The organism is Streptacidiphilus albus JL83 (assembly GCF_000744705.1).
GTDB classification, from domain to species: Bacteria; Actinomycetota; Actinomycetes; order Streptomycetales; family Streptomycetaceae; genus Streptacidiphilus; species Streptacidiphilus albus.
Window position 1 is genome coordinate 5,603,794 of sequence record NZ_JQML01000001.1, and the last position, 56,917, is coordinate 5,660,710.

Here is a 56,917-nt window from a genome sequence, read left to right on the forward strand (position 1 = left end):
ACCGTGCGGGGGCCCGTATGCGGTAGGTTGGGTCCTGTGACTCCGGGCGACCGGAGTCCAAAGGGTCGTAGCTCAATTGGTAGAGCACCGGTCTCCAAAACCGGCGGTTGGGGGTTCAAGTCCCTCCGGCCCTGCTGTCCGCCCTGTTGCAAATGCGCGACAGGCGGTACCGTCCAGCAGTGTGTTACACGAGATCGCAATCACTGCGAACACTCGACTGGTACCCGATCTTCAGGTGAGGAACGAGTGACGGAGACCGTGGGCTCCACCGCGACACCTGATCGTGGTAGCGCGGAGGGCGAACAGGGCGAGGGCCTCTCGCGCCGCGATCGCAAGCGTGCCAACAAGGCCGCCGGCAAGGGCGGGAAGAAGCAGAAGGACCCGAACCGCAAGAACGTCTTTGCGCGCACCGGCCTCTTCTACCGTCAGATCATCGCCGAGCTCCGCAAGGTCGTCTGGCCGAGCCGCAATGACCTCACCACCTACACGACGACGGTCATCGTCTTCGTTCTGGTGATCATGGCCATCGTCTACGGTCTGGACACCGGCTTCGCCGAGCTGGCCAAGCTCGTCTTCGGCTGACACCGGCCTGCGCGGACCGCGCCCGATCCTCACAGGACATCCACACAGGACATCCAGGACATCACTGTCCGGACGCTCCGCTACCGTGGAGTCGGTATCGTTGAGTATCCGAGCCGTCCGCAGCCAAGCCCTGCTTCTCCCTGTGGACGGTCAGGTACCGTCCCACCCTTCATCTCCAGGAAGAAGCAGCCAACGTGTCTGAGTCCCACCCGTACGACGACGCTGAAGCCCCCGAGGTCGTCGAGGCCGTGGAATCGGCCGACGACGCTGCGGAGCAGGACGCGTCTGCGTGGGCCGAGGCCGACGACTCCGCCGAGCAGATCGTCGATGACGCCGACGCTGACGAGGACGAGGTCGAGGCTGCCGACGAGGCCGACGGCGAGTCCGCCGAAGAGGCGGCGCTGACCGTGGTCGACGACGAGGAGTCCGCCGCCGTCGAGGCCTTCGAGGAGGCCGACGCCGAGGTCACCGAGGAAGACGGCGTCGAGATCGACCCGGTCGCCGCGTTCCGCGAGGAACTGCGGCTGGCCCCCGGCGAGTGGTACGTCATCCACACCTACGCCGGCTACGAGAACCGCGTGAAGTCCAACCTGGAGCAGCGCGCCGTCTCGCTCAACGTCGAGGACTACATCTACCAGGCCGAGGTGCCCCAGGAAGAGGTCGTCCAGATCAAGAACGGCGACCGCAAGACCATCCGTCAGAACAAGCTCCCCGGCTACGTGCTGGTGCGCATGGACCTGACGAACGAGTCCTGGGGCGTCGTCCGGAACACCCCCGGTGTCACCGGCTTCGTCGGCAACGCCTACGACCCGTACCCGCTGACGCTGGACGAGGTCGTCAAGATGCTCGCCCCCGACGTCGAGCGCGCCGCCGCGAAGGAGGCCGGCCGCCCCTCGCAGGTCCGCCCGGCCGACATCCAGGTGCTGGACTTCGAGGTCGGCGACTCGGTCACGGTCACCGACGGTCCGTTCGCCACGCTCCAGGCGACGATCAACGAGATCAACCCGGACTCCAAGAAGGTCAAGGGCCTGGTCGAGATCTTCGGCCGGGAGACCCCGGTCGAGCTCTCCTTCGACCAGATCACCAAGAACGACTGAGTCGAGCACGACCGGGCCGGGCACGACCGGCGCGACAGCTTCCGCAGCAGGGCCCCGTACCGTCCAACCGGTCCGGGGCCCTGCCGCGTCCGGGCCGGTTCGGCCGGTGCGAGCCGCCCGCCGAGCGGCCCGTCGGGGGCGGGGACGATCACTGATTTAGGATCGCGGCTCTTTCGGGCTATCCTGATTCGATGTGTGCGCAGAGCCGGGCCGTGAGGCCGGGCGGCGCAGCAGACATCCAAGGCCCCGCCGGTGCGCTTCCGCCCGCCGGTCGGGAACACCTCTCGTACTGACCCGGAGAGAGAACATGCCTCCCAAGAAGAAGAAGATCACTGGGCTGATCAAGCTCCAGATCAAGGCGGGCGCGGCCAACCCCGCGCCGCCCGTCGGCCCCGCGCTGGGCCAGCACGGCGTCAACATCATGGAGTTCTGCAAGGCCTACAACGCCCAGACCGAGTCGCAGCGCGGCATGGTCGTGCCGGTGGAGATCACGGTCTACGACGACCGTTCCTTCACCTTCATCACCAAGACCCCGCCGGCCGCGCGCCTGATCCTCAAGGCCGCGGGCATCGAGAAGGGCTCCAGCGAGCCGCACAAGACCAAGGTCGCCAAGCTCACGGCTGCCCAGGTCCGCGAGATCGCGACGACCAAGCTGCCCGACCTCAACGCCAACTCGCTGGACGAGGCCGACAAGATCATCGCTGGCACCGCCCGTTCGATGGGCATCACCATCGAGGGCTGACGTCCGCGTCAGTTCGGTCAGAGCAGCACCGTGGTAGGGCCGAGCGCGGCCCGCAGCCACCACAACTCCCAGTCTTGAATCCACAGGAGCAGCAGTGAAGCGCAGCAAGGCTCTGAACGCCGCGGCGGCCAAGGTCGACCGCGACCGTCTCTACGCCCCTCTCGAGGCCATCCGCCTCGCCAAGGAGACCTCCACCACGAAGTTCGACGGCACCGTCGAGGTCGCCATGCGTCTGGGTGTCGACCCGCGCAAGGCCGACCAGATGGTCCGCAGCACCGTGAACCTCCCGCACGGCACCGGCAAGACCGCCCGGGTCCTGGTCTTCGCGACCGGTGACCGCGCCGAGGCCGCACGTGCTGCGGGCGCCGACATCGTCGGCGCCGACGAGCTCATCGACGAGGTCGCCAAGGGCCGGCTGGACTTCGACGCCGTCGTGTCCACCCCGGACCTCATGGGCAAGGTCGGCCGTCTGGGCCGCGTGCTCGGCCCGCGTGGCCTGATGCCGAACCCGAAGACCGGCACCGTGACCCCGGACGTGGCCAAGGCCGTGACCGAGATCAAGGGCGGCAAGATCGAGTTCCGCGTCGACAAGCACTCGAACCTGCACCTGATCATCGGCAAGGTCTCCTTCGACGACGAGAAGCTCGTCGAGAACTACGCCGCCGCCCTGGACGAGGTGCTCCGCGCCAAGCCGTCCGCCTCCAAGGGCCGGTACATCAAGAAGATCGCGCTCAGCACCACGATCGGCCCCGGCATCCAGGTGGACCCGAGCCGTACGCGCAACCTCATGGTCGAGGAGGACCCGGCGAACATCTGATCCCTGATCAGACCAGCTGGGCAGTACTCGCGTTCCGAAGGGCCGGTTCCCCCTCCGCAAGGAAGGGGGAACCGGCCCTTCGGCCTGTCCGTCTACGGGTATAGCGTCCTGTTCGCAAGTCTTCTTACATGCCCCAGGGGGAATGCAACATGCGCCACACCCGTTCGATCTCCGTCGCCGCAGCCGCCGTCGTCGGCCTGGCCGCGCTCAGTGCCTGTTCGGCCGCGTCCAAGGCCGCGAGCCAGGCGGCCGGCAGCGCCAACTCGGCGGTGTCCACCGTCGCGGACGCGCTCTCGCTGGCCACCGCCAAGACCGAGAGCTACAGCTCGGTCAAGATGACCATGACCATGTCGGTCGCGGGCCAGAGCGTGACCTCGTCGGGCCGGTTCGGCTGGAACCCGATGGCCATGTCCATGGGGATGAACATGCCGGCGGCGAACGGCCGCCCGGCGACCTCCATGATCGTGATGATGTCCGGCACCACCCTGTACATGGGTACCCCGGCCGTCGCCGACTTCCAGGGCAAGCACTGGATGAAGCTCGACCTGTCCTCGCTCCAGGACGGTCAGGCGCTGTCCGAGATGGCTACCCAGAGCGGCAACCAGAACCCGGCGGTCCAGCTCAAGCTGCTGACCTCCAGCCCGGGGGTGACCCGTGTCGGCCAGGGCACCGTCGACGGCGTCCAGGCCACCCACTACAGCGGCACGGTGGACCTGAAGGCGCTGGCGGCCAAGATGGTGGGGCAGGACGCGCAGCTCAAGAGCCTGCTCACGTCGGCCTCCCAGGAGGGGATGACGACCGAGACCGTGGACCTCTGGGTCAGCGCCCAGAACCTCCCGGTCCGGGAGACGATGTCGGCGACGACCTCCAGCGGCACCGAGAACGCGACCATCGACTTCTCCGACTACAGCACCGGTGCGGTCACCTTCACCGCTCCGCCGGCGGACGACACCCTCGACGCGTCCAGCCTGCTCGGGAGCAGCTGACCGACCGGCGGGACGGGCGGCCGGTGGGCGATTTGCCCTTCGGCCGCCCGTTCGCGTAACGTAGCCGGAGCCACAGACCGCTGGTTGTCGCTGCCCGCTCTGCAAAGAGTCGGCCTGGTGACCGAAGGCTCCGCGAAGGATGCGGACGACCCGCGCAGGATGGATGAGGAAGATCGCGCTCCGGACGTGTGCCGTCAGGCATGTCGGCCGTCGAGCATGTTGAAGCCCCGTGCGCCTGCGCCGGGGCTGTCCTGTTTTTCCGAACACTTTCTTCCGGCGGTCGAGGTATAGCAGGTCGACTCAACGGTCGGCCAAGCATCGACATCACGGAAGGAGGCGTAAGCCTATGGCAAGGCCCGACAAGGCTGCTGCCGTCGCAGAGCTCACGGACAAGTTCCGTGACTCCAACGCGGCCGTGCTGACCGAGTACCGCGGTCTGACCGTGGCGCAGCTGAAGACGCTGCGTCGCTCGCTCGGCGACAACGCCAATTACGCCGTGGTGAAGAACACGCTGACCAAGATTGCCGCCAACCAGGCCGGTATTTCTGAGCTCGACGACCTGTTCGCGGGTCCGACGGCTGTCGCCTTCGTCGCCGGTGACCCGGTGGAGTCGGCGAAGGCTCTGCGTGACTTCGCCAAGGAGAACCCGGCTCTCATCATCAAGGGCGGTGTCCTTGACGGTAAGGCGCTGTCTGCTGATGACATCAAGAAGCTCGCGGACCTCGAGTCCCGCGAGGTGCTGCTCGCCAAGCTCGCGGGTGGACTGAAGGCGTCGATGGCCAAGGCCGCCGCCACCTTCCAGGCCCCGCTCACGGAGTTCGTCCGCACTGCGGAGGCGCTCCGGGCCAAGGTCGAGCAGGGCGGTGCCGGTACGCCGGCTCCCGCCGTCGAGGACGCTGCTCCCGCCGCGGAGTAGTACCCCCTCGCAGCGGGCCCGTACGCCCGCCGTTCCGTACATCCGGCACCTGCCGACTTAGTGGAAGGACGCCATCATGGCGAAGCTGTCCCAGGAAGAGCTGCTCGCGCAGTTCGCCGACCTGACCCTCATCGAGCTCTCCGAGTTCGTCAAGGCGTTCGAGGAGAAGTTCGACGTCAAGGCTGCCGCCCCGGTCGCCGTCGCCGCCGGTGGCGGCGCTGCCGCCGTCGCGGAAGAGGCTGAGGAGCAGGACGAGTTCGACGTCATCCTCACCGCCGCCGGTGACAAGAAGATCCAGGTCATCAAGGAGGTGCGTTCGCTCACCTCGCTCGGCCTGAAGGAGGCGAAGGACCTCGTTGACGGCACCCCCGCCACCGTCCTGGAGAAGGTTGCCAAGGACGCTGCGGAGAAGGCCAAGGCTGCTCTCGAGGCTGCCGGCGCTTCCGTCACCGTCAAGTAACTCCGGTTACTGACTGACGGTCCGCTCCGGCGGGCCGTTCGGCCGAGGCGGCCACCCGAAAGGGTGGCCGCCTCGGCCTTTTGCGTTCCCGCTCCAGGGCCGTCGGCGGGCCCGGTGGAGTGGGTTCCCGGCTGCCCGGCGCGGGCCCGGCACAGCCCGGCTCACCAGGGCTTTGACGGTCCGCTCGGACGCCCGTTCCCATGACTCGGGCTCTATGACCGATCTATGACGATTCGCCACATCTGTCCGCCAGGTACTCCCCTCCGCCGCCGAGGGCGAGTATGGTGATCGTCGTCGCTGCGGGTACGACCTGTCCGCAGCGGGCGCCACGGCGTATCCGGGGTCACCTCCGGAGCCACGCAGCGGTCGCCGGTCGGCCACCCCACCAGGGCAGTCGCCCGGCCCGGCCGCCGGCGGAGCGTCCCGGCCCGCGGTCCGGCCCGCAGCCCCGTCCGCGGGGCGGCCCGGGGGATCTCGCCGGGGCCGTGCCCTTGACGAACCGCAGCGGGCGCGCAATTCTCAGGACGCGAAGGTGCACGCCGGACGGTTCGGACGGCGCGGCAGCGTGGCAGCGGGGTCGATGATTCTTCGGTCCGCAGGCATGGAACCGACGTGCGGTGGGGAATACACCCCGTAGGCAGTTACCGCCCCAGGGGGCGCTCTCGGAGAGGGCGGACCCGCGAGGTAGGGAGTTCGACGATTCGGTCTCCGAATCCGGACTGGACAGCAGTGTGCCGTCTGGCTACACTGTCCCTTTGCGCTGCCTTTTAGCTGCTCCGTGACTCGACCCCCGGAGTACGCACTACCCCGACCAGGGGTGGCACCCCGCTTGCGCACTGGCACTGACCTGGTGAGATTCCGGGTCGGCGGCACGTGTGAGGGCGCGGATGCTACCCGTGCGACGGGTGGGCCCGGTACGCGCGTAGTGAGCTCCGAGCCCTCGGAAGGACCCCCTCTTGGCCGCCTCGCGCAACGCCTCGAACAACTCCGCATCCACCGCACCGCTCCGTATTTCCTTCGCGAAGATTCGTGAGCCCCTCGAGGTTCCCAACCTCCTCGCCCTGCAGACCGAGAGCTTCGACTGGCTCCTCGGCAACCAGGCGTGGAAGTCCAGGGTCGAGGCGTCGCTCGCGGAAGGACACGACGTCCCGCAGAAGTCAGGTCTGGAGGAGATCTTCGAGGAGATCTCCCCGATCGAGGACTTCTCCGGTTCGATGTCGCTGACTTTCCGCGACCACCGCTTCGAGCCCCCGAAGAACTCGATCGACGAGTGCAAGGACCGCGACTTCACCTTCGCGGCCCCGCTCTTCGTCACGGCCGAGTTCACCAACAACGAGACCGGCGAGATCAAGTCGCAGACGGTCTTCATGGGCGACTTCCCGCTCATGACCCACAAGGGCACCTTCGTGATCAACGGCACCGAGCGTGTCGTCGTCTCGCAGCTGGTGCGCTCCCCGGGCGTCTACTTCGACACCACCCTGGACAAGACGTCCGACAAGGACATCTACTCCGCCAAGGTCATCCCCTCCCGTGGTGCCTGGCTCGAGCTGGAGATCGACAAGCGCGACATGGTCGGTGTCCGCATCGACCGCAAGCGCAAGCAGTCGGTCACCGTGCTGCTGAAGGCACTCGGCTGGACCTCCGAGCAGATCCTGGAGGAGTTCGGCCAGTACGAGTCGATGCGCGCCACCCTGGAGAAGGACCACACCCAGGGCCAGGACGACGCGCTGCTCGACATCTACCGCAAGCTGCGTCCGGGCGAGCCGCCGACCAAGGAGGCCGCGCAGACGCTGTTGGAGAACCTCTACTTCAACCCGAAGCGCTACGACCTGGCCAAGGTCGGTCGGTACAAGATCAACAAGAAGCTCGGCGTGGTCGAGCCCCTTGACGGTGGCGTGCTGACGGTCGACGACATCCTCGCGACGATCAAGTACCTGGTGCAGCTGCACGCGGGGGAGACCGAGACGGTCGCCCCCAACGGCAACACCATCGTGGTCGAGGACGACGACATCGACCACTTCGGCAACCGTCGTCTCCGCAATGTCGGCGAGCTGATCCAGAACCAGGTCCGTACGGGTCTCGCCCGTATGGAGCGCGTGGTGCGCGAGCGGATGACCACCCAGGACGTCGAGGCGATCACGCCGCAGACCCTGATCAACATCCGCCCGGTCGTCGCCTCCATCAAGGAGTTCTTCGGCACCAGCCAGCTGTCCCAGTTCATGGACCAGACGAACCCGCTGTCGGGGCTGACCCACAAGCGTCGTCTGTCCGCGCTGGGCCCGGGTGGTCTGTCCCGTGAGCGCGCCGGCTTCGAGGTCCGTGACGTGCACCCGTCCCACTACGGACGGATGTGCCCGATCGAGACCCCGGAAGGCCCGAACATCGGTCTGATCGGCTCGCTCGCCTCCTACGGCCGGGTCAACGCCTTCGGCTTCGTGGAGACCCCGTACCGCAAGGTCGTCGAGGGTGTCGTCACCGACGACCTCGACTACCTGACCGCGGACGAGGAGGACCGGTACGTCATCGCCCAGGCCAACGCGCCGCTGACCGATGACAACCACTTCGCCGAGGGCCGTGTCCTGGTCCGCCGCCGTGGCGGCGAGATCGACTACATCCCCGGTGTCGAGATCGACTACATGGACGTCTCGCCGCGCCAGATGGTGTCGGTCGCGACCGCCATGATCCCGTTCCTCGAGCACGACGACGCCAACCGCGCCCTCATGGGATCCAACATGATGCGCCAGGCCGTCCCGCTGCTGAAGAGCGAGTCGCCGCTGGTCGGCACCGGCATGGAGTACCGCGCCGCGGTCGACGCCGCCGATGTCATCGCCGCCGAGAAGGCCGGTGTGGTCCAGGAGGTCTCCGCCGACTACGTCACGGTGGCCAACGACGACGGCACCTACACCACGTACCGCGTGGCCAAGTTCACCCGCTCCAACCAGGGCACGGCCTTCAACCAGAAGGTCATCGTGGACGAGGGCGCGCGTATCGAGGTGGGCCAGGTGCTCGCCGACGGTCCCTGCACGGACCAGGGCGAGATGGCGCTCGGCAAGAACCTGCTCGTGGCGTTCATGCCGTGGGAGGGCCACAACTACGAGGACGCGATCATCCTGTCGCAGCGCCTCGTCCAGGACGACGTCCTCTCCTCGATCCACATCGAGGAGCACGAGGTCGACGCCCGTGACACCAAGCTGGGCCCGGAGGAGATCACTCGGGACATCCCGAACGTCTCCGAGGAGGTCCTCGCGGACCTCGACGAGCGCGGCATCATCCGCATCGGCGCCGATGTCACCACCGGTGACATCCTGGTCGGCAAGGTCACCCCCAAGGGCGAGACCGAGCTGACCCCGGAGGAGCGCCTGCTGCGCGCCATCTTCGGCGAGAAGGCCCGTGAGGTCCGCGACACCTCGCTCAAGGTGCCGCACGGCGAGCAGGGCAAGATCATCGGCGTCCGCGTCTTCGACCGCGAAGAGGGCGACGAGCTGCCGCCCGGCGTCAACCAGCTGGTCCGGGTCTACGTGGCCCAGAAGCGCAAGATCACCAACGGTGACAAGCTGGCCGGCCGCCACGGCAACAAGGGTGTCATCTCCAAGATCCTTCCGGTCGAGGACATGCCCTTCCTCGAGGACGGCACCCCGGTCGACATCGTGCTCAACCCCCTCGGTGTCCCGTCCCGGATGAACCCGGGACAGGTACTGGAGACCCACCTCGGCTGGCTCGCCAAGACCGGCTGGGACGTCTCCGGGATCGCCGAGGAGTGGGCCCGCCGACTCCAGAAGATCGGTGCGGACAAGGCCACCGGTGGCACCAACCTCGCCACCCCGGTCTTCGACGGCGCCCGCGAGGACGAGATCACCGGTCTGCTCGACCACACCACGCTGACCCGGGACGGCGACCGACTGGTCGGCTCCTCCGGCAAGGCCCGGCTGTTCGACGGCCGCTCGGGAGAGCCTTTCCCGATGCCGGTCTCGATCGGCTACATGTACATCCTCAAGCTGCACCACCTGGTCGACGACAAGCTCCACGCCCGTTCGACCGGTCCGTACTCCATGATCACGCAGCAGCCGCTGGGTGGTAAGGCACAGTTCGGTGGTCAGCGCTTCGGTGAGATGGAGGTGTGGGCGCTGGAGGCGTACGGCGCCGCCTACGCCCTCCAGGAACTGCTCACCATCAAGTCCGACGACGTTCTCGGCCGAGTGAAGGTCTACGAGGCCATCGTCAAGGGCGAGAACATCCCCGAGCCCGGCATCCCCGAGTCCTTCAAGGTGCTCATCAAGGAGATGCAGTCGCTCTGCCTGAACGTGGAGGTGCTGTCCTCGGACGGCATGTCCATCGAGATGCGTGACTCCGACGAGGACGTGTTCCGCGCCGCGGAGGAGCTCGGTATCGACCTGTCCCGGCGCGAGCCGAGCAGCGTCGAAGAGGTCTGACGAGGGTTCGGTCGGCCGTCATCGCGAGATGACGGCCGGCCCGCCCCCAGGACCCCCTCAGACCAGATGTAAGACTTCGACCCCGAAGGTGGGATTGACGACCCGTGCTCGACGTCAACTTCTTCGATGAACTGCGAATCGGCCTGGCGACCGCTGACGACATCCGTCAGTGGTCCCACGGCGAGGTCAAGAAGCCCGAGACCATCAACTACCGCACCCTCAAGCCGGAAAAGGACGGACTCTTCTGCGAGAAGATCTTCGGCCCGACCCGCGACTGGGAGTGCTACTGCGGTAAGTACAAGCGTGTCCGCTTCAAGGGCATCATCTGCGAGCGCTGCGGCGTCGAGGTCACTCGCGCCAAGGTGCGTCGTGAGCGGATGGGCCACATCGAGCTGGCCGCCCCTGTCACGCACATCTGGTACTTCAAGGGCGTGCCCTCGCGCCTCGGCTACCTCCTGGACCTTGCCCCCAAGGACCTTGAGAAGGTCATCTACTTCGCCGCCTACATGATCACGTGGGTGGACGACGAGCGCCGCACCCGTGACCTGTCCTCGCTGGAGGCCCAGGTCTCGGTCGAGCGCCAGCAGATCGAGCAGCGCCGCGACGCCGACCTGGAGACCCAGGCCAAGAAGCTCGAGAGCGACCTCGCCGAGCTCGAGGCCGAGGGCGCCAAGGCCGACGTCCGCCGCAAGGTGCGCGAGAGCGCCGAGCGCGGGATGAAGCAGCTCCGTGACCGGGCCCAGCGCGAGCTGGACCGGCTGGACGAGGTGTGGGCCCGCTTCAAGTCCCTCAAGGTCCAGGACCTGGAGGGCGACGAGCTGCTCTACCGCGAGCTGCGCGACCGCTTCGGCACGTACTTCTCCGGTTCGATGGGTGCCGCGGCGCTGCAGAAGCGCCTCGAAACCTTCGACCTGGAGGAGGAGGCCGAGAAGCTCCGCGAGATCATCAAGACCGGCAAGGGCCAGAAGAAGACCCGTGCGCTCAAGCGCCTCAAGGTCGTCTCCGCGTTCCTGCAGACCACCAACAAGCCCAACGGCATGGTGCTGGACTGCGTCCCGGTCATCCCGCCGGACCTGCGTCCGATGGTGCAGCTGGACGGTGGCCGCTTCGCGACCTCCGACCTGAACGACCTGTACCGCCGCGTGATCAACCGCAACAACCGGCTCAAGCGTCTCCTTGACCTCGGCGCGCCCGAGATCATCGTGAACAACGAGAAGCGGATGCTGCAGGAGGCCGTCGACGCGCTGTTCGACAACGGCCGCCGCGGCCGTCCGGTCACCGGTCCGGGCAACCGCCCGCTGAAGTCCCTGAGCGACATGCTCAAGGGCAAGCAGGGTCGTTTCCGGCAGAACCTCCTCGGCAAGCGAGTCGACTACTCGGCCCGTTCGGTCATCGTCGTCGGCCCGCAGCTCAAGCTGCACCAGTGCGGTCTGCCCAAGGCCATGGCGCTGGAGCTCTTCAAGCCGTTCGTGATGAAGCGCCTGGTGGACCTGAACCACGCGCAGAACATCAAGTCGGCCAAGCGCATGGTCGAGCGCGCCCGCCCGGTGGTCTGGGACGTCCTCGAAGAGGTCATCGCCGAGCACCCGGTGCTGCTGAACCGTGCGCCCACCCTGCACCGCCTCGGCATCCAGGCCTTCGAGCCGCAGCTGGTCGAGGGCAAGGCCATCCAGATCCACCCGCTCGTCTGCACCGCGTTCAACGCGGACTTCGACGGCGACCAGATGGCCGTGCACCTTCCGCTGTCCGCGGAGGCGCAGGCCGAGGCCCGCATCCTGATGCTGTCCTCGAACAACATCCTGAAGCCGGCCGACGGTCGCCCCGTCACCATGCCGACCCAGGACATGGTGCTGGGCCTGTTCTTCCTCACCTCGACCCGTGACCCGGAGACCCTCCGCGGCGTCGGCCGGGCCTTCGGCTCGACCGGCGAGGCCGTCATGGCCTTCGACGCCAAGGAGCTCGACCTCCAGGCCGAGATCGACCTGCGGCTGCCGCTGGGCACCGTCCCGCCGCGCGGCTGGGTCGCCCCGGTCGACGAGGACGGCAAGGCCACCTGGCAGGAGGGCGAGCAGCTCCGCCTGCGGACGACCCTGGGCCGTGCGCTCTTCAACGAGCAGCTGCCCGAGGACTACCCGTTCGTCGAGGAGGAGATCAACAAGAAGCAGCTCTCCGCCATCGTCAACGACCTGGCCGAGCGCTACCCCAAGGTCGTCGTCGCGGCGACCCTGGACAACCTCAAGGCGACCGGTTTCCACTGGGCGACCCGTTCCGGCGTCACCGTGTCCATCTCGGACATCGTGGTCCCGCCGAACAAGCCGCAGATCCTCGAGGGCTACGAGGCTCAGGCCGAGAAGGTCCAGAAGCAGTACGAGCGCGGCCTGATCACCAAGGACGAGCGCCAGCAGGAGCTCGTCAACATCTGGACCAAGGCGACCGCCGAGGTCGCCGAGGCGATGAACGCGAACTTCCCGAAGACCAACCCCATCTTCATGATGGTGGACTCCGGGGCCCGCGGAAACATGATGCAGATGCGTCAGATCGCCGGTATGCGTGGTCTGGTGTCGAACGCGAAGAACGAGACCATCGCCCGACCCATCAAGGCGTCGTTCCGTGAGGGTCTGTCCGTGCTGGAGTACTTCATCTCCACCCACGGTGCCCGTAAGGGTCTCGCCGACACCGCCCTGCGTACCGCCGACTCCGGTTACCTCACCCGTCGTCTGGTCGACGTCTCCCAGGACGTCATCATTCGCGAGGAGGACTGCGGCACCGAGCGCGGCCTCAAGCTGCCGATCGCGGACCGCGGCGAGGACGGCGTGCTGCGCAAGCGGGACGACGTCGAGACCAGCGTCTACGCCCGTGCGCTGGCCGAGGAGATCATCGTCGACGGGCAGGTGCTGGCCCCGGTCAACACCGACCTCGGCGACGTGCTGATCGACGAGCTGATCCGCCTCGGCATCTCCGAGGTCAAGACCCGCTCGATCCTGACCTGCGAGTCCGCCGTCGGCACCTGCGCCATGTGCTACGGCCGCTCGCTGGCCACCGGCAAGCTGGTCGACATCGGTGAGGCGGTCGGCATCATCGCCGCCCAGTCCATCGGTGAGCCCGGCACCCAGCTGACGATGCGTACCTTCCACACCGGTGGTGTGGCCGGTGACGACATCACCCAGGGTCTGCCCCGTGTCGTCGAGCTCTTCGAGGCCCGTAACCCGCGCGGTGTGGCCCCGATCAGCGAGGCCGAGGGCCGGGTCCGGATCGAGGACACCGAGAAGACCCGCAAGCTCGTCGTCACCCCCGACGACGGCAGCGAGGAGATCGCCTACCCGGTCTCCAAGCGCATCAAGCTGCGCGTCAGCGAGGGCGAGCACGTCGAGGTCGGCCAGCAGCTCACGGCCGGCACCGTCAACCCGCACGACGTGCTGCGCATTCTGGGCCAGCGCCAGGTGCAGATCCACCTGGTCGCCGAGGTCCAGAAGGTCTACAACTCGCAGGGTGTGTCGATCCACGACAAGCACATCGAGATCATCATCCGGCAGATGCTCCGCCGGGTCACGATCATCGAGTCGGGCGACGCCGAGCTGCTTCCGGGCGAGCTCGTCGAGCGCGGCCGCTTCGAGACCGAGAACCGTCGTGTGGTGTCCGAGAGCGGCCAGCCCGCCTCCGGCCGTCCGCAGCTGATGGGTATCACCAAGGCCTCGCTGGCGACCGAGTCCTGGCTGTCGGCCGCCTCCTTCCAGGAGACGACCCGGGTGCTCACCGACGCGGCGATCCACGCCAAGTCGGACCCGCTGCTGGGCCTGAAGGAGAACGTCATCCTCGGTAAGCTCATCCCGGCCGGTACGGGTCTGCCCCGCTACCGCAACATCCGGGTGGAGCCCACCGAGGAGGCCAAGGCCGCGATGTACTCGGCCGTCGGCTACGACGACATCGACTACTCGCCCTTCGGCTCCGGCTCCGGCCAGGCGGTTCCGCTGGACGACTACGACTACGGCCCCTACACCGGCTGAGGTCAGTAGCAGGCACGCCCCGCAGGGCGGTCATCCCGGTCACCCGGGGTGGCCGCCCTGCGGCGTTGTCAGCGTGTCGGCCGGGGGCGGCCGCGGGTGTCAGCCGCCGGCCAGCAGCCGGGCGGCCGACTCCAGCACGGCCGACCGGTCCGTCCGGCCGGTCCGCCGCCGGGCCAGGGCCGGCATCCGGGTCGCGGCACGCAGCTCCGGGGCGCGTTCGACCACGGTCACACCGGTCTCGGCCTCCAGCACCGGCGCGTAGCCGGCGGCGCGCAACGCCTGGAGGGTGGCGGTCGGCGGCTGGGTGCTGATCAGCACCGTCGGCGCGATCAGCCGGAGCTCCAGCTTGGCCAGCATCCGCGACTTCTCCAGCTCGACCAGCAGCGTCTCGTCGTCCGAGCGGATGCAGCAGGCGGAGCGGACCACCCGCATCCGGCCGTGGGTCCGCCCGGTGTCCCGGACCAGGTACTCCAGCGGCTGCGGCAGCTCGCCCTCGGCGGCGGCGCGCAGCCGGGCGAGCAGCTCCTCGGCGGCGAGACCGCCGTCCAGGGCGCGGCGGACCGAGGCCGCGCCGAAGCGCCAGACCACCGCATGGCCCTCGGACTCCCGGTCGGCGGCCGAGCCCAGCAGCTCGGCCAGCTCGGGCGAGGGCGCCCCGGTGGCGATCGCGGTCAGGTCGGCCTGGAAGCGCGCGGTGGTACGCGGCGGCGGCAGCAGGTCGGCGAGCGCGCCGCGCAGCCGGGCCAGCGGGGCCGCAGCGGCCCCGTCCCCGGCCGAGGGCCCGGCCGTACTGCCCGGGACGTAGGGGAACTCCGCCGCCGCCCCGCTCGCCAGCAGCTCCACCACGGCCTCGCCGATGGTGGTCAGCCGCCCGTGCGCGGCCACGCCCAGCAGCTCGGCCTCGGCCAGGGTGGCGACCACCCGCTGCAGCCCGGATTCGGTGAGCGGGACCAGGCCGGGGGAGTACCAGTCGACCCGGCGGACCAGCCCCAGCAGGGCCTCGCCCTGCAGTGCGGCGGCCGGGCCCAGGCCGAGCCCGGGAGGCAGCGCCGCCAGCGCCGACAGCACCCCCTGCCGCAGCTGCACCGCCTCGCCGTCCTCCGGCGGGACCAGGGCGAAGGGCTGCTGCTCGTGGTCGTCCGGCCACCAGCTCAGCACCTCGGGCACCACGGCCCAGGCACTGACCAGCGGGACCAGCCGCTCGGCCGGGGAGCCCGACTGCCAGCCGTCGTAGCGTCCGGTCGGCAGCAGCCGGACCGGCCCGGCGACCGGTGCCGACCGCCGGCCGCGTCCGCGCGCCGGGGGAGCGTCCGGCTGCTCCTCGTGCAGCCCCAGCAGGTCGGCGTGGAAGGCGAGGTCGATCCAGAGCCGGGTCTGCGCCTCGGGTGCGTCGACGGCCTTGGCCAGCCGCTTGGCATCGCGCAGCGCCAGGCCGCCGGCCTTGCGGAGGCTGCCGGGTGCGACCGCACAGGCCGCCAGCAGCAGTTCGACCCTCCGGACGGCACCGGCGGCGGCCGCCTGGGCCTCGGGCAGGGTCTCCGCGACCGGCAGCAGGCCCTCGGCCAGGGCCGGTGGCGCAGGGGTGAACCGCGGGCCCTCCAGGTTGTCCTGGAGGGCGTCGCCGACCTCGAAGGGCAGCTCGACCAGGTCGGGGCCGACCGGGACGACCAGGCCGTGGGCGGCCAGCCAGTCGGTCCCGGGATCGCCCGAACCTCCGTGCCGCAGCTCGAACTTGCTGGCGGGGCCGTAGTACCGGCCGCCCAGCGGGACGAAGCAGTGGGTCCGCAGCAGCGGCGGCCCTGCGGTCAGCCGGTCGAGCAGCTCGCGGGCGGCCGGCGGGGCCGCGGCGGCCAGTGCCCGCACCCGTTCGCCGTCGCCGAGCGCCTGGACGATGGCGGCCTGGGCCTGCTCGCGGTTGCGCCGGTCGGCGAGGTCGAGCCCGGCGGCGATCCGGTGCACCTCGGGGGCATTGAACGCGTCCGACATCAGCGGTGCCAGCGGTCGGCCGAGGCCGATGCTCTCCCCCAGGTGCCGCTGGACGAAGGAGGGCAGGGCCACCTCGCCCCGGGCGGCCGGCAGCACCAGCATCCGCGCGCGGAGCCCGGCCAGGGTCCGTTCGGCGGCCGTGCGCAGCGCCGGATCCCCCTGGGCCAGGTGGTCGAGCAGCCGGCCGGCCGGGACCGTCCTGGTGGAGGGTTCGAACGGGGTCCAGTACGGGCCCGGCTGCAGCGGCCCGTACGTTCGGGCGGCCAACCGGACGGCGGCGCCCAGCAGTTGCAGCTCGGGGGTGTTGAGCCCGGCGACCGCCTCGGCCACCGACCGGTCGTCCAGCAGCCGGTCCGCCAGCTGGGCCAGGGTCTGCGGCTCGGGGCGGCCGGGGAGCGCCTGACCGTGGAGCAGCCGACGGACCGTCAGTAGTTCGGCGAGCTCCTCGGGCGACAGCTCGGCAAGTCGATTGCGCAGGGCGCTAGCACTCTTCACAGGCCGACGCTACCGCGCGCGCCGAGCGGCCCGGTTCCGATTCACTCCCACGCCGCCCCGTGCGCTCCCGCGCGCCCCCGGCGGTGCCGGTCAGCCCGGCAGCATCGTGCTGCGGCCGTGCAGCTGGGCCCGGTCGGCGGCGGCCCGCCCCTGGGTCCAGCCCTCGTAGTCGTTGGCCCGGATCGCCCGGCCGGTGCGGAGGCCGGGGAACATCCGGTCGGTGGACTCCTGGACCGCCTCCTCCCGCGCGGCCAGCACCGGCAGCAGCGAGGGCGTGCCGCCGTCGGACCCCGGCCCGGAGCCCTCGCCGGCCAGGGCCTGCTCGTTGGCGAGGGCCTCCTCGGTGACCCGGGCGGTGGCCTCCGCCAGCCGCTCGCGGATCCGGGCCGCGTAGGCGACCAGGAAGGACTGCCGGAAGGACTTGGTCCGGGACCCGCCCCCGCCGCCGCGCTGCACCCCGGCGCTGTTCATCGCACTGGTCGCCTGGACCAGCAGCGAGGTGTAGAGCAGCTCCACGGCCTCCAGGTCGGCCGGGAACCCGACGACGGTGCAGAAGCCGAGGTCCTTGGACCAGACCGACTTGGCCCGGTTGGCGCCGGCCACCGCGTCCAGCAACACCGCCTTCGGGGCCTCGTAGGGGTTGTCCACGCCGATCCGGCGGGCGCCCGGCTCCGAGCCGTTGCCGGAGGACGCCGCCAGCAGCGCCTCGTCGATGCTGTGCTGCGCCATCAACTGCTGGGCCTTGGCGGTCAGCGCCTCGGCCTCGTCCGGGAACTCGGTGGACTCGGCCTTGGCCAGCAGCGCCCGGATCCGGCCGAGCATCCGCGGCTCGCTGCCGGTCTTCTGGGTGAACGCGATGCCCGAGCCGCCGACCTGGCCGGACGCCGGGCCCGCGGCGCTGCCGGGCGGGGGAGCGAGCAGGGTGATCGGGGGCAGTCGGCCGAGCAGCCGGTTGAGTTCGAGCAGCAGCGTGGCCACGGTGAACCGGTCCGCCCGCTCCCGCAGGGCGACCCCGGCCAGGAACTCGTCGTCGGTGGCCCACCAGGCCGCCGCCTCCAGCTCGCGCAGCTGACCCGACCAGCGGGCGTCCAGCGCCGCCGCCGCGTAGCCCCGGGACTCGGCCGCGATCAGGTCGACCGCCAGCCGCAGGTGCCGGACGGTGAGCTCCCGGCGGACGGTCCTGGTCACGTCGGCGGGCTGCCAGCCGGCCTGCCAGAGCCGGGCCAGCAGCGAGCCGGTGACCACCAGCACGGTCCGGCTGGTCTGCTCCCAGCGCGAGGCCGGCTCCGAGAGCGCGCTCGCGCCCTGGTCCAGCGCCAGGTGGTACCGGTCCTCGGGGGCGTACAGCACGGCGCCGAAGGCGGACTCCACCAGCTCGCGCAGCGAGGGACCGCCCCCGCCCCGCGGCGGGTGGGCCGTGGGCGCGGCGTGCGCGTGCTGCCGGCCCTCCCGGTTCCGGTCCTGTTCCCGGCTCTGCTCCCGGTCGTGCTGCTGTGCGCGGCGGCGCTCCTGACTGCGCTTGCCCATGGCTACCCTCCTTCTTCGTCGGTGTGGTGGCGGCAGCACCCATTGTCGCGGACCAGAGGTGCTGACCCGGTACCGACGTGACGCCGGTCGGCGAGATCGCGTCGACCGGCTCCGAGCAGGTGTGCTGTCGGTGCAGCGGCCAGATTGTCGTCCGGCGTCGGGCGGGGTGTGTCTGGTGATTCCAACTAGCCCTGGAGGAAAGGCTGATGATGGATTGACGTAGGGGTCGGAGAGGACTGACGTCAAGTCAGATCGAGCCCTTTGGCGGCTCCAGGTCACGCAGCTCCGGGGACTGCCCCGGGTGCCTTCCAAGGCCCTTTGCTGACGAGTACATGATCTTTTGTGGTCACTGTCTCGAACGAGCGCGGGTGCGGGCCAGAGGCCATCGAAGTGATGTAGCGCGTATCGCAGGAGACCCAACAGTTCCGACCCACGGTTTCGACTGTGCGGCCCGAGCTGACCGGCGGTGCAGCTGATACCTGTCCGGATGGTTTCCAGTGAGAGCGACGCAGACCACCTTGAACGTGCCTCTGACGGATTACACCGTCTACATCGATGATTCCGGCCACCCGCAGAGCGGCCTCGCCCTCTACTCGGCCCTGGCGGTCCCTCGCGGGAGCGCTGAGCGACGCCTCGCACAGTGGCGGCAGTTCCGCATGGAGCTGGACGCGGAGTACGGCATTCCCGAGGGCTTCGAGCTCCATGCCAACGAGTTCATCGCGGGTCGGCGCCGCCCCGGCGGAAACAATCCGTCGAAGGCGGATCGGTGGCTGATCTCGCAGCGCGGGCTTCAGATCATCGGCGACTGGTCCGATGCCCGGGTCTGCACCGTCTACAGTGCGGACCCGAGTCGTCCGGCGCAGTCCCGCCACGCGGCTTTCCGCGGCCTGCTCCACCACCTCAACGGGTGGTTGGCAGAGGAGGGGTGTGCGGCTGCCCTGGTGGTGGACGGCGACGGGACGGACCCCTCCTACGCGGCGCTGGTGGAGCAGGTCGCCCCCGAGCGGATCATCGGGATTCCGTCGTTCCGGCCGGCGCACGAGTGTCCGTGGCTGCAGATGGCCGACTTGATCGCGTACACGGCCTTCCAGCGGCTCGCGCGGCAGCAGTCGAGGGAGTTCATGTGGGGGTGGTACACCCGTTACCTGCCGAAGGCGCACGCCCCGGTGTCGGCATGACGTCGCATGCGACCCTGCTCCGACATGACGAAACCCCGACGCATGGCCGGGGTTCGTGAAAGCAGACCTGGTACTCACGCGCGGCGGAACCAGGACTACCCGTCCAACTGTACAGCGCCGTCTCCATGAGGGCTACGCCTGGAGCCGTGGATTCTCCGGCAAGAATCTTTGATTGGAAGGATGCCAATGAATACTGCCATGGAATTCCAGGAGCCCTACCAGGACGAGGAGGCCAGGTCGGCCGGACTCGGAGGCGCCCGGGTGGCGCTCGGGGCCGGGCCGGAGACCATACCGTTCACCTTCGACGGAGAGGAGTTCTCCGTCAGCGGCTTCGAGCGCGAGCTGCCGATGATCTCTTCCGTGGCGGATCGCGGCAGGCTCGTTGCTGCGGGCAGCAAGGATCCGGCGACCAACCTCTCCCTCGACGACTGGCACGCGGTCGCCCGCGCCGTCGTGCAGCCGCTCGGTACGGCTGTGCAACTGCGGAACCAGCCGGAGATCGCCTCGGCGCTCATCGAGGAGCACGTCGACGGCGTGACACTCCGATCGCTGCACGCCAGGGTGTGGCTCACCGAGCTCTTCCCCGGACTGCAACCACGCACCGGGCAGGAGGCACTGCCGATCGTCGATCCTGAGGTCCATGGCGCCACCGAGGACGGTCTGCCGTTGGCGTCCCTGGCCTACCGCTACGAGAACAGGCACCATCTCCAAGAGCATCTCCGGCAGACCATCGCGTTCACCCGACGCGCCAACCCCAATCCGTACGACCAGTCGATCCTGGCCAGGCGGATCACTCGTGCGGTGATCGCGCACCCCTGCCGACTGGAGTTCAAGGACGGGACCGAACCGATCCACGTTCTGGCGGTGCGCGACGGCATCACCCGCATCACCAGCTCCTGGGCCCTGCTGGCGGAGGAGGGCGCTGACCCGGAGCGCATCGCGGAGGTGGCCACGAGCACCCTGCTGGCGGAGAAGCCGACTCGTCGCGGCTCGGCCGAGAAGCCGTTGAGCCAACGCTGTGCGCTCGGCCGCCAGGAGGAGCTCGCCTCCCTCCACGCGGAGTTTCTCCGTGGCCTGGTCGGCGGGCAGCCGAGCGCGCGGGCCGTGCGCATCGGCCAGACCCTGGTGGTGCCGGCCCAGATCGCCGTGGGCGTCCAGCCGCATGCGAATGTGCTGCTCCCCCCGGACGAGCTCTTCGACGACGCTGTGCGCAGCATCCTCGCCTCCGTGCATGTGGAGTTCAAGCAGTGGGAGCCGGCGGCACAGAACGTCGAGGTCGGGACACGGGCGCTGCGAAGGGTACTGCTGTCCGGCGTGGAGGTGGAGGAAGAGGCGGAGGCTGCGCTCTCCGACATCGTGGATCTGGCTCTGGGACGCCGCCGGCCGCAGGATCTTCCCGCGATCTTCCGGGACGGCAGGATTCCGGGAACCGCGCTCTGGCGCGCCGTCTACCTCGTCCATGCGCTGACCAGGCCGCTGGTGTTCGAGCAGGTGAAGCGGTCCGCCAAGGAGATCAAGGGCACCCGGCAGATGAGGACCGCTGGTTACGCGGAACTTCTGGGCCCCATCGTGGACCTGCCCTGGCGGGCGGCGAAGGGGGAGTCGATCCGGCAGGCGCGGAACGCCTGGACCAACGGGGGCGTGCTTACGGCGGAGGTGATGGGGGACTGGCGCCCCAGTCCTTGTGCGGACTTCACCCTCCTGGTCGAACCCGCCCTGCGCGGTGACCCGAATGCACGGGCAACGCTGACGGTCGCGGGTGGCATCGCGCTCATCGCCGACAAGCTGATCACCCGCAATGTCGGGTCGGCGGTGGGGCGCACGGTTCCCTTCCGGGCCGACGTCCAACGTGTGGTCCAAGGGCTGTCCCTGCAGCCGGACGGCCTCTGGCTCCTGGCGCACGCGGCGCAGCGGTTCGAGGAGGACCGGGAGTCACTGAGCGCAGTGCCGGAAGGCAGACTCCGCGGCATTGACGCAACGCGGTATTACCAGCACGTGGATGTGGACCCCAAGCAGCCTGATGGCATCAGCAGGGATGAGACCGGCGCCCCTGTGCAACTGACTCCCTGGCAGACCGTCGCACTGTCCGATCCGGAAGCAGCAGCGCGAATCGGCAACAAGTCGCTGTCGGGACAGAACAGCGCGGTAGCTCTCACTGTCGCCGAGCAGTTGACGGACGGAAGGCGGAAGCTGAAGGTCGCTCTGACGAGCTCGACCGATCTGCTGTTGGAACTGGTCGCGCTCGCGCAGCGACCCGAGGCCGGCAGCCTGCAGGCCCCCGGATCATCCGAGGAGGCGAAAGAACTGCACGAACTCGCGTATGAGTTGGGACACAAGATCTTCGCGAACAAGCCTACCGACGTCGATGAGGATGCGGTGGGCGAGGAAGCTGACGAGGAGTAGGCCCCTGTGCGCTCTCTCGGTCGGCGCGGCAGGTGGACGCACCGATCCCTGGCCGCCGAGCAATCGACCGCCAGCGATCGGCCTGCCGTTCCACCGCGAGCTGTCGGCCCGCCCGGGCGGCCATCGCCGGTATCGCCGACTGACCGGTCCGGGCGTCTGCGCGTGTATGGCAAGCTGTGCTCCGCCCGCGCGCGAGCCCCGCGCGGTGACCGACCGTACCCGGGGAACGAAGGCGTCGATGGCAGTCCCTGAGATAACCCGCGCGCACCGCGTGCTCATCGGCGCGGTCGCGACCGGTGCCTTCATCATCGCCGGTATCGGCTTCACCGGCTCCTACGCCGCGGTGCGCACCCTCGCCCTGCACAAGGGCTTCGGCGACTTCTCCTATGTCTTCCCGATCGGCGTGGACGTCGGCATCGCCGTGCTGCTGGCCCTGGACCTGGTGCTGACCTGGCTGCGGATCCCGTTCCCGCTGCTGCGGCAGACCGCCTGGCTGCTCACCGGCGGCACCATCGTCTTCAACGCGGCCTCCTCCTGGGGCGACCCGCTGGCCATGGCGATGCACGCGATCATCCCGGTGCTCTTCGTGGTCGTGGTCGAGGCCGCCCGGCACGCCGTGGGGCGGATGGCGGACATCACCGCCGACCGGCACATGGAGTCGGTCCGGCTGATGCGCTGGCTGCTGTCGCCGGTACCGACCTTCCGGCTGTGGCGCCGGATGAAGCTGTGGGAGCTGCGCTCCTACGACGAGGTGGTCCGGCTGGAGCAGAACCGGCTGGTCTACCGCACCCACCTGCGCGCCCGCTACGGCCGCAACTGGCGCCGGCAGGCCCCGGTGGAGACGCTGCTGCCGCTGAAGCTGGCCAAGTACGGCGTGCCGCTGGACCTGGAGGCGGTCAAGGCGGTCACTGCGGCGACGGCGGTCACCTCGGTCACGGTGGCGCCGAACCCCCAGCCCCAGCTCCAGCCCCAGCTCCCGGCCCCGCAGCCGGTCGCCCAGCCGGGCCAGCCGACGAGCCGGGCAACGGGCCAGCCGGCGGGCCAGGCCCAGCCGCAGGCGACGGTCGCCGGACCGAATCCGACGCCGGGTCAGGTCCCCTCGCCCGCAGGGGCGCCCGGCTCCGCGCCGCACCTCGCCTCGGTGCCGGACCTGGGACAGCAGCAGCCGCAGCCGGCGCCGGTGCTCCCGCTCACCGGCCCGCACCCGGACCCGGTGCCGGTGGCCGTCGACATCCTCAGCCGACTGGCCAAGCACCGGCTCCGCCGTCCGCTGCACGACCCCGACGGGGAGGGCGCGCTGGGCCAGGCCGAGGATTCCTACGGCTACCAGGACAACCCGACCCGGGGCGTGGCCTGGCTGCCGAAGCAGCAGCAGTCGAACGCGGACCGGCAGCAGGACGCCGGCCCCGAGGCGTGGTTCGCGGCGAAGACGGTCCCGGAGGGCGTCGAGGAGGCCGACGGCGCCGAGGGCGCGGACGCGGCGGAGGACACGGACGCGGCGGAGGACACGGAGGACTTCGCGCGCCTCGACGCCGGTCGGGTCGAGCCGGCCGGCTTCGTCAACCCGATCGCCCGGCTCACCGAGGCGCCGGTCGACCAGTACTTCGCCGGGCTGTGCAGCTTCATCGACGCCTACAACTACGAGCCCGACGAGCAGAAGCTGGCCGAGCACCTGTTCACCAACCACGGGGTGACCGCCAAGGGCGGTGACCGCCCGGTGAGCGCGGAGACGCTGCGTCGGCACTGGCCGGAGCTGCAGCGCCGCTACGCCGACCACCTGGAGGGCGGCAGCTGACCCCGGACGGTCCGGGCCTGAGGGTCTGTCACAAGTTGTCGACAGCAGGCCCTGGAACGATGCGTCCCACCCGCTCGTCTTCCAGGATGGGTAGAAGCGCGTCGCCGGTACCCGGGGGCGGGCCGAATCGGGGAGGTCGCTCTTGTCCATGCACCCGCAGCACCCGACGCAGCCATGGCCACCGGTCGACGCCCGCCCCTCGGCGCCGCAGCACCGGGGCGAGCAGCATCAGGGCGAGCAGTACCAGGGGGAGCCGACCCGGCCCGGCGGGTCCGGGCAGCCGGCGCCGGCCGCGCAGCCGGTCTCGCCACAGGCGCTGACCATGCGCGCCTCCCACGCGGACCGGGAGCGGACGGTCGACGTGCTGAAGTCGGCCTTCGCCGAGGGCCGACTGCGGGCGGAGGAGTACAACGACCGGGTCGAGCAGGTGTACCAGGCCCAGACGTACGGCGAACTCGCCGGAGTCGTCCAGGACCTGCCGAGCGGACCGATGCCGGTGCCCTATCTCACCCCGGCCCCGTCGATCCCCCCGGCGTTCGCCGCCCAGCCCTTCCCGGCCCAGCCCCATCCCGGGCAGCCGTTCGGCCTCGGCGCGCCGTACCCGTACCCGTACCCCCCGCTGTACCCGTACCCCGCCCCCTACCTGCCGCCCTACGGGCAGCAGTTCCACGCGGTGCCCGGCTACGGGCTCGGCCGCTCCGGCGTCCCCGGCCCGCAGGGCCAGTACCCTTACCCTTCGGCCTTCGTGGTGCCGCCGCTGCAGCAGCGGACCAACGGGCTCGCCGTCGCCGCGCTGGTGCTGGGCCTGACCGAGCTCTGGACCATGGGGCTGACCTCGCTGCCCGCGCTGATCTGCGGGATCGGCGCCCGGCGGCAGATCCGGGAGCGCGGCGAGGCCGGTTCCGGGATGGCGACCACCGGGATCGTGCTGGGCGCGCTGGGTATCGCCTTCTGGGGGCTGATCCTGCTGCTGGCGATGGCCTCCTTCCACAGCGGCGGCGGGATCACCGAGGCTCCGGTCCCGCCCGGCGGCTGACCCGCCGCGCCGCGCGTACCGCTGTCGCACCAGGGCTGTGAACTGCCGTCTTCCATGTGTTTTGACCCGCGCCGATGCGCCAAGTAGGCTCTGACCTTGTGCCTGGGGTGTCCCCGGGTCTCTTGTGCGTGCGTGCATATCTGCCGCGGCATTTTGGGAACCGCGCTTCTCACACCGCTCCTCCGCAAGGAGTCGAGGGGATGGGAAGTGGCCCGACACACCCGACCGCGTGGGTCGGATGTCGAGCAGACGCAACCAGGGTAGTTACACCAAGCGATGGCACAAAGAAGACGGAGATACGGTGCCTACGATCCAGCAGCTGGTCCGAAAGGGCCGGCAGGACAAGGTCGAGAAGAACAAGACGCCTGCACTGAAGGGTTCCCCTCAGCGCCGCGGCGTCTGCACGCGTGTGTACACGACCACCCCGAAGAAGCCGAACTCGGCTCTCCGTAAGGTCGCCCGTGTGCGCCTCACCAGCGGGATCGAGGTCACCGCTTACATTCCGGGCGAGGGCCACAACCTGCAGGAGCACTCCATCGTGCTCGTTCGTGGCGGCCGTGTTAAGGACCTGCCGGGTGTGCGTTACAAGATCATCCGCGGCTCTCTGGACACCCAGGGTGTCAAGAACCGCAAGCAGGCCCGCAGCCGCTACGGCGCCAAGAAGGAGAAGTAAGAATGCCTCGTAAGGGCCCCGCCCCGAAGCGCCCGGTCATCATCGACCCGGTTTACGGCTCCCCTGTGGTGACGTCGCTCGTCAACAAGATCCTCCTGCACGGCAAGCGCTCCACCGCCGAGCGCATCGTGTACGGCGCCCTTGAGGGCGTCCGCGAGAAGACCGGCGCAGACCCGGTGGTCGCGCTCAAGCGCGCCCTGGAGAACGTCAAGCCGACCCTTGAGGTCAAGTCCCGCCGTGTCGGTGGCGCGACCTACCAGGTTCCGGTCGAGGTCAAGCCGGGCCGCGCCAACACGCTGGCCCTGCGCTGGCTGGTCGGCTACTCCCGCGCCCGTCGCGAGAAGACCATGACCGAGCGCCTGCTCAACGAGATCCTGGACGCGAGCAACGGTCTGGGCGCCTCGGTGAAGCGTCGCGAGGACACGCACAAGATGGCCGAGTCCAACAAGGCCTTCGCCCACTACCGCTGGTAGTTCGAACCCCGTCAACCCCCCTCCCCGCGTAAGCGGGGGTGAACCGAGAGAGACGAGCCACCATGGCTGCAACCTCCCTTGACCTCGCCCGGGTCCGCAACATCGGGATCATGGCGCACATCGACGCGGGCAAGACCACCACCACCGAGCGGATCCTGTTCTACACCGGCGTCTCGTACAAGATCGGTGAGGTCCATGATGGCGCAGCCACCATGGACTGGATGGAGCAGGAGCAGGAGCGCGGCATCACGATCACGTCGGCCGCGACGACCTGTCACTGGTCGGTGGACGGCGTTGAGAACACCATCAACATCATCGACACCCCGGGCCACGTCGACTTCACCGTCGAGGTGGAGCGTTCGCTGCGCGTCCTGGACGGTGCCGTCACGGTGTTCGACGGTGTCGCCGGTGTCGAGCCCCAGTCGGAGACGGTGTGGCGTCAGGCTGACCGCTACAACGTCCCGCGTATCTGCTTCGTCAACAAGCTGGACCGGACCGGCGCGGAGTTCTTCCGCTGCGTCGACTCGATCATTGACCGCCTGGGTGCCACCCCGCTGGTCATGCAGCTGCCCGTGGGTGCCGAGGCCAGCTTCGCCGGCGTCATCGACCTGGTGAAGATGAAGGCCCTGCTCTGGTCGGCCGAGGCCGCCAAGGGCGAGATGTACGACACCGTCGACATCCCGGACACCCACACCGAGATCGCCGAGGAGTGGCGGGCGAAGCTCATCGAGACCGCCGCCGAGGGCGACGACGAGCTGATGGAGCTGTTCCTGGAGGGCGAGGAGCCCACCGAGGAGCAGCTGGTCGCGGGCATCCGCCGCGGCACCATCGCCGGTAACTTCACCCCGGTCTTCTGCGGCACCGCGTTCAAGAACAAGGGCGTCCAGCCCCTGCTCGACGCGGTCGTGAAGTACCTGCCCTCCCCGGTCGACGTCGAGGGCGTCATGGGCCACAAGCCCGGCGACGAGACCGTGGAGATCTTCCGCAAGGCCTCGGACGACGAGCCGCTGTCGGCGCTGGCGTTCAAGATCATGTCGGACCCGCACCTGGGCAAGCTCACCTTCATCCGGATCTACTCCGGGCGTCTTGAGGCCGGCACCGCCGTCCTCAACTCGGTGAAGGGCCGCAAGGAGCGCATCGGCAAGATCTACCGCATGCACGCGAACAAGCGTGAGGAGATCGAGTCGGTGGGCGCCGGCGACATCGTCGCCGTCATGGGTCTCAAGCAGACCACCACCGGCGAGACGCTCAGCGACGACAAGCAGCCGGTCATCCTGGAGTCCATGGACTTCCCGGCCCCGGTCATCCGCGTCGCGATCGAGCCGAAGTCGAAGGGCGACCAGGAGCGTCTGGGCATCGCGATCCAGCGGCTGGCCGAGGAGGACCCGTCCTTCCAGGTCAACACCGACGAGGAGACCGGCCAGACGATCATCGCTGGTATGGGCGAGCTGCACCTGGAGGTGCTGGTCGACCGTATGAAGCGTGAGTTCAAGGTCGAGGCCAACGTCGGCAAGCCGCAGGTCGCGTACCGCGAGACGATCCGCAAGGCCGTCGAGCGTATCGACTACACGCACAAGAAGCAGACCGGTGGCTCCGGCCAGTTCGCGAAGATCCAGATCGCGATCGAGCCGATCGAGTCCGGCGAGGGCTACGAGTTCGTCAACAAGGTCACCGGTGGCCGTGTGCCGAAGGAGTACATCCCCTCGGTGGACGCCGGTGCCCAGGAGGCGATGGAGTTCGGCGTGCTCGCCGGCTACCCGCTCCAGGGTGTCCGCGTGATCCTGCTCGACGGTGCTTCGCACGACGTCGACTCCTCGGAGCTGGCGTTCAAGATCGCCGGTTCGATGGCGTTCAAGGAGGGTGCCCGCAAGGCGTCCCCCGCGCTGCTCGAGCCGATGATGGCCGTCGAGGTCACCACGCCCGAGGACTACATGGGCGATGTGATCGGCGACATCAACTCCCGCCGCGGCCAGATCCAGGCCATGGAGGAGCGCAGCGGCGCCCGTGTCGTCAAGGCCCTGGTCCCGCTGTCGGAGATGTTCGGCTACGTCGGCGACCTGCGCAGCAAGACGTCCGGCCGCGCCAGCTACTCGATGCAGTTCGACTCGTACGCCGAGGTTCCCCGGAACGTGGCGGAAGAGATCATCGCTAAGGCCAAGGGCGAGTAGGTTCCGAAGCCGTCGGGCCCCCGCCGGGGGCCCGACATTTCGGGAGCTTTCACCCCTTAGGCTGTAGGAGGTGCCGGGTCCGCCGCATGGCGGACCCCGGCCCCTCCGGCCCCCACCCCCGGGCCGGAACCGGGCGCTGTCACAGTGGACGGAACCGGCGCGATATCAGACCACCTGACGTCGTACGGCGTACAGAACCAGTCCTCAGGAGGACCAAGTGGCGAAGGCGAAGTTCGAGCGGACGAAGCCCCACGTCAACATCGGCACCATCGGTCACATCGACCACGGTAAGACGACCCTTACCGCGGCGATCACCAAGGTGCTGCACGACGCGTACCCGAACCTGAACGAGGCCTCGGCCTTCGACCAGATCGACAAGGCGCCGGAAGAGCGTCAGCGCGGTATCACCATCTCCATCGCGCACGTCGAGTACCAGACCGAGGCGCGTCACTACGCCCACGTCGACTGCCCGGGTCACGCCGACTACATCAAGAACATGATCACCGGTGCGGCGCAGATGGACGGCGCGATCCTGGTCGTGGCCGCCACCGACGGCCCGATGCCGCAGACCAAGGAGCACGTGCTCCTGGCCCGCCAGGTCGGCGTCCCCTACATCGTCGTCGCGCTGAACAAGTCCGACATGGTGGACGACGAGGAGATCCTGGAGCTCGTCGAGCTCGAGGTCCGCGAGCTGCTCTCGGACTACGAGTTCCCGGGCGACGACCTTCCCGTCGTGCGCGTCTCGGCGCTGAAGGCGCTCGAGGGCGACCCGGAGTGGAGCGAGAAGCTCCTCGGCCTGATGGCCGCCGTGGACGAGGCCATCCCGACCCCGGCCCGCGCCGTCGACCAGCCCTTCCTGATGCCGATCGAGGACGTCTTCACGATCACCGGTCGTGGCACCGTCGTCACCGGCCGCATCGAGCGTGGCGTGCTCAAGGTCAACGAGACTGTCGACATCATCGGCATCAAGGAGACCAAGACCACCACCACGGTCACCGGCATCGAGATGTTCCGCAAGCTGCTCGACGAGGGCCAGGCGGGCGAGAACGTCGGTCTGCTCCTCCGTGGCATCAAGCGCGAGGACGTCGAGCGCGGCCAGGTCATCATCAAGCCGGGTTCGGTCACGCCGCACACCGACTTCGAGGCCCAGGCCTACATCCTGTCGAAGGACGAGGGTGGCCGTCACACCCCCTTCTTCAACAACTACCGCCCGCAGTTCTACTTCCGCACCACGGACGTGACCGGCGTCGTGACCCTCCCCGAGGGCACCGAGATGGTCATGCCCGGCGACAACACCGCCATGACGGTCGCGCTGATCCAGCCGATCGCCATGGAGGAGGGCCTCAAGTTCGCCATCCGTGAGGGTGGCCGGACCGTCGGCGCCGGCCAGGTCACCAAGATCATCAAGTAATTGACGGTCTGACCTGCCTGCTCCTGCAGCGCACCGAAAGGGCCCCTGCGACATCCTCGGATGTCGCAGGGGCCCTTTCGCGCTTCCCCGGCGGCCGTCCCCCGGCCGCCTCCAACCGGGCGGGGGTTACGGCCGGACGTCGCTGCCCCAGCGCCGGTCGGCCCGCTCGCTGACCCGGCGGCCCAGCCGCTGCATCGGCATCTCGACGTACTGGTAGGTCAGTTGACTGACCGCCAGGACGACCGCGCAGGGCCCCAGCAGCCACAGCAGCTGCTCCCACAGCTGCAGGTGGAGCGGGACCACGTGCAGCCGCCGCATCAGCCACAGGACGGCGCTCAGCATCACCACGTGCAGCATGTAGACGGAGAAGCTGATCCGGCCCAACCAGGACAGCGGCCCCGGCATGGCGCGGTTGCGCAGCAGCATCCCGGCGGTGAAGAGCCCCCAGACCGCGAGGATGCCGAAGACCCACGGCCAGCTGATGGTGGCCGAGACCGCCCCGGACCGGTCTCCGCCGTACCTGGTGCCGATCGCCACCGAGATCAGCACGACCGGAATGCACAGGGCCGCGGTCACCCGCCGTGACACCTGCCCCTGCTCGGCCCGGTAGAGGGCGGTCCCGCTGAACATCGTGGCCAGGATGACCATGCTGTACCAGGGCGCCAGCCGGCCGTTCAGCACGACCAGGGTGAGGACCAGTCCGCCGACCAGGACCGCGCCGACCGCCCGGGGCACCCGGCGGCTGACCATGCAGCCGATGCCCACCACGAAGACCCCGAACGACACCAGGATCGCCACCCGCGAGCCCGGGTAGCTGGTCGAGAAGCACAGCGGCGGCACCACGGCCAGGGAGAGCAGGGCCAGTCCGGCGAAGCCGAGCGAGATCTGTCCGCTGCGGCGGTGCAGCCCGGCCGCGAAGAGCGCGCTGACCAGGCAGTAGAAGACCATCTCGTAGGAGAGCGTCCACATCACCGGGACCATGTTGGCCCCGCCGAGGAGGTCCTGGAGCATGGTCGCATTGGCCAGGACCGTGGTCGTGGGGTGCTGCGCCAGCGCCGGGGTGATGGCCGCCAGGGACCTGGTCTGCCAGCCCAGTCCGACGAACAGCAGCCCGAGCCCGATGGACACCAGGGTCAACGGGTACAGCCGGAACAGCCGGCTCAGCCAGAAGCCACGAACGCTGCCCCGGCGCTCCAGTGAGGCCGGGATGATGTAGCCGCTCACCATGAAGAAGAGCAGCACCCCGAAGGTGCCGGGGACGAAGTAGCGGCCGAGCACGGTCCAGGCCTGGGGCAGCATGAACTCGATGTAGTGGGACACCATCACGGTCAGTGCTGCGATCCCGCGCAGCGCGTCCAGCCAGCCCAGACGGGCCTTGGCGGGGGACACTGGCGGCCCGGTGGTGACCTGGCCGCTCTTGGGCGGGGGCGGAGTGGTGGTAAGCACCACGTGAGATTAGCCGATGGCCCGGCTGTGGCCGGTAACGTCCGGGGCACGGACCGACGCCGCCTTCACCCCTCCGGGGGACTGGTCCCGGCCGGTGCCGCCCGGTATCCGGCGGGGGAGTTCGAGGACTCGGCCCCCTTCCCCGGCAACCGAGCAAGTATGCTCGACCGACTGATCGGGAGCCCATTCGATCGGGACCACCTTCACCGGAACATGAACGGCATGGCTCGACAGATGACAATTCCGCGTGTGCTCGGCCGCTCGGTCGACCCCGGGGGCTCGGTTCCGGCGAAGCACGACTCCCGCAGGCCGCTGGCCCTGGCCCGGTCGGTCGGCCTGTCCTGGCTGATCCCGGTGCTGCTGTGGCTGGTCCACCTCGACGTGCTGGTGCTGCCGCTGCTGGTGGTGCTGATCGCCGGGCTGATCCGGGTCGGCGGCGGGCTGCTCGACCGGATCGTGATCGCCGCCTTCCTGCTCGCCGGCGCGCTGATGACGCTGGGCCTGCTGGCCTCGATCTGGCCGTGGGGCCTGAACCCGCTGCCGGCCTCGGGCGTCCTGCTGACCGCGATCAGCGTGGCCGCCTGGCTGGACCGGCGACGGTTCCGGCTGGTGTGGCGGGTGCGCGGCACGGACGCGATCATCCTGGGCACCGGTGCCGTCGTCGGGTACCTGGTCCGGCACGGGGTGACGGCGGTCTCCTCGGCCGGGCGCTACGCCGAGATGACGATCGGCGACCGGGTCACCCACTTCGCCATCTTCGACACCGTGGAGCGGGTCGGCGGCTACCTCTTCCTGAACCAGACCGCGGCCAACGCCTCGGTCAGCGGGAACACCGCCGAGGTGTATCCGCAGGGCTCGCACTTCCTGCTCGCCTGGATCGACGTCTTCGTCCGCTCCAGCACCTCGCTGACCGCCGCCCCGCAGGCCTACGACCGCTACTGCGCCTACACCCTGGCCGGCTTCGTGGTCTTCTGCATGTCGCTGATCTGGGGTGCGCGCTGGATCGGCGGCCCCCGGCTCCGGGGCTGGCGGGCGGCGGCGGTCTGCTCCGTGGTGGCGGCGATCGTCCTCGGCAGTCCGTTCAGCATGCTGCTGAGCTACGGCTTCGACTCGGAGATCGTCGGCCTGGCGTTCCTGGCGGTGTCGATCGCGCTGCTGGTCCGACCGGCCATGGGGCTGGTCGAGTACGCGCTGGTGGCCGGCGCCGCGCTGGTCACGGTCGGCTACGCGTACAACATCTTCGACGCCTTCGTGGGCATCGCCCTGCTCGGCGGGCTGCTGGTGTACTGGCGCCGGCACCGCGGCCACCGGGTGGCGCTGTACACCGCGCTCGGCGTCGGCGGCCTGCTGGCGATCACCCCCAGCCTGATCAGCGTGCTCTCCTCCTTCGACGTCGGCCAGCAGGCGCAGGCCGCGGGCCACGAGGTCTCGCTGAGCCGCGCGCTGCTGATCGCACTGACCGCGGTGGTGCTGGTCGGGGTGGTGTCGGCGGGCCGCAGGCTGGGCGCGACCGCGAGCATCCTGGGGGTCACCGTGGTCGGCGGTGCGTTCGTCATCGCCGTCTTCGGCGCCTGGCAGCTGCACACCCTGGGGCACCTCTCCTACTACTTCGAGAAGATGGCGACCGCCGGACTCATCATCTCGCTGGTCGGACTGGGCTCGGCCGGCTGGCTGCTGCGGCCGGTCCGCCGGGCCGCTGCGGCCGCCCCGTGGCCGGTCCGGCTGCGGGAACCGCTGCTCTCGGTCGGGGCCTCGGTCGTCGCACTGAGCCTGTTCGCCGGGGTGCAGTGGGGCGTGCCGTCGGTGGACAACGCTCCGTCGCAGTGGAAGCAGACCTCGCTGTGGGCCTGGGCGAAGGGGAAGTCGCCCGCGGACATCGCGCCGCTGGTGCACACCTTCCTCCGCCGCGACCTGGCCCGCACCACCGGTACCGCGATCATCCTGTACACGAACAACGGCGCCCGGAACTGGCAGGCCACCTACTTCGCCAGCGCCATGGCCCGCAACGGCCGGTTCGGGGCGCTGTCCGAGGGGCTGGAGCAGGTCGGCATCGGAGCCACGGCCGGGACCGAGGCCACCTACCAGGCCGCACTGGCGCAGCTGCGGGCGGTGATCCAGATCTGCCCCGACGGAGCCACCCTGTTCGTCGGGAACCAGGCGCTGGCGAGCCGGCTCCAGGACGATCTCGATACGGACGGGGTGCGCAACGCCACCGTCCTCTATGCCCCGCTGCACTGAGAGGCTCCTCGGCACCGGGCCGGAGGGCGGCTGTTCGCCGGTGTGTTAGCTTGCTGTCGGGCAGGTGTAAGTACCGGTACCCTCGGTGTCCTGTGCTCCGGGGTCGACATCTCGGAAGCCGAACCCGCCAGTACCTCCGGACGCGCACACCGGGCGTCCCGTTCTCGTTCCCCCGGCTCCCGCTTGGAAGTGCGAACTCCATGTCCTCTGCTGAACTACTGGCGAAGCACGACGACCGCCGCGGTCGTCCCGAGAACTCGGACCAGCAGCAGCAGGGCGGCCCCGCCGCCTCGGGGCGGAAGCGCCTCTACGCCCTCGACGGCATGCGGCTGATGGCGGCCCTCGGAGTGCTCAGCTTCCACTGGACGGCCTACGTCGACATCGGCGGCATCTGGCCGCGCGGCCACAGCCCCGCCCAGGTCATGCCGGCGGTCAACCACGTCGCGGCCTACGGCTGGCTCGGCGTCAACCTCTTCTTCGTCATCAGCGGCTTCGTGATCTGCATGAGCTGCTGGGGGAAGAGCGTCGGGCAGTTCTTCGTCTCGCGCGTGGTCCGGCTCTACCCGGCGTACTGGGCGGCGGTGCTGCTGACCTCGACCGTGCTGCTCACCATGGGCGCCTGGATCAGGCACGGCGCGGCCAACGGGCTCGACGCCCAGGCCATCCTGGCCAACCTGACCATGCTGGAGACCCCGCTCGGCATCCGCCAGGTCGACGGTGTCTACTGGACGCTCTGGGCCGAGCTGCGGTTCTACGTCCTGTTCGGGGTGCTGGCCGCGTTCGGGCTGACCTACCGCAAGGTCGTCGCCTTCTGCGGGGTCTGGATGTTCGTCGCGATCCTCAGCATCCAGGCCAAGTCGGAGCTGCTGACCACCATTGCGATGCCGCAGTACGCCCCCTTCTTCATAGCGGGCATGGCGATCTTCCTGATGTACAAGTACGGCCCGAACCTGCTGCTCTGGGGCATCGTCGGATTCAGCTGGCTGATCGCCCTGGCCCAGGTCCGGCCGATCGAGGCGATGTACGTGAACGTGCTGAACCACGGACTCAACTGGTACGTGGTCGCGGCCGGCTTCACCGTGGCCATGGGACTGGTGCTGGCCGCGGCCCTGGGCCTGTTCGACTGGGCCAACTGGAAGTGGCTCACCGTGGCCGGCGCCCTGACCTACCCGCTGTACCTGATCCACCAGGAGGCGGGCTGGACGCTGATCCACTTCGGCCTCGGCCACGGCCTCGGCGTGGTCGGCTCGCTCGGTACGGCCTTCGCCGTCGTGGTGGTCGTCGCCTACCTGATCCACCGTCTCATCGAGCGTCCGCTGTCCAAGCCGTTGAAAAAGGGTCTGGACCGTTCGATGGTGTCCCTGCGGGAAGCCAGCCGTGCTCGCTGAAGGCCCTTCCCGAGAGTCCGCGCAACCTCTCCGACTTGGTGCTGCCCTATGACGACGATCGACATCATGCTGCCCTACTACGGCGATGTCGCGCTGATGCAGGCCGCCGTGCACAGCGTGATCGCGCAGAGCGACCCGGACTGGCGGCTGCTGGTCGTCGACGACGGCAAGGAGCCCGGGGTCCCGGAGTGGTTCGCGAACCTCGGCGACGACCGGGTGAGTTACCAGCGCAACGAGAAGAACCTCGGCGTCACCGGGAACTACGACAAGTGCCTGGGCCTGGTCGGGGCGGAGCACTTCGTCATGATGGGCACCGACGACATCATGCTGCCCAACTACCTGGCGACGGTCCGGGCGGCGCTGGCGCAGTTCCCGGGAGCGGCGATCGTGCAGCCCGGGGTCCAGGTCATCGACGGCGCGGGCCGGCCGAGCACCACCCTGGCCGACGAGTCCAAGCGCCGGCTCTACGCGCCCCGCTTCACCGGCCGGAAGCTGCTCGGCGGCGAGGACCTGGCGCTCAGCCTGCTGCGCGGCAACTGGCTCTACTTCCCCTCCCTCTGCTGGCGCACCGACGCGGTGCGCGCCATGGGCTTCCGTCCCGGCCTGGAGATCATCCAGGACCTCGCCCTGGTCATCGACCTGCTGCGGGACGGGGAGCAGATGATCGTGGACGACACCCTCTGCTTCCAGTACCGGCGCCACGCGATCAGCATCTCCTCGGCGAGCGCCTTCTCCGGCAGCCGGTTCACCGAGTCGAGGCGCTACTTCCTGGACGAGGCCGAGCGGCTGGACGCGGTGGGCTGGACCAGGGCGGCCAAGGCGTCGCGACTGCACATGTCCTCGCGGATCCACGCGCTGACCCTGGTGCCGGGCGCCCTCAGGGCCGGCCAGCGCGCCGGGGCCCGTACCCTGCTCACCTACGCGGCGGGCCCGGCCCGCCGCCGCCAGAATCTGCACGGCTGACGCCCCGCACGACCGGAGTTGAGTAATGACTGAAACCGCTGTCCCGACCGTCCCGTCCGCCGAAGGACCGCGGCGGGTCGCCGTGCTCGGCGGCACCGGGTTCATCGGCCGGGCCCTCTGCGAGGCCCTGGCAGAGGGCGGGCTTCCGGTGCTGGCGATCGCCCGCAGGGAGCCGACGGTCCCGGTGGCCGGTTCCTTCCGCGCCTTCGACCTGGTCGGCGGCTCGCCCGCCGAGCTGGCCGCGCTGTTCGCCGCGGAGGGCGTGGGCACCGTCGTCAACGCCGCCGGCGGAATGTGGGGCCTCGACGACGAGCAGATGGTCGACGCCAACGTCGGCATGGTCCAGCGGGTCATCGAGGCCCTGGCCCTGCTGCCGGAGCGGGTCCGACTGGTGCAACTCGGCTCGGTGCACGAGTACGGCCTCACCCCGGTGGGCACGGTGCAGGCCGAGTCCGACGAGACCCACCCGCAGATGGTCTACGGGGAGCTCAAGGTCAGGGCCACCCGGCTGGTGCTGGACGCGGTCGAGGCCGGCGGCCTGGACGGCGTGGTGCTGCGGGTCGGCAACGTGGTCGGCGCCGGACAGCCCGGCCACAGCCTGCTCGGGGTCATCGCCCGCAAGCTCGCCGAGGCGGCGGAGGAGTCCCGCACCGCCGAGCTGACGCTGGCGCCGCTGGCGGCCAAGCGCGACTTCGTCGGGCTGGGCGACACCGTCGCCGCCGTGCTGGCGGCCGTCCGGGCGCGGACACTGCCGCCGGTGGTCAACGTCGGCCGCGGCGAGGGCGTCTCGGCCCGGCACATGGTGGAGCTGCTGATCGAGGTCAGCGGGGTGCCCACCGAGGTGCTGGAGAACACTGCGCCGGAGGGCCCGGGGGCGGAGACCGAATGGCAGTGCCTGGACGTGGCCCTGGCAGCCCGGGCACTCGGCTGGGAGCCCCACCAGTCGCTGGCCGGCGCCGTCGACAGCCTCTGGAAGGCGGAATACCGGGGCTGAGGGTGCTTCGAGCACTTGGTAGCGTTCCCCCGCGTACCCTCCGCGCCCCGCCGATCGGTCCGGGGCCGGGGACGGCCGTTCCAGGACGGCCCGAGAAGCGGGTCCTCCCATGATTCTGCGTTGTTCGGAGCGAGCGATGTACCGTACGTCCACCCAGGAGCACGTCGGCGATGACCGGCCGGCGCCGCTGCTCTCCGTCGTCGTCCCCATCTTCAACGAGGAGGAGGCGCTGCCGCTGACAGTGCAGCGGCTGCGGCCGATCCTCGACGGACTGGACGTGGAGTACGAGGTCGTCGGCGTCGACGACGGCAGCACCGACGCCACTCCGCAGCTCATGGTGGCGCTCCGGCGCGAGTGGCCGCAGCTGCGGATCATCCGCTTCCGCCGCAACTCGGGCCACCAGGCCGCGCTCACGGCCGGCCTGCACAACGCCTTCGGCGAGTACGTCGTCAGCATCGACGCCGACCTGCAGGACCCGCCGGAGAAGATCCCGGAGATGTTGAAGCTCGCCCGCGACGGCGGCTGCGACATCGTCTACGGGGTCCGCTCCGACCGCAGCACCGACGCCTTCTTCAAGCGCTCCACCGCGGCCGCCTACTACTGGCTGATGCGGCGGCTGGTCGGCAAGAAGATGCCCTCGCACGCCGGCGACTTCCGGCTGCTCAGCCGCGCCGCCGTGGACGCGCTGAAGTCGCTCCCGGAGAACCAGCCGGTCTACCGGCTGCTGGTGCCCTGGCTCGGCTTCACCAGCGCCACGGTCTACTACGAGCGCGAGGAACGCGTCGCGGGCACCACCAAGTACCCGCTGTCCAAGATGATCCGGCTCGGGCTCGACAGCGTCACCAACTTCTCGGCCAGCCCGCTGCGTCTGGCCACCTGGCTCGGCATGGCGAGCTTCGTGGTGTGCCTGGTGCTCGCGGTCTACACCACGTTCAGGTACTGCCTGAACGACACCGTGCCCGGCTGGTCCTCGCTCTTCATCGGCATGCTGTTCCTCGGCGGCGTGCAGCTGATCTGCCTCGGGCTGCTGGGCGAGTACGTCGGCCGGATCTACTCGGCGGTGCAGTCCCGGCCCTCCTACTTCATCGGCTACGACTCCGCCGACACGGCGACCGAGGCACCCGCCGGTGCCGGCAAGTAGCCTCCCGAACAGAATGCAGGGTCATGGGCGCACAGCACAGCATCGGTGAGACGACCGCCCCGGTGCCCGACGGCCCCGGGGCGTCGGGCACGGGCCGGGACGGCGGCAGCCCGGCCCTGGTCCTGCGGCTGCTGCCGGCCGCCGCGGCGATCTGCCTGCTGGTCGTCCTGCTGCTGCTGGCGCACACGCCGGCCCTGGACATCCTGCGCTACGCCGGTTACGTGGCCTGGGGCGTCGTGCTGCCCGGAACCCTGGTCTTCCGGACCCTCCGGCGGACCCCGCACACCCTGGTGGAGGACCTCACTCTGGGGGCCGGCACCGGCCTGGCACTGGAGCTCGCCGCCTGGGCCGTGCTGATGCCGCTGCACCTCCAGCACTGGGCGACGCTCTGGCCGCTGGTGGTGGTGCTGCCGTACGCCCTGGTGCCCCGGCTGCGCCGGCACTGGCGGCCCACCGGCTACACCAGGCCCTCGCTGGGCTGGTCCTGGTCGGTGGCCGGTGTGGTGGCCAGCACCAGCGGCTACTTCTACGGCGCCTTCTTCATCGAGAACCCGATCCTGCCCGGCAGCGCCACCGCCCGGCAGTACATCGACCTGCCCTACCAGCTGTCGCTGGCCGGGAACGCCACCCACAGCTTCCCGGTGACCCTGCCGGAGGTCTCCGGCGAGTCCCTGGGCTACCACTGGTTCTTCGCCGTCCACATGGCGATGACCAGCATGGTGGGCCACCTCGACCTGCCGGTGGTCGAGATGCGGCTGATGCTGCCCGCCCTGGCCGCGCTGGGGATGCTGGTGGCCTCCGTGGTCGGCTGGCGGATCACCGGCCGGGCCTGGGTGGGACCGGTCGCGGCGCTGCTGCTCTTCACCATCGGCGAGTTCAACCCGGTCTATCCGCTCACCGTGGCCGGCATGCCCTTCGGCTCGCCCCAGGTCGTGCTCATGGCCTGGGCCAGCCTCTCCCTCACCTACAGCCAGCCGCTGCTGTTCGCCCTGGTCGGGGTGGCGGCGGAGGCGCTGCGGGACCCGCAGTCGGAGCGGCTGCGCCGGGTCCCGGCCATGGGTCCCGGGGTGTACGGCCTGGTGGCGGTGTTCGCCTTCGCCTCCAGCGCCGCCAAGGCCAGCTCGCTGCCGGTCACCCTGGCGGCCCTGGCGGTGGCCGGGCTGGCAGCCCTGGTGCGCACCCGGCGCATCCCCTGGCGGATCGTGGCGCTGGGGGCGATCGTCGGCGCCGGGCAGCTGTTCGCCACCGCGGTCGTCTTCCACTTCCAGAGCTACGGGCTGGAGGTGCAGCCGCTCAGCAACATCAGCCAGTACTGGGCCGATCCGGACCACTCCCGGGGCGCGGCGCTGCAGGCGGCCCTGGTCGCCATGACCTTCGCGGCGCTGCTGCTCAACACCCAGCTACGGCTGGTCGGCATGCTGCCGCTGCTGTGGCGCTCACGGCTGCGCCTCAGCGACAGCCAGTGGATGCTGCTCGGCGGGGCGGTCGCCGGACCCGGCGCCTACCTCGCCCTCAACGGCTGGAACGCGAGCTACTTCACCCATGCCGGGCTGGCCTTCGGGGCCTTCCTCTCGGCCTGGGGCTACTGCGAGGCCTTCGACCGCGCCGCCCTGTCACGCAGGGCCAAGGCCCTGCTCGGTGTCGGCACTGCGGCCTTCGTGGTGCTGCTCACCCTCGGCATCCACGCCTACGCGTCCCGCTGGTCGAGCTTCGCGCTCCGGCTGTTCCACGACCGCTCCGGCAACCGCCCGTACACCGTGCTGCTGCCCCTGGTCGCGGCCGCCCTGGCGCTGGCGGCGCTGGCCCTGGTGATCGGCCTGCTGTGGCGGCTGGGCCACCGGGTGCTGCCGGGGCTGCGCGGCCGAGGGCTGGTGGTGCTGCTCACCGCCGCCCTGGTGGCTGGTGCGCCGACGCTGCCGCTGGACGTGGTCAACACCGCGCGGAACGGCTGGGCCAGCGAATGGCCGCTGTCCGGCTCCCAGGCCGACGCCGCCCGCTGGGTGCGGGACCACAGCAGCGGCAGCGACGTGCTGGTCACCAACGACCACTGCCTGACCCAGAACGGTCCGGTCGCCCCGAGCAACGGGGCCTGCAGCTACGCTCTGGGCTTCTGGCTGAGCGCCTACTCGGAGCGCTCGGTCCTGGTCGAGGGCTGGGGCTACGACCCGCAGTTCGTGGCCGGCGGCAACGGTGGCGCACCGTTCTGGGACCAGTCGCTGCTGGCCCTGAACCAGGACGCGATCTACCGGCCCACGGCCGGGCTGCTGACGGAGCTGTACCAGCGGTACCACGTCCGCTTCATCGTGGTCGACCGCGTTGACGGCAAGGAGTCGCCGGCCCTCGGGGGACTGGCGCACAAGGTCTACGACAACGGGCGCATCGGCGTCTACCAGCTGCTCCCAGGAGAGACCCCATGAATTCCACAGCCCAGCAGACCGCTGCGGGGGCGGCCGCACCGGGCGGCTCCGGCTCCGGCGGAAAGCTGCGCAGCCAGCTGCCCGTCTTCGCGGTCATCGGCGTCCTGAGCACCCTGCTCTACCTGGGGCTGTACGTCCTGGCCAGGCTGGTGGTGGGGGAGCAGACCGGCAATCTCATCGCGTTGGCGCTGAGCGCGGTCGCCAACACCGCGGCCAACCGCCGGTTCACCTTCGGCGTCACCGGCCGGGAGAGCGCGCTGCGGCACCAGCTGCAGGGCGGCGTGGCCTTCCTGATCGGCCTCGGGCTGAGCAGCGGCGCCCTGGCGCTGCTGCACCACTGGGATGCCAGGCCGAGCCGGATGGTCGAGCTGGGGGCGCTGATCGTGGCCAACGTCCTGGCCACGCTGCTGCGCTTTCTGCTGCTGCGGGCGTGGGTGTTCAAGCCCACACCCGCAGCGGCCGCCCCCGTCGGCAGCGACGAGGGCGAGAGCTGACGCCGCTCAGCCGTTGTCCAGCGAGGCGGTGAACTCCCGCACGGCGTCGTAGGACGGCAGCAGGCCACCGGCGACGGCCTCCGCCAGTGAGGGCGCCGCCGCGTCGCGCACGGACAGCTGGGGCGCGTCGGCGGGCCACTCGATGCCGAGGTCCGGGTCGAGCGGGTGGACCGTGTGCTCGCCGGTGGGGTTGTAGGTCGCGGAGCAGAAGTAGGACAGCGTCGCGCTCTCGCTGAGCGCGCAGAAGCCGTGGCCCAGGCCCTCCGAGAGGTAGACCGCGCGGCGGTCCACATCGTCCAGCCGCACGCCCTCCCACCGGCCGAAGGTCGGCGAGCCGACCCGCAGGTCGACGATCACGTCGAGCACCGCACCGCTGACGCAGCTCACGTACTTCGCCTGGCCGGGCGGCACATCGGCGAAGTGGACGCCGCGGACCACGCCGCGGGCGGACACCGACAGGTTCGCCTGCGCCAGCCGCAGCGGGTGGCCGACCGCCTCGGCGAGGTGGTCGAAGCGGTAGTACTCCATGAACATGCCGCGCGGGTCGCCGTGCTGCGGGGAGGTGACCTCCCAGGCGCCCTCGATGCTCAACGGCCGGATCTTCATGCGGTGCGCCCTTCAGTCAGCAGTTCGATCAGGTAGGAGCCGTAGCCGCTCTTCAGCAGCGGCTGCGCCAGTGCGCGGAGCTGGTCGTCGTCCAGGAAGCCCATCCGCCAGGCGACCTCCTCCACGCAGCCGACCTTCAGCCCCTGGCGCTGCTCCATCACCCGGACGTACTCGGACGCCTGGACCAGCGAGTCGAAGGTCCCGGTGTCCAGCCAGGCGGTGCCCCGGTCCAGCACGGTGACCTGGAGCTGCCCGCGCCGCAGGTAGACCTCGTTGACCGCGGTGATCTCCAACTCGCCGCGGGCGCTGGGCTGGAGCGTCCGGGCGACCTCCACCACGCTGTTGTCGTAGAAGTACAGGCCGGGGACGGCGTAGCGGGACTTGGGCTTCTCGGGCTTCTCCTCGATGGAGATCACCCGGCCCTCGCGGTCGAACTCGACGACGCCCAGGGCGGCTGGGTCGGCCACCGGGTAGGCGAAGATCCGCCCGCCGACCAGCGGACCCTGCAGCGAGAGCCGGGTGCCGAGGCCGCTGCCGTGGAAGATGTTGTCGCCGAGGACCAGCGCCACCTCCTCGTCGCCGATGAAGTCGGCTCCCAGCACGAACGCCTGGGCGATGCCCTCCGGGCGCTCCTGGACCGCGTACTCCAACCGCAGGCCCCACTGCGAGCCGTCCCCGAGCAGGCGCCGGAACTGGTCCTGGTCCTGCGGAGTGGTGATGATCAGGATCTCCCTGATCCCCGCCATCATCAGGGTGGTCAGCGGGTAGTAGACCATCGGTTTGTCGAAGACGGGCATGAGCTGCTTCGACACGGCCCGGGTGAGGGGCCAGAGCCGAGAGCCGGTACCGCCGGCCAAGAGGATTCCACGCATGGGCGAAGCCTATGTGCTCCGGGGTCGACGGTCCCCCGCCGGGGATCCTTCCGGCCCCGTATGATGCCCGTACTATGCGTATCCTCGTGACCGGCGGCGCCGGCTTCATCGGTTCGGAGTTCGTACGGCAGTTGCTCGGCGCTGACGACTCGCTCCGGATCACCGTCCTGGACAAGCTCACCTACTCCGGCGTCGAGGAGAACCTCGCGCCGGTCGCCCACCACCCCGGCTACAGCTTCGTCCGCGGCGACATCTGCGACCCGGACGTCGTCGACCAGGTCATGCCGGGCCATGACGCGGTGGTCCACTTCGCCGCCGAGTCCCATGTCGACCGCTCCATCGCCGGGGCGGGCCCCTTCGTCACCACCAACGTGCTCGGCACCCAGGTCCTGCTGGACTCGGCCCGCAAGCACCGGGTCGGCCGCTTCGTCCACGTCTCCACCGACGAGGTCTACGGCTCGATCAGCGAGGGCTCGTGGACCGAGGAGTGGTCGCTGCAGCCCAACTCGCCCTACTCCGCCTCCAAGGCCGCCTCGGACCTGCTGGCGCTGGCCTACCACCGCACCCACGGCATGGACGTGGTGGTGACCCGGTGCTCCAACAACTACGGGCACTACCAGTTCCCGGAGAAGCTCATCCCGCTGTTCACCACCAACCTGCTCGACGGCAAGCAGGTCCCGCTGTACGGCAACGGCGGCAACATCCGTGACTGGCTGCACGTCTCCGACCACTGCCGGGGGATCGCCCTGGCGCTGGACAAGGGCCGGGCCGGCCAGGTCTACAACATCGGCGGCGGCACCGAGATCACCAACAAGGAGCTCACCGGCCTGCTGCTGGACGCGGCCGGCGCCGGATGGGACATGGTCGTCCCGGTCGAGGACCGCAAGGGCCACGACCTGCGCTACTCGCTCGACATCAGCAAGATCAGCGAAGAACTCGGCTACTCGCCGCAGGTCCGGTTCGAGGACGGTCTGGCAGCCACCATCGCCTGGTACCGCGACAACCGCGCCTGGTGGGAGCCGCTCAAGCGGAAGGCAGCCCTGGAGTCGTGAGCCGGTCCGAGCACAGCAGCTGGTTGGTCACCGGCGCGGGGGGGATGCTCGGCCAGGACCTGCTGGCCGTTCTCGCTGCGGTACCAGGGGTCCAGGTCACCGGGGCGACCCGGGCCGACCTCGACATCACCCGTCCCGAGGCGGTCGCCGCCGCCGTCGGTGACTACGACATCGTCGTCAACGCCGCGGGCTGGACCGACGTGGACGGCGCGGAGACCCCGGAGGGGGAGGCCGCCGCGGCGGCCGTCAACGCCGCCGGGGTGCACAACCTCGCCGCGGCCTGTGGCGCCCGCAGTGCACTGCTGCTCCATGTCTCCAGCGACTACGTGTTCGACGGATCGGCCACCATGCCGTACCCGGAGCACGCCAGGACCGGCCCGCTGAACGCCTACGGCCGGACCAAGCTGCTGGGGGAGCAGGCCGTCACCGGGCTGCTGCCGAGCCGGGGCTATGTGGTCCGCACCGCCTGGCTCTACGGTGAGCACGGCAAGAACTTCCCGGCGACCATGCTCCGGCTGGCCGCCGAACGGCCCACCATCGACGTCGTCCAGGACCAGCGGGGCCAGCCCACCTGGTCGCTCCAGCTGGCGGGGAAGCTGGCGGAGCTCGGCCGGGCCGCCCTTCGGGGCGACGCCCCGGCCGGGATCTACCACGGCACCGCCTCCGGGGCCACCACCTGGTTCGGCCTGGCCCGCGCGGTGCTCGGGCTGTCCGGCCTCGATCCCGAGCGGATCCGGCCGACCACCTCCACCGCGTACGTCCGGGCCGCCCGGCGGCCCCGCTACAGCGTGCTGGGCCACGACAGCTGGGCCAGGGCCGGCCTGGCGCCGCTCCCCGACTGGCGCTCCGGCGTGGAGGAGGCGCTCCGGCGCCCGGCCTTCCAGGCCCTGCAGCCGGGACGCCTCCAGCCGGCCGAGCAGCGATAAAGAATCGAACCGCAATGAACAAGAAGATCGCTCGTGTGCTGAGCGTCGTCCCGCCGGGTACCCACCTGATCATCGGCGGGACCCTGGTCCTCGGGGCGGCCTCGTACATCCAGATCGCCGCCGCGAACCACGCCCTGACCGGCGACCCGAGGGCCGCGGTGTCCGCGCTCTGGTCGCTGATCATGACGCTCACCCTGGGCCTCTTCTTCCCGGTCGAGCAGGAGCTCACCCGGGTGGTCGCGGCCCGGGCGGTGCGCGGCGACGGGATCATGCCGGTGGTGCGCCGGGCGACCGTGGTCACCCTGGGCATCATCGCGGTCTTCGCCCTGGCCATCGCCCTGTTCGCCGGGCCGGTCGCCAGGGTCTTCCTGCACGGCCAGACCGAGCTGCTCTGGGCCTTCGCCGCGGCCATGGCCGGCATGGGGCTGGCCTTCGCCACCCGCGGCGTGCTGGCCGGACTGGGGCGCTTCAACGCCTACGGGGTCTCGCTCGGCATCGACGGCGGACTGCGGATCGTGCTGGCGCTGGCGCTGCTGCTGGGCGGCTCGCACTCGGCGCTGGACTTCGCGCTGGTGCTGGCGGTCGCGCCGCTGGGAGCGGTGCTGTGCACCCTGCCGGCCATGCTCAGGGGCTGCTCGGCCGGACCCCAGATGCGCTGGTCGGAGCTGTTCCAGAACACCGGACTGCTGATCACCTCCTCGCTGCTGGCCCAGGTGGTGGTGAACGCCGCGGTGCTCGCCACCGGGGTGCTGGCCCCGCTGGACACCAACCTCCAGGTGGCGATCCTCAACGCCGGGGTGCTGTGCCGGGTGCCGCTGTTCGTCTTCGGCTCGCTCCAGCCGACCCTGATGACCGGCCTCTCCACGGCCGCGACCTCGGGGGACGGGCCCGGGTTCCGGAAGATGCTGGTGCAGACCTGCGGCGTGGTCGGCGGCCTCGGGGTGCTCGGCGCGGTGCCGGCGGTGCTGATCGGACCCTGGCTGCTGCGCACCTTCATGGGCGCCCCGCCGGTGCTCGGCCCGATGGACCTCTTCTGGTTCTCGGCCGGGACGATGTTCTACATGCTCGCCATGGTCCTCGGACAGGCACTGGTGGCCATGGGACGGCATGTGCTGCAGTTGGCCGGCTGGGCCTTCGGCACGGCAGTGCTGCTGGGTGTCACCTGTGTGCCCGGATCGGTCGCGCTGAGGGTGGAGGTGTCATACTTCCTGGGTTCGCTCAGTACGGCCGTGCTGCTGCTGGGTCTCATCTGGCGCGAGTCCAGGCGCACCGCGCGTCCCCACGGGGCCGCCGACACGCCGGCACCCGGCCGGGCGGCAAGGCCCCGGGCCACCGAATCCCTCTAGTCGACTTCCAGGTGAAAGGCGCGACTTCCGTGCAACTTTCCGTGCTCACCTCCATCACCAGCGTGGTGGTGATGGCATGCATCCTGGAGCTGCTGCGCCGTCAGCAGCTTCGGGAGAAGTACGCGGTCATCTGGCTGACGATCGGTGTCGTCACGGTTCCGCTCGGCTTCTTCCCGACCCTGCTCAACGGGGTGGCGCGGCGGCTGGGCGTGGCGAACGGCGCGAGCCTGGTGCTCTTCGCCGGGTTCGTCCTGCTGCTGATGGTCTGTCTGCACCTCAGCTGGGAGGCGAGCCGACTGGAGGCCGAGACCCGGATACTGTCCGAGGAAGTCGCCCTGGTGCGCAGCAAGGTCAATCAGCACTCCCTCCTCATCGAGTCCCTGCAGCCGACCGAGCAGTCCGCCGAGGGCCGGGAAGAGCACGAGGTCCAGGTATGAACCCGGAACAGCGCGTCCTGATCATCCTGCCCGCCTGGAACGAGTCAGAGGGCCTGCCGATGGTCCTCAAGGAGATCCAGACCAAGCTCCCGGGCGTCGACGCCCTGGTCGTGGACGACGGCTCGCTCGACGACACCGCCCGGGTCGCGGCGGCGGCGGGCGCCACGGTGGTGCGGCTGCCGTACAACCTCGGCGTGGGCGGGGCCATGCGCCTCGGCTACCGCTACGCCCACGAGCACGACTACGACGTGGCGATCCAGGTCGACGCGGACGGTCAGCACGACCCGTCCTACGTACCCGAGTTGCTGAAGGCGCTGGACCACTGCGACCTGGCGATCGGCGCGCGCTTCGCCGGGGCCGGCGACTACAGCGTCCGCGGTCCGCGGAAGTGGGCGATGCGGCTGCTGTCCGGGGTGCTCTCCCGGATAGCGCGTACCAAGCTGACCGACACCACCTCCGGCTTCCGGGCCTGCAACAAGCACCTGATCGCCTTCTTCGCGCGCTGGTACCCGGTGGAGTACCTGGGTGACACCGTGGAGAGCATGGTCGGCGCGATCCGCTGCGGCTTCACCGTGCGCCAGGTGCCGGTCGCGATGCGCGAGCGCACCACCGGAACCCCCAGCGCCTCCCCGGTGAAGGCCATGGTCTACCTGGGCCGGGCCGGCTTCGTGCTGCTGCTGGCGATGATCAGGCGGATGCCGAACCGTCCCGGCGTCGTCGCCGAGGCTCCCGTGCCGGCGGCCGCGCAGGTTTGACAACAGCGCCCCGATGGGTAGCCTCATCGGCCCGGATTGGCGTCGCCTCTGTCTGGTATGGCACACTGTTCAAGTTGCTCGGTTGAGTGCCGATGCTGCGCGTCTCCGCCTTCAGGTCGGCGGGGGACCGGAAGCAAGTCCCACAGTACTCGTCGTGCCCGTGTACGGCCGTTGCCTAGTTGATGTTGACGAAGCGCGGCAGCTGCGGCGCGGACGTACGGGAATCTTCCGGGAAGGGCAAGCAGGCGCTCGATCCGGCGTTTCGCCCCGGTGTCGACCTCACAGTCGCACCAGTGTGGGCCGAGAGTTCGACCAAGGATTTTTTATGGCGGGCAGCGCGACACGCCCGACCGCGTGGGTCGAAGGAACGCCACTGGGGCCTCCACCCGGGGGACCCGGCCGCAGAAGCAGCAAGACGACACAGAAGGACTACTGAGAAGCCATGGCGGGACAGAAGATCCGCATCCGGCTCAAGGCCTACGACCACGAGGTCATCGACTCCTCGGCGAAGAAGATCGTCGAGACGGTGACGCGTACTGGTGCGCAGGTTGCGGGCCCGGTGCCACTGCCCACTGAGAAGAACGTGTACTGCGTCATCCGCTCGCCGCACAAGTACAAGGACTCGCGCGAGCACTTCGAGATGCGCACGCACAAGCGTCTGATCGACATCCTCGACCCGACCCCCAAGACCGTTGACTCTCTGATGCGACTCGACCTCCCGGCCGGCGTCGACATCGAGATCAAGCTCTGAAGGGGCTGAGCGAAGATGGCTAAGCAGATGAAGGGCATCCTGGGCGAGAAGCTCGGCATGACCCAGGTCTGGGACGAGAACAACCGGATCGTTCCGGTGACCGTCGTCAAGGCCGGGCCCAATGTCGTGACCCAGGTCCACACCGCTGATGGCACCGGCTACGACGCCGTGCAGATCGGCTTCGGCGAGATCGACCCGCGCAAGGTGAACAAGCCCCTCGCGGGCCACTTCGCCAAGGCCGGCGTCACCCCCCGTCGCCACCTCGTCGAGCTGCGCACCAGCGACGCCGCCGAGTACACCCTGGGCCAGGAGATCACCGCTGAGGTGTTCGAGGCCGGTATCAAGGTCGACGTGACCGGTACCAGCAAGGGCAAGGGCTTCGCGGGTGTCATGAAGCGCCACAACTTCCACGGTCTGGGCGCCGGCCACGGTGTGCAGCGCAAGCACCGTTCGCCCGGCTCGATCGGTGGCTGCGCCACCCCGGGTCGCGTGTTCAAGGGCATGAAGATGGCCGGTCGCATGGGACACGAGCGTGTGACCACCCAGAACCTGACCATCCACGCCGTTGACGCGGAGAAGGGCCTGCTGCTCATCAAGGGCGCAATCCCCGGTCCGAACGGCGGCCTCATCCTGGTCCGCACTGCGGCGAAGGGGGCCTGAAGCAATGAGCACCATCAACGTTCTCTCCCCTGCGGGTGAGACTGTCGGCACCGTTGAGCTGCCGGCCGAGATCTTCGACGCGAAGGTCAGCATTCCGCTGATCCACCAGGTCGTCGTCGCCCAGCTGGCTGCGGCCCGCCAGGGCACGCACAAGACCAAGACCCGCGCCGAGGTCCGTGGCGGCGGCCGCAAGCCGTACCGCCAGAAGGGCACCGGCCGCGCCCGTCAGGGCTCGACCCGCGCTCCGCAGTTCGCCGGCGGTGGCGTCGTGCACGGCCCCCAGCCGCGCGACTACTCGCAGCGGACCCCCAAGAAGATGAAGGCCGCCGCGCTCCGTGGCGCCCTCACCGACCGGGCGCACAACTCCCGCATCCACGTCATCACCGGCGTGACCGCGGGCGAGGCGCCGTCCACCAAGGCTGCCCGCACCCTGATCGGCAAGATCAGCGAGCGCAAGAACGTCCTCCTCGTCGTCGAGCGCGACGACGAGCTGGCGATCAAGAGCGCCCGCAACCTGCCCGAGGTGCACATCCTGGACGCCGGTCAGCTGAACACCTACGACGTGCTCGTCTCCGACGATGTGGTCTTCACCCAGGCCGCCTTCGAGCGCTTCGTGAGCGGCCCTGCCGCGTCCGCGAAGGCCGTTGCCTCCTCGAGCGAGCTCGAAGGGAGCGACGCCTGATGAGCGACGCAACGATCACCAGCAAGACGTTCACGGACCCCCGTGACGTCCTGGTCAAGCCGGTCATCTCGGAGAAGAGCTACGCGCTCCTCGACGAGGGCAAGTACACGTTCATCGTGGCGCCGGGCTCCAACAAGACCCAGATCAAGCAGGCCGTCGAGGCGGTCTTCGCGGTCAAGGTTGCCAACGTCAACACGATCAACCGTCAGGGCAAGCGCAAGCGCTCCAAGACCGGTTTCGGCAAGCGCAAGGACACCAAGCGCGCCATCGTGACGCTGGCAGAGGGCAGCAAGCCCATCGACATCTTCGGGGCTCCGACCTCCGCCTGACGGCGAGTCGGATAACCGAAACGGACGAGGACAGAAGAAGCCATGGGCATCCGCAAGTACAAGCCGACAACGCCGGGCCGTCGTGGCTCCAGCGTTGCCGACTTCGTCGAGATCACGCGGTCCGAGCCGGAGAAGTCGCTGGTCCGCCCCCTGCACAGCAAGGGCGGTCGTAACAACACCGGTCGCATCACTGTTCGCCACCAGGGTGGCGGTCACAAGCGTGCGTACCGCGTCATCGACTTCCGTCGTCACGACAAGGACGGCGTTCCGGCCAAGGTCGCTCACATCGAGTACGACCCCAACCGCACCGCACGCATCGCGCTGCTGCACTACGCAGACGGCGAGAAGCGCTACATCATCGCTCCGGCCAAGCTTGGCCAGGGCGACCGGGTTGAGAACGGCCCCACGGCCGACATCAAGCCCGGCAACAACCTGCCGCTGCGCAACATCCCGGTCGGTACGGTCATCCACGCCATCGAGCTCCGGCCCGGCGGCGGCGCGAAGATCGCCCGTTCCGCGGGTTCCTCCGTGCAGCTGCTCGCGAAGGAGGGCGTCTACGCCCACCTCCGCATGCCTTCCGGCGAGGTCCGCCTGGTCGACGCCCGCTGCCGCGCCACCATTGGCGAGGTCGGCAACGCCGAGCAGTCGAACATCAACTGGGGCAAGGCCGGCCGTATGCGCTGGAAGGGCGTTCGCCCGACCGTGCGTGGTGTCGCCATGAACCCGATCGACCACCCGCACGGTGGTGGTGAGGGTAAGACCTCCGGTGGTCGCCACCCGGTTTCGCCGTGGGGTCAGAAGGAGGGTCGTACTCGTTCGCCGAAGAAGGCGTCCAACAAGTACATCGTCCGCCGCCGCAAGACGAACAAGAAGCGCTAGGAGCAGTCTCGATGCCGCGCAGCCTCAAGAAGGGGCCCTTCGTCGACGACCACCTCATGAAGAAGGTGGACGTTCAGAACGAAGCTGGTACCCAGAACGTCATCAAGACCTGGTCCCGGCGCTCGATGATCGTGCCGGCGATGCTGGGCCACACCCTCGCGGTGCACGACGGTCGCAAGCACGTCCCGGTGTTCGTCACCGAGTCGATGGTCGGCCACAAGCTCGGCGAGTTCGCGCCGACCCGCACCTTCCGCGGCCACGAGAAGGACGACCGCAAGTCGCGTCGTCGCTAATCGGCGGAATTGCGAATGACCGATGGTCGCTCTCCGCTCAAGCGGAGGTGAACCGACCATGACAGACACCAACAAGGGGACAACCATGGAAGCCAGGGCAGCGGCACGGTACATCCGTGTAACGCCCATGAAGGCCCGCCGCGTGGTGGACCTCATCCGTGGCATGAACGCCACGGAGGCCCAGGCGGTCCTGCGTTTCGCTCCGCAGGCCGCCAGCGTGCCGGTCGGCAAGGTGCTCGACAGCGCCATTGCCAACGCCGTGCACAACTACAACCACAACAACGTGGAGTCGCTGTACGTCGCTGAGGCGTTCGTCGACGAGGGCCCGACCCTGAAGCGTTTCCGTCCGCGGGCCCAGGGCCGCGCGTACCGGATCCGCAAGCGGACGAGCCACATCACCGTGGTTCTCGCGTCGAAGGAAGGGACCCGGTAATGGGCCAGAAGGTAAACCCGCACGGGTTCCGCCTCGGCATCACCACGGACTTCAAGTCCCGCTGGTACGCCGACAAGCTGTACAAGGACTACGTCAAGGAAGACGTCGCCATCCGTCGGATGATGACGTCCGGCATGGAGCGCGCCGGCATCTCGAAGGTTGAGATCGAGCGCACCCGTGACCGTGTGCGGGTGGACATCCACACCGCGCGTCCCGGCATCGTCATCGGCCGTCGCGGCACCGAGGCCGACCGCATCCGCGGCGACCTCGAGAAGCTGACCGGCAAGCAGGTCCAGCTGAACATCCTTGAGGTCAAGAACCCCGAGCTGGACGCCCAGCTCGTGGCTCAGGGCGTCGCGGAGCAGCTGTCCTCCCGCGTCTCCTTCCGTCGCGCCATGCGTAAGAGCATGCAGGGCACGATGAAGTCCGGCGCCAAGGGCATCAAGATCCAGTGCTCCGGTCGTCTCGGCGGCGCCGAGATGTCCCGCTCTGAGTTCTACCGCGAGGGCCGCGTGCCCCTGCACACCCTGCGTGCCAACGTGGACTACGGCTTCTTCGAGGCCAAGACCACCTTCGGCCGCATCGGCGTGAAGGTCTGGATCTACAAGGGCGACGTCAAGAACATCGCCGAGGTCCGCGCCGACAACGCCGCCGCCAAGGCCGGCAACCGCCCGCCCCGCGCGGGTGGCCCGGCCGAGCGTCCCCGTCGTGGGGACCGCCCCGCCGGCGGCGAGCGCGGCGGCCGTGGTCGTCGTCCCGGCACCGAGGCCCCGGCCGCGGTGACCGAGGCTCCGGCCGAGGCCGTTTCCTCGAACAGCGATTCTGGAACGGAGGCCTGACCCCATGCTGATCCCTCGCAGGGTCAAGCACCGCAAGCAGCACCACCCCAAGCGGCGTGGCATGGCTAAGGGCGGTACCGAGCTGGCGTTCGGTGAGTACGGCCTCCAGGCCGTCTCCCCGGCGTACGTGACGAACCGGCAGATCGAGTCCGCTCGTATCTCCATCACTCGTCACATCAAGCGTGGCGGCAAGGTCTGGATCAACATCTACCCGGACCGTCCCCTCACCAAGAAGCCTGCCGAGACCCGCATGGGTTCCGGTAAGGGTTCGCCGGAGTGGTGGATTGCCAACGTGCACCCCGGACGCGTGATGTTCGAGTTGTCGTACCCGAACGAGAAGATTGCTCGCGAGGCGCTCACCCGCGCCGCGCACAAGCTTCCGATGAAGTGCCGGATTGTCCGGCGCGAGGCAGGTGAGAGCTGATGTCGGCCACCACCAAGGCTGCAGAGCTTCGCGAGTTCGACGACGAGGCTCTCGTCGCGAAGCTCCGTGAGGCCAAGGAGGAGCTGTTCAACCTCCGCTTCCAGGCGGCGACCGGGCAGCTCGACAACCACGGACGGCTTCCGCTCGTGAAGAAGCAGATCGCGCGGATCTACACCCTGATGCGCGAGCGCGAGCTGGGCATCGAGACGGTGGAGAACGCCTGATGACTGAGAACACCAACGAAGAAGCACGCGGCTTCCGCAAGACCCGTGAGGGTCTGGTCGTCAGCGACAAGATGGACAAGACCGTCGTCGTCGCCGTCGAGGACCGCGTCAAGCACGCGCTGTACGGCAAGGTCATCCGCCGTACGAACAAGCTGAAGGCGCACGACGAGGCCAATGCCGCGGGCATCGGCGACCGTGTCCTCCTCATGGAGACCCGGCCGCTGTCCGCGACGAAGCGCTGGCGCGTCGTCGAGATCCTCGAGAAGGCCAAGTAGTAACGAACGCGATTGGGCGCGGCCGTATGTGTCCAGGGTTCCTCCGGGAACGCCTGGGTGAGCAGCGGCCGGCCCGGTCCCGATCGTTGACGATCAGGAGAAAGCTGTGATCCAGCAGGAGTCGCGACTGCGAGTCGCCGACAACACTGGTGCGAAGGAGATCCTTTGCATCCGTGTTCTCGGTGGCTCCGGCCGACGCTACGCGGGTATCGGTGACGTCATCGTCGCCACCGTCAAGGACGCGATCCCCGGTGGCAACGTGAAGAAGGGCGATGTGGTCAAGGCCGTCATCGTCCGCACCGTGAAGGAGCGCCGTCGTCCGGACGGTTCCTACATCCGTTTCGACGAGAACGCCGCCGTCATCCTCAAGAACGCTGATGGTGACCCCCGCGGCACGCGCATCTTCGGCCCGGTGGGCCGTGAGCTGCGTGACAAGAAGTTCATGAAGATCATCTCGCTTGCGCCGGAGGTGCTCTAGCCATGACGAATCGCGCTGCGAAGTACACCACGAAGAACGCGATGAAGATCAAGAAGGGTGACCTGGTCCAGGTCATCACCGGCAAGGACAAGGGCAAGCAGGGCAAGGTCATCCAGGCCATCCCTACTGAGGACCGCGTCCTGGTCGAGGGTGTCAACCGGGTCAAGAAGCACACCAAGGTCGGCCAGACCGCCCGTGGTGCCCAGACCGGCGGCATCGTGACCACTGAGGCCCCGATCCACGTGAGCAACGTTCAGCTCGTCGTGGAGAAGGACGGCAAGAAGGTCGTCACCCGAGTCGGTTACCGCTTCGATGACGAGGGCAACAAGATCCGCGTTGCCAAGCGAACCGGTGAGGACATCTGATGACCGACACCTCTGTTGAGAAGGTGACCCCCCGTCTCAAGGAGCGCTACCGCTCCGAGATCAAGGGTCAGCTGCAGGAGCAGTTCTCCTACGAGAACGTCATGCTGATCCCCGGCCTGGTCAAGGTCGTGGTCAACATGGGTGTGGGCGACGCCGCCCGCGACTCCAAGCTGATCGACGGTGCGGTCCGCGACCTCACCGCGATCACCGGTCAGAAGCCGACCGTGACCAAGGCTCGCAAGTCCATCGCGCAGTTCAAGCTGCGTGAGGGTCAGCCCATCGGTACCCACGTCACGCTTCGCGGCGACCGCATGTGGGAGTTCCTGGACCGTCTGGTGTCGCTCGCGCTCCCGCGCATCCGCGACTTCCGCGGTCTGTCGCCGAAGCAGTTCGACGGCAAGGGCAACTACACCTTCGGTCTGACCGAGCAGGTCATGTTCCACGAGATCGACCAGGACAAGGTCGACCGCCAGCGCGGCATGGACATCACCGTGGTCACCACTGCCCAGACCGACGACGAGGGCCGGGCGCTGCTGCGTGCCCTTGGCTTCCCGTTCAAGGAGAACTGAGCACATGGCTAAGAAGTCCCTCATCGCCAAGGCGGAGCGCAAGCCGAAGTTCGGCGTCCGGGGTTACACCCGGTGCCAGCGCTGCGGCCGTCCGCACTCCGTGTACCGCAAGTTCGGCCTGTGCCGCGTGTGCCTTCGTGAGATGGCCCACCGCGGCGAGCTGCCGGGCGTCACCAAGAGCTCCTGGTAGTCAGGTAGTTCAGGTAGACATCGAGGTTCGCAGGGCCGCCGGCCGAACCACCGTTTTGGGAACTCCTGGGGGAGTCCCGTAAGGTGGTGAGGTCGGGGCCCTGCGCCCCTGATTCGTCTTACTACGCCACAGGTCCCCGCGCCGCGCCCGCTCTGGATAAACCCCGGGCTGCGCGCTTCGGGAAACCGTGGCGAGAGAGGCCACAGGCCATCATGACCATGACCGACCCGATCGCAGACATGCTGACGCGTCTGCGAAACGCGAACTCGGCCTACCACGACACTGTCGTGATGCCCCACAGCAAGATCAAGACTCACATCGCCGAGATCCTCCAGCAGGAGGGCTACATCACGGGTTGGAAGGTCGAGGAGCCGAAGGAGGGCGAGGTCGGCAAGAAGCTGACCGTCGACCTCAAGTTCGGCCCGAACCGTGAGCGCTCGATCGCGGGCATCAAGCGGATCTCCAAGCCGGGTCTGCGGGTCTACACCAAGTCCACCGCAATGCCGAAGGTGCTCGGCGGCCTGGGCGTGGCGATCATCTCCACGTCCGCAGGTCTGCTCACCGGACAGCAGGCAGCCAAGAAGGGCGTGGGTGGGGAAGTCCTCGCCTACGTCTGGTAACTAAGGGAAACGGAGGTACAGCAATGTCTCGCATTGGACGGCTGCCCATCCCGGTTCCCGCCGGCGTGGACGTCACCATCGATGGCCGCACGGTCTCGGTCAAGGGCCCCAAGGGGACCCTGAGCCACACCGTTGCCGCGCCGATCGACATCGCCAAGGGTGAGGACGGCACTCTGCTCGTCACCCGCCCCAACGACGAGCGTATGTCTAAGGCCCTCCACGGCCTGACCCGCACGCTGGTGGCGAACATGATCACCGGCGTGACCGCGGGATACCGCAAGTCGCTCGAGATCAGCGGCGTCGGCTACCGAGTCGCAGCGAAGGGCTCCTCGATGGAGTTCGCGCTCGGCTACAGCCACCCGATCCTGATCGAGGCCCCCGAAGGCATCGCCTTCGTGGTCGAGTCGCCCACCAAGTTCCACGTGGACGGCATCGACAAGCAGCAGGTTGGCGAGGTGGCTGCGAAGATCCGCAAGCTGCGCAAGCCCGACCCGTACAAGGCCAAGGGTGTCAAGTACGCCGGCGAGGTCATCCGCCGCAAGGTCGGAAAGAGTGGTAAGTAACTCATGAGCCTCAGTGTGAAGATCGGCAAGGGCAACGGTTACAAGGCCGCCGCCCGCAAGCGCCGCGCCATCCGCGTCCGCAAGCGCGTCTCCGGTACGCCGGTGCGTCCGCGCCTGGTCGTGTCTCGCTCCAACCGCCACATCGTGGCGCAGGTGATCGACGACCTCGCGGGCCACACCCTGGCTTCGGCGTCCACCCTCGACGTGTCCATCAAGGGCGTCGACGGTGACAAGACCGAGCTGGCAAAGAAGGTCGGAGCCCTGGTCGCCGAGCGCGCCAAGGCCGCCGGCGTCGAGTCGGTCGTTTTCGACCGCGCGGGCAACCAGTACGCCGGGCGCATCGCCGCCCTGGCGGACGCCGCCCGTGAAGCCGGGCTCGACTTCTGACCCGCTCGCCCAAGCTGGCGGACGTAAACGAGAGAGGTAAATCCAATGGCTGGACCCCAGCGCCGCGGTAGCGGCGCCGGCGGCGGCACCGGCGGTGGCGAGCGGCGTGACCGTAAGCGGGATGGTCGTGACGGCGCTCCCGTCGTCGAGAAGACCGCGTACGTCGAGCGTGTTGTCGCGATCAACCGTGTCGCCAAGGTTGTCAAGGGTGGTCGTCGCTTCAGCTTCACCGCCCTGGTCGTGGTCGGAGACGGCGACGGCACTGTAGGTGTCGGTTACGGCAAGGCCAAGGAAGTTCCCGCGGCCATCGCCAAGGGTGTCGAGGAAGCGAAGAAGAACTTCTTCAAGGTTCCCCGCATCCAGGGCACCATCCCCCACCCGATCCAGGGTGAGAAGGCCGCGGGCGTCGTCCTGCTCAAGCCGGCTTCGCCGGGTACCGGTGTTATCGCCGGTGGTCCCGTGCGCGCCGTGCTCGAGTGCGCCGGTGTCCACGACATCCTGTCGAAGTCCCTGGGCTCCGACAACGCGATCAACATCGTGCACGCCACGGTCGCCGCGCTGAAGGGCCTCTCGCGCCCCGAGGAGATCGCCGCGCGTCGTGGTCTGCCGCTCGAGGACGTCGCTCCCGCAGCTCTGCTGCGTGCGCGTGCGGCTGGGCAGGGGGCTGCGTAATGGCTCGCCTGAAGATCACCCAGACCAAGTCCTACATCGGCAGCAAGCAGAACCACCGTGACACCCTGCGTTCGCTTGGTCTCAAGCGGATGCACGACGTGGTCGTGAAGGAGGACCGTCCCGAGATCCGCGGGATGGCCCAGACCGTCCGCCACCTCGTCACGGTCGAGGAGGTGGACTGAAATGGCGGAGCAGAACCCGCTGAAGATCCACAACCTGCGGCCCGCCCCGGGTGCCAAGACCGCCAAGACCCGTGTCGGTCGTGGTGAGGCATCCAAGGGTAAGACCGCCGGTCGTGGTACCAAGGGCACCAAGGCGCGGTACCAGGTTCCGGCGCGTTTCGAGGGTGGCCAGATGCCCCTTCACATGCGCCTGCCGAAGCTCAAGGGCTTCAAGAACCCGTTCCGCGTCGAGTTCCAGGTCGTGAACCTGGACAAGCTCGGTGTGCTCTACCCCGAGGGTGGCGAGGTCACCGTCGAGGACCTGGTCGCCAAGGGCGCGGTTCGCAAGAACTCGCTCGTCAAGGTGCTGGGCACCGGTGAGCTGACCGTGGCGCTCCAGGTTTCGGTTGACGCCGTCTCCGGTTCCGCCGCCGAGAAGATCACCGCCGCCGGCGGCACGGTCACCGAGCTCATCTGAGCTCAGGCCTTCGCCTGACGGTAGTTCAAAGGCCGGATCCGTCACTCCTCGGAGTGACGGATCCGGCCTTTGTCGTTCCCCGAACCGTCGAACCCCTGTGCAAATCCGACGGGGCGGAAGCGTGAATCCGGGCGCACCGAAATCACCTCAAAGTCTGCCTCTCGTACAACTCGCAGCGCGACCGCCGAACCCGTAGGGCTGCGAGCTTCAATTGTGGCTCCACGGACTGTTAGAGTCCGTGGAGTCCACTTGTAGCTTGGCTGCTTCTCTGTCCGCGGAGTCGCTGTCACGCGGGTGGTTGAGTCCACTGTCCGGCCCCGCTCCGATCCGTGATGGGCCCAGATCCACCGTCCCTCCCGCCGCCTCGGCAGGGAGCTGCAGGAGGCACCGT

56 protein-coding genes and 1 tRNA gene (1 of these 57 cut by a window edge) are annotated in these 56,917 nt (G+C 69.1%); 52 read left to right on the top strand and 5 right to left on the bottom strand.

All coding sequences use genetic code 11. The annotated features are described in order from the left end of the window. The first annotated feature begins 61 nt into the window (after positions 1-61). The 10 genes from BS75_RS24535 to BS75_RS24580 all read left to right on the top strand — a co-directional run bounded on the left by BS75_RS24535 (position 62) and on the right by BS75_RS24580 (position 14,034). Positions 62-134: transfer RNA gene (locus tag BS75_RS24535), tRNA-Trp, on the top strand. Positions 135-246: 112 nt separating this feature from the next. Beyond that, positions 247-582, top strand: coding sequence for a preprotein translocase subunit SecE (secE, locus tag BS75_RS24540; protein ID WP_034089791.1), 336 nt, complete (start codon positions 247-249; stop codon positions 580-582). A gap of 194 nt (positions 583-776) precedes the next feature. Next, positions 777-1,679: a transcription termination/antitermination protein NusG gene (nusG, locus tag BS75_RS24545; protein ID WP_174515033.1), complete on the top strand. Its 903-nt coding sequence runs from the start codon at positions 777-779 to the stop codon at positions 1,677-1,679. 307 nt (positions 1,680-1,986) lie between these two features. Then, positions 1,987-2,421, top strand: coding sequence for a 50S ribosomal protein L11 (gene rplK / locus BS75_RS24550; protein ID WP_034089792.1), 435 nt, complete (start codon positions 1,987-1,989; stop codon positions 2,419-2,421). 94 nt (positions 2,422-2,515) lie between these two features. Next, positions 2,516-3,238 carry a 50S ribosomal protein L1 gene (gene rplA, locus BS75_RS24555; RefSeq protein WP_034089793.1) on the top strand — a complete coding sequence of 241 codons (723 nt, stop codon included), beginning with the start codon at positions 2,516-2,518 and terminating at the stop codon, positions 3,236-3,238. Positions 3,239-3,387: 149 nt separating this feature from the next. Beyond that, positions 3,388-4,224, top strand: a complete 837-nt coding sequence (locus BS75_RS24560) for a LolA-like protein (protein ID WP_034089794.1) — start codon at positions 3,388-3,390, stop codon at positions 4,222-4,224. A gap of 346 nt (positions 4,225-4,570) precedes the next feature. Beyond that, positions 4,571-5,140 carry a 50S ribosomal protein L10 gene (gene rplJ / locus BS75_RS24565; protein ID WP_034089795.1) on the top strand — a complete coding sequence of 190 codons (570 nt, stop codon included), beginning with the start codon at positions 4,571-4,573 and terminating at the stop codon, positions 5,138-5,140. A 76-nt stretch (positions 5,141-5,216) separates the two neighbouring features. Then, positions 5,217-5,600 carry a 50S ribosomal protein L7/L12 gene (rplL, locus tag BS75_RS24570; RefSeq protein ID WP_034089796.1) on the top strand — a complete coding sequence of 128 codons (384 nt, stop codon included), beginning with the start codon at positions 5,217-5,219 and terminating at the stop codon, positions 5,598-5,600. Between the two features lie 956 nt (positions 5,601-6,556). Continuing rightward, a complete protein-coding gene (rpoB, locus tag BS75_RS24575) occupies positions 6,557-10,030 on the top strand; it encodes a DNA-directed RNA polymerase subunit beta (RefSeq protein WP_034089797.1) in 3,474 nt (1,157 codons plus the stop codon). Between the two features lie 104 nt (positions 10,031-10,134). Further along, positions 10,135-14,034, top strand: a complete 3,900-nt coding sequence (locus BS75_RS24580) for a DNA-directed RNA polymerase subunit beta' (RefSeq protein WP_034089798.1) — start codon at positions 10,135-10,137, stop codon at positions 14,032-14,034. A gap of 99 nt (positions 14,035-14,133) precedes the next feature. Here the strand turns inward: BS75_RS24580 and BS75_RS44745 are convergent, their stop codons facing one another. Both BS75_RS44745 and BS75_RS24590 read right to left on the bottom strand, forming a co-directional pair. Next, positions 14,134-16,515, bottom strand: coding sequence for a helicase-associated domain-containing protein (locus BS75_RS44745; protein ID WP_052069669.1), 2,382 nt, complete (start codon positions 16,513-16,515; stop codon positions 14,134-14,136). A 90-nt stretch (positions 16,516-16,605) separates the two neighbouring features. Beyond that, positions 16,606-18,042, bottom strand: a complete 1,437-nt coding sequence (locus BS75_RS24590; RefSeq protein ID WP_081982556.1) for a DUF2786 domain-containing protein — start codon at positions 18,040-18,042, stop codon at positions 16,606-16,608. A 524-nt stretch (positions 18,043-18,566) separates the two neighbouring features. On the opposite strand from BS75_RS24590, the gene BS75_RS24595 reads away from it, so the two are divergent. The 8 genes from BS75_RS24595 (at position 18,567) to tuf (ending at position 29,179) form a co-directional block, all read left to right on the top strand. Continuing rightward, a complete protein-coding gene (locus tag BS75_RS24595) occupies positions 18,567-19,220 on the top strand; it encodes a DUF3800 domain-containing protein (RefSeq protein WP_156164286.1) in 654 nt (217 codons plus the stop codon). A 198-nt stretch (positions 19,221-19,418) separates the two neighbouring features. After that, entirely contained in the window at positions 19,419-21,623 is a 2,205-nt protein-coding gene (locus BS75_RS24600; protein ID WP_052069670.1) for a hypothetical protein, read from the top strand. A gap of 238 nt (positions 21,624-21,861) precedes the next feature. Continuing rightward, on the top strand, positions 21,862-23,418 hold the full coding sequence (locus BS75_RS48510) for a DUF2637 domain-containing protein (RefSeq protein WP_152645685.1): 1,557 nt from the start codon (positions 21,862-21,864) through the stop codon (positions 23,416-23,418). A 148-nt stretch (positions 23,419-23,566) separates the two neighbouring features. Beyond that, the gene (locus BS75_RS49465) at positions 23,567-24,454 is read left to right on the top strand and encodes a DUF1707 and DUF4190 domain-containing protein (protein ID WP_052069671.1); all 888 of its coding nucleotides are present in this window, start codon (positions 23,567-23,569) and stop codon (positions 24,452-24,454) included. 301 nt (positions 24,455-24,755) lie between these two features. Further along, entirely contained in the window at positions 24,756-25,127 is a 372-nt protein-coding gene (gene rpsL, locus BS75_RS24615) for a 30S ribosomal protein S12 (protein ID WP_014144289.1), read from the top strand. Positions 25,128-25,129: 2 nt separating this feature from the next. Then, positions 25,130-25,600 (top strand): 30S ribosomal protein S7, encoded by a 471-nt coding sequence (gene rpsG, locus BS75_RS24620; protein WP_030251646.1) that lies wholly within the window; start codon positions 25,130-25,132, stop codon positions 25,598-25,600. Between the two features lie 62 nt (positions 25,601-25,662). Beyond that, positions 25,663-27,768: an elongation factor G gene (fusA, locus tag BS75_RS24625; protein WP_034089800.1), complete on the top strand. Its 2,106-nt coding sequence runs from the start codon at positions 25,663-25,665 to the stop codon at positions 27,766-27,768. A gap of 217 nt (positions 27,769-27,985) precedes the next feature. Next, positions 27,986-29,179, top strand: coding sequence for an elongation factor Tu (gene tuf / locus BS75_RS24630; RefSeq protein ID WP_034089801.1), 1,194 nt, complete (start codon positions 27,986-27,988; stop codon positions 29,177-29,179). Positions 29,180-29,305: 126 nt separating this feature from the next. On the opposite strand, the gene BS75_RS24635 is transcribed toward tuf, so the two are convergent. Beyond that, positions 29,306-30,625: an acyltransferase family protein gene (locus BS75_RS24635; protein WP_152645686.1), complete on the bottom strand. Its 1,320-nt coding sequence runs from the start codon at positions 30,623-30,625 to the stop codon at positions 29,306-29,308. A gap of 234 nt (positions 30,626-30,859) precedes the next feature. On the opposite strand from BS75_RS24635, the gene BS75_RS24640 reads away from it, so the two are divergent. The 7 genes from BS75_RS24640 (at position 30,860) to BS75_RS24670 (ending at position 40,260) form a co-directional block, all read left to right on the top strand. Continuing rightward, a complete protein-coding gene (locus tag BS75_RS24640; protein ID WP_152645687.1) occupies positions 30,860-32,863 on the top strand; it encodes a hypothetical protein in 2,004 nt (667 codons plus the stop codon). Between the two features lie 200 nt (positions 32,864-33,063). After that, complete coding sequence (locus BS75_RS24645) at positions 33,064-34,251, top strand: acyltransferase family protein (RefSeq protein WP_052069672.1); 1,188 nt, start codon at positions 33,064-33,066, stop codon at positions 34,249-34,251. A gap of 48 nt (positions 34,252-34,299) precedes the next feature. After that, positions 34,300-35,214, top strand: coding sequence for a glycosyltransferase family 2 protein (locus BS75_RS24650; RefSeq protein ID WP_034089804.1), 915 nt, complete (start codon positions 34,300-34,302; stop codon positions 35,212-35,214). A 25-nt stretch (positions 35,215-35,239) separates the two neighbouring features. Beyond that, complete coding sequence (locus BS75_RS24655; RefSeq protein WP_042437250.1) at positions 35,240-36,208, top strand: NAD-dependent epimerase/dehydratase family protein; 969 nt, start codon at positions 35,240-35,242, stop codon at positions 36,206-36,208. Positions 36,209-36,344: 136 nt separating this feature from the next. Next, positions 36,345-37,349, top strand: coding sequence for a glycosyltransferase family 2 protein (locus BS75_RS24660; RefSeq protein WP_042437251.1), 1,005 nt, complete (start codon positions 36,345-36,347; stop codon positions 37,347-37,349). A gap of 23 nt (positions 37,350-37,372) precedes the next feature. Next, on the top strand, positions 37,373-39,766 hold the full coding sequence (locus BS75_RS24665) for a hypothetical protein (protein WP_034089805.1): 2,394 nt from the start codon (positions 37,373-37,375) through the stop codon (positions 39,764-39,766). Next, entirely contained in the window at positions 39,763-40,260 is a 498-nt protein-coding gene (locus BS75_RS24670) for a GtrA family protein (RefSeq protein ID WP_052069673.1), read from the top strand. Before BS75_RS24665 ends, BS75_RS24670 begins: the two co-directional genes overlap by 4 nt. Positions 40,261-40,266: 6 nt before the next feature. Here the strand turns inward: BS75_RS24670 and BS75_RS24675 are convergent, their stop codons facing one another. Together BS75_RS24675 and rfbA are read right to left on the bottom strand one after the other, a co-directional pair. Next, positions 40,267-40,866, bottom strand: coding sequence for a dTDP-4-dehydrorhamnose 3,5-epimerase family protein (locus tag BS75_RS24675; protein WP_034089806.1), 600 nt, complete (start codon positions 40,864-40,866; stop codon positions 40,267-40,269). Further along, complete coding sequence (gene rfbA / locus BS75_RS24680; RefSeq protein ID WP_034089807.1) at positions 40,863-41,738, bottom strand: glucose-1-phosphate thymidylyltransferase RfbA; 876 nt, start codon at positions 41,736-41,738, stop codon at positions 40,863-40,865. Before rfbA ends, BS75_RS24675 begins: the two co-directional genes overlap by 4 nt. 74 nt (positions 41,739-41,812) lie before the next feature. On the opposite strand from rfbA, the gene rfbB reads away from it, so the two are divergent. The 27 genes from rfbB to secY form a co-directional block, all read left to right on the top strand. Further along, positions 41,813-42,790, top strand: a complete 978-nt coding sequence (rfbB, locus tag BS75_RS24685) for a dTDP-glucose 4,6-dehydratase (RefSeq protein ID WP_034089808.1) — start codon at positions 41,813-41,815, stop codon at positions 42,788-42,790. Between the two features lie 44 nt (positions 42,791-42,834). Continuing rightward, positions 42,835-43,716, top strand: a complete 882-nt coding sequence (rfbD, locus tag BS75_RS24690; protein ID WP_034093711.1) for a dTDP-4-dehydrorhamnose reductase — start codon at positions 42,835-42,837, stop codon at positions 43,714-43,716. A gap of 14 nt (positions 43,717-43,730) precedes the next feature. Continuing rightward, complete coding sequence (locus BS75_RS24695) at positions 43,731-45,062, top strand: hypothetical protein (RefSeq protein ID WP_052069674.1); 1,332 nt, start codon at positions 43,731-43,733, stop codon at positions 45,060-45,062. A 29-nt stretch (positions 45,063-45,091) separates the two neighbouring features. Beyond that, positions 45,092-45,499 carry a DUF2304 domain-containing protein gene (locus BS75_RS24700; protein WP_081982557.1) on the top strand — a complete coding sequence of 136 codons (408 nt, stop codon included), beginning with the start codon at positions 45,092-45,094 and terminating at the stop codon, positions 45,497-45,499. Further along, complete coding sequence (locus BS75_RS24705; protein ID WP_034089809.1) at positions 45,496-46,254, top strand: glycosyltransferase family 2 protein; 759 nt, start codon at positions 45,496-45,498, stop codon at positions 46,252-46,254. The genes BS75_RS24700 and BS75_RS24705 overlap by 4 nt, the downstream gene beginning before the upstream one ends. Positions 46,255-46,696: 442 nt before the next feature. Then, a complete protein-coding gene (gene rpsJ / locus BS75_RS24710) occupies positions 46,697-47,005 on the top strand; it encodes a 30S ribosomal protein S10 (RefSeq protein ID WP_020549238.1) in 309 nt (102 codons plus the stop codon). 15 nt (positions 47,006-47,020) lie between these two features. After that, entirely contained in the window at positions 47,021-47,665 is a 645-nt protein-coding gene (gene rplC / locus BS75_RS24715; protein WP_034089810.1) for a 50S ribosomal protein L3, read from the top strand. Between the two features lie 4 nt (positions 47,666-47,669). Then, complete coding sequence (gene rplD, locus BS75_RS24720; RefSeq protein WP_034089811.1) at positions 47,670-48,347, top strand: 50S ribosomal protein L4; 678 nt, start codon at positions 47,670-47,672, stop codon at positions 48,345-48,347. Then, on the top strand, positions 48,347-48,676 hold the full coding sequence (gene rplW, locus BS75_RS24725; protein ID WP_034089812.1) for a 50S ribosomal protein L23: 330 nt from the start codon (positions 48,347-48,349) through the stop codon (positions 48,674-48,676). The genes rplD and rplW overlap by 1 nt, the downstream gene beginning before the upstream one ends. Before the next feature lie 42 nt (positions 48,677-48,718). After that, the gene (gene rplB / locus BS75_RS24730; protein ID WP_034089813.1) at positions 48,719-49,555 is read left to right on the top strand and encodes a 50S ribosomal protein L2; all 837 of its coding nucleotides are present in this window, start codon (positions 48,719-48,721) and stop codon (positions 49,553-49,555) included. A gap of 11 nt (positions 49,556-49,566) precedes the next feature. Next, positions 49,567-49,848: a 30S ribosomal protein S19 gene (rpsS, locus tag BS75_RS24735; protein ID WP_034089814.1), complete on the top strand. Its 282-nt coding sequence runs from the start codon at positions 49,567-49,569 to the stop codon at positions 49,846-49,848. A gap of 85 nt (positions 49,849-49,933) precedes the next feature. Next, positions 49,934-50,281 carry a 50S ribosomal protein L22 gene (rplV, locus tag BS75_RS24740; RefSeq protein ID WP_034089815.1) on the top strand — a complete coding sequence of 116 codons (348 nt, stop codon included), beginning with the start codon at positions 49,934-49,936 and terminating at the stop codon, positions 50,279-50,281. Then, entirely contained in the window at positions 50,281-51,120 is an 840-nt protein-coding gene (gene rpsC, locus BS75_RS24745; RefSeq protein WP_034089816.1) for a 30S ribosomal protein S3, read from the top strand. Before rplV ends, rpsC begins: the two co-directional genes overlap by 1 nt. A 4-nt stretch (positions 51,121-51,124) precedes the next feature. Beyond that, positions 51,125-51,544: a 50S ribosomal protein L16 gene (gene rplP / locus BS75_RS24750; protein WP_030251586.1), complete on the top strand. Its 420-nt coding sequence runs from the start codon at positions 51,125-51,127 to the stop codon at positions 51,542-51,544. Continuing rightward, a complete protein-coding gene (gene rpmC, locus BS75_RS24755) occupies positions 51,544-51,768 on the top strand; it encodes a 50S ribosomal protein L29 (RefSeq protein WP_034089817.1) in 225 nt (74 codons plus the stop codon). The genes rplP and rpmC overlap by 1 nt, the downstream gene beginning before the upstream one ends. After that, complete coding sequence (gene rpsQ / locus BS75_RS24760) at positions 51,768-52,043, top strand: 30S ribosomal protein S17 (protein WP_034089818.1); 276 nt, start codon at positions 51,768-51,770, stop codon at positions 52,041-52,043. Before rpmC ends, rpsQ begins: the two co-directional genes overlap by 1 nt. A 106-nt stretch (positions 52,044-52,149) precedes the next feature. Beyond that, positions 52,150-52,521, top strand: coding sequence for a 50S ribosomal protein L14 (gene rplN, locus BS75_RS24765; protein ID WP_034089819.1), 372 nt, complete (start codon positions 52,150-52,152; stop codon positions 52,519-52,521). A 41-nt stretch (positions 52,522-52,562) separates the two neighbouring features. Then, on the top strand, positions 52,563-52,886 hold the full coding sequence (gene rplX / locus BS75_RS24770) for a 50S ribosomal protein L24 (RefSeq protein WP_034093714.1): 324 nt from the start codon (positions 52,563-52,565) through the stop codon (positions 52,884-52,886). Next, complete coding sequence (gene rplE, locus BS75_RS24775; RefSeq protein ID WP_034089820.1) at positions 52,886-53,455, top strand: 50S ribosomal protein L5; 570 nt, start codon at positions 52,886-52,888, stop codon at positions 53,453-53,455. The genes rplX and rplE overlap by 1 nt, the downstream gene beginning before the upstream one ends. A 4-nt stretch (positions 53,456-53,459) precedes the next feature. Beyond that, positions 53,460-53,645, top strand: a complete 186-nt coding sequence (locus tag BS75_RS24780) for a type Z 30S ribosomal protein S14 (RefSeq protein WP_030251570.1) — start codon at positions 53,460-53,462, stop codon at positions 53,643-53,645. Positions 53,646-53,857: 212 nt separating this feature from the next. Continuing rightward, positions 53,858-54,265 carry a 30S ribosomal protein S8 gene (gene rpsH, locus BS75_RS24785; RefSeq protein ID WP_030251568.1) on the top strand — a complete coding sequence of 136 codons (408 nt, stop codon included), beginning with the start codon at positions 53,858-53,860 and terminating at the stop codon, positions 54,263-54,265. A gap of 23 nt (positions 54,266-54,288) precedes the next feature. Beyond that, on the top strand, positions 54,289-54,828 hold the full coding sequence (gene rplF / locus BS75_RS24790) for a 50S ribosomal protein L6 (protein WP_034089821.1): 540 nt from the start codon (positions 54,289-54,291) through the stop codon (positions 54,826-54,828). A gap of 3 nt (positions 54,829-54,831) precedes the next feature. Then, a complete protein-coding gene (gene rplR, locus BS75_RS24795; protein WP_034089822.1) occupies positions 54,832-55,215 on the top strand; it encodes a 50S ribosomal protein L18 in 384 nt (127 codons plus the stop codon). Between the two features lie 45 nt (positions 55,216-55,260). Then, positions 55,261-55,887 (top strand): 30S ribosomal protein S5, encoded by a 627-nt coding sequence (rpsE, locus tag BS75_RS24800; RefSeq protein WP_030251561.1) that lies wholly within the window; start codon positions 55,261-55,263, stop codon positions 55,885-55,887. Further along, entirely contained in the window at positions 55,887-56,069 is a 183-nt protein-coding gene (gene rpmD / locus BS75_RS24805; protein ID WP_030251557.1) for a 50S ribosomal protein L30, read from the top strand. Before rpsE ends, rpmD begins: the two co-directional genes overlap by 1 nt. 1 nt (position 56,070) lies before the next feature. Further along, entirely contained in the window at positions 56,071-56,526 is a 456-nt protein-coding gene (rplO, locus tag BS75_RS24810) for a 50S ribosomal protein L15 (protein WP_034089823.1), read from the top strand. Between the two features lie 389 nt (positions 56,527-56,915). Then, positions 56,916-56,917, top strand: partial view of a preprotein translocase subunit SecY gene (gene secY, locus BS75_RS24815; RefSeq protein ID WP_034089824.1) — a 2-nt sliver only. It continues 1,309 nt past the right edge of the window; just 2 of its 1,311 coding nucleotides fall inside the window; the start codon is cut by the window's right edge — 2 of its three bases fall inside, at positions 56,916-56,917; its stop codon lies beyond the right edge, outside the window.

Excerpts from the sequence above, each read along its gene's own strand:
- rpsE (WP_030251561.1), top strand. The coding sequence starts at position 55,261 with ATGGCTGGACCCCAGCGCCGCGGTAGCGGCGCCGGCGGCGGCACCGGC.
- rplF (WP_034089821.1), top strand. The coding sequence starts at position 54,289 with ATGTCTCGCATTGGACGGCTGCCCATCCCGGTTCCCGCCGGCGTGGAC.
- rplV (WP_034089815.1), top strand. The coding sequence starts at position 49,934 with ATGGAAGCCAGGGCAGCGGCACGGTACATCCGTGTAACGCCCATGAAG.
- BS75_RS24705 (WP_034089809.1), top strand. The coding sequence starts at position 45,496 with ATGAACCCGGAACAGCGCGTCCTGATCATCCTGCCCGCCTGGAACGAG.
- rplW (WP_034089812.1), top strand. The coding sequence starts at position 48,347 with ATGAGCGACGCAACGATCACCAGCAAGACGTTCACGGACCCCCGTGAC.
- BS75_RS24590 (WP_081982556.1), bottom strand. The coding sequence starts at position 18,042 with ATGGGCAAGCGCAGTCAGGAGCGCCGCCGCGCACAGCAGCACGACCGG.
- BS75_RS24660 (WP_042437251.1), top strand. The coding sequence starts at position 36,345 with ATGTACCGTACGTCCACCCAGGAGCACGTCGGCGATGACCGGCCGGCG.
- BS75_RS24780 (WP_030251570.1), top strand. The coding sequence starts at position 53,460 with ATGGCTAAGAAGTCCCTCATCGCCAAGGCGGAGCGCAAGCCGAAGTTC.
- BS75_RS24640 (WP_152645687.1), top strand. The coding sequence starts at position 30,860 with ATGACAATTCCGCGTGTGCTCGGCCGCTCGGTCGACCCCGGGGGCTCG.
- rfbB (WP_034089808.1), top strand. The coding sequence starts at position 41,813 with ATGCGTATCCTCGTGACCGGCGGCGCCGGCTTCATCGGTTCGGAGTTC.
- rpsS (WP_034089814.1), top strand. The coding sequence starts at position 49,567 with ATGCCGCGCAGCCTCAAGAAGGGGCCCTTCGTCGACGACCACCTCATG.
- BS75_RS24695 (WP_052069674.1), top strand. The coding sequence starts at position 43,731 with ATGAACAAGAAGATCGCTCGTGTGCTGAGCGTCGTCCCGCCGGGTACC.
- rpsH (WP_030251568.1), top strand. The coding sequence starts at position 53,858 with ATGACCATGACCGACCCGATCGCAGACATGCTGACGCGTCTGCGAAAC.
- fusA (WP_034089800.1), top strand. The coding sequence starts at position 25,663 with ATGGCTGCAACCTCCCTTGACCTCGCCCGGGTCCGCAACATCGGGATC.
- rplO (WP_034089823.1), top strand. The coding sequence starts at position 56,071 with ATGGCGGAGCAGAACCCGCTGAAGATCCACAACCTGCGGCCCGCCCCG.
- rpsG (WP_030251646.1), top strand. The coding sequence starts at position 25,130 with ATGCCTCGTAAGGGCCCCGCCCCGAAGCGCCCGGTCATCATCGACCCG.
- rpmC (WP_034089817.1), top strand. The coding sequence starts at position 51,544 with ATGTCGGCCACCACCAAGGCTGCAGAGCTTCGCGAGTTCGACGACGAG.
- BS75_RS49465 (WP_052069671.1), top strand. The coding sequence starts at position 23,567 with ATGCACCCGCAGCACCCGACGCAGCCATGGCCACCGGTCGACGCCCGC.
- rfbA (WP_034089807.1), bottom strand. The coding sequence starts at position 41,738 with ATGCGTGGAATCCTCTTGGCCGGCGGTACCGGCTCTCGGCTCTGGCCC.
- BS75_RS24645 (WP_052069672.1), top strand. The coding sequence starts at position 33,064 with ATGTCCTCTGCTGAACTACTGGCGAAGCACGACGACCGCCGCGGTCGT.
- BS75_RS24600 (WP_052069670.1), top strand. The coding sequence starts at position 19,419 with ATGGAATTCCAGGAGCCCTACCAGGACGAGGAGGCCAGGTCGGCCGGA.
- BS75_RS24675 (WP_034089806.1), bottom strand. The coding sequence starts at position 40,866 with ATGAAGATCCGGCCGTTGAGCATCGAGGGCGCCTGGGAGGTCACCTCC.
- rplD (WP_034089811.1), top strand. The coding sequence starts at position 47,670 with ATGAGCACCATCAACGTTCTCTCCCCTGCGGGTGAGACTGTCGGCACC.
- BS75_RS24670 (WP_052069673.1), top strand. The coding sequence starts at position 39,763 with ATGAATTCCACAGCCCAGCAGACCGCTGCGGGGGCGGCCGCACCGGGC.
- rfbD (WP_034093711.1), top strand. The coding sequence starts at position 42,835 with ATGCTCGGCCAGGACCTGCTGGCCGTTCTCGCTGCGGTACCAGGGGTC.
- rplC (WP_034089810.1), top strand. The coding sequence starts at position 47,021 with ATGGCTAAGCAGATGAAGGGCATCCTGGGCGAGAAGCTCGGCATGACC.
- rpsC (WP_034089816.1), top strand. The coding sequence starts at position 50,281 with ATGGGCCAGAAGGTAAACCCGCACGGGTTCCGCCTCGGCATCACCACG.
- BS75_RS24655 (WP_042437250.1), top strand. The coding sequence starts at position 35,240 with ATGACTGAAACCGCTGTCCCGACCGTCCCGTCCGCCGAAGGACCGCGG.
- rplK (WP_034089792.1), top strand. The coding sequence starts at position 1,987 with ATGCCTCCCAAGAAGAAGAAGATCACTGGGCTGATCAAGCTCCAGATC.
- rplP (WP_030251586.1), top strand. The coding sequence starts at position 51,125 with ATGCTGATCCCTCGCAGGGTCAAGCACCGCAAGCAGCACCACCCCAAG.
- BS75_RS24650 (WP_034089804.1), top strand. The coding sequence starts at position 34,300 with ATGACGACGATCGACATCATGCTGCCCTACTACGGCGATGTCGCGCTG.
- rplR (WP_034089822.1), top strand. The coding sequence starts at position 54,832 with ATGAGCCTCAGTGTGAAGATCGGCAAGGGCAACGGTTACAAGGCCGCC.
- BS75_RS24665 (WP_034089805.1), top strand. The coding sequence starts at position 37,373 with ATGGGCGCACAGCACAGCATCGGTGAGACGACCGCCCCGGTGCCCGAC.
- rplX (WP_034093714.1), top strand. The coding sequence starts at position 52,563 with ATGAAGATCAAGAAGGGTGACCTGGTCCAGGTCATCACCGGCAAGGAC.
- BS75_RS24560 (WP_034089794.1), top strand. The coding sequence starts at position 3,388 with ATGCGCCACACCCGTTCGATCTCCGTCGCCGCAGCCGCCGTCGTCGGC.
- rpmD (WP_030251557.1), top strand. The coding sequence starts at position 55,887 with ATGGCTCGCCTGAAGATCACCCAGACCAAGTCCTACATCGGCAGCAAG.
- BS75_RS48510 (WP_152645685.1), top strand. The coding sequence starts at position 21,862 with ATGGCAGTCCCTGAGATAACCCGCGCGCACCGCGTGCTCATCGGCGCG.
- rpsQ (WP_034089818.1), top strand. The coding sequence starts at position 51,768 with ATGACTGAGAACACCAACGAAGAAGCACGCGGCTTCCGCAAGACCCGT.
- rpsJ (WP_020549238.1), top strand. The coding sequence starts at position 46,697 with ATGGCGGGACAGAAGATCCGCATCCGGCTCAAGGCCTACGACCACGAG.
- rplE (WP_034089820.1), top strand. The coding sequence starts at position 52,886 with ATGACCGACACCTCTGTTGAGAAGGTGACCCCCCGTCTCAAGGAGCGC.
- rplL (WP_034089796.1), top strand. The coding sequence starts at position 5,217 with ATGGCGAAGCTGTCCCAGGAAGAGCTGCTCGCGCAGTTCGCCGACCTG.
- rplB (WP_034089813.1), top strand. The coding sequence starts at position 48,719 with ATGGGCATCCGCAAGTACAAGCCGACAACGCCGGGCCGTCGTGGCTCC.
- rplJ (WP_034089795.1), top strand. The coding sequence starts at position 4,571 with ATGGCAAGGCCCGACAAGGCTGCTGCCGTCGCAGAGCTCACGGACAAG.